Here is a 57,671-nt window from a genome sequence, read left to right as displayed (position 1 = left end):
GCTTGGGTGGTTTCCAGGATTTCGCGGCCTAGCAGCGATACACTGGCGGTTTCGGCCTCTTTTTGCACGGCTTCGAGCAGCTTGGCGCTGGCTTCTTGGCGTGAGGCGAAGCCAGGGATGTTGTCATCGAGCCAGGACTGGCGTGCGGCCCATTTTTCGCCGCTGGCGACTTGGGAGCGCATGTTTTCGAGTTGGTCGCCGAGCTGCGAGACCTCGTCTTTGATCTCAGCATAGTTGCGATAGGCAAAGAGCACACCGCCACCGCCGATCATGAGCAGCAGCAGCGCGGCAAAGATGCCTAGCAGTAGTTTTTCACTCTTTTTCATTCTCCGAGTTCTCCTTTCATTTCAAAAATCGTGCTGTTGTCCGCAGCGATGTCGCCTGTCTTGGATGTCCAGGTGAAGTGGGCCAGGTTTTCGTTGGCGGTGAGCTCCTGCTGGTAGTGCAGGGCTAGGGATGCGCTGGGCATGCGGCCGGTGATGCTCATCAGCTCCGGCGTCCATTCCCAATGCGTGATGGTGGACTCTTTCGATGCCTCACTCTCCAGGCAGTGCAGCAGCATCTGCTGCGGCCAGCAGGTGGGATCGACAGCGGGCGCGGCTTCATTCCACGTGCGGCGGTGCTCGGCCACGCGGGAGGCGCGGGGCATGAGTGCGGCCACTTCGTTGCGGAGCTTGTTCCGCTCCTGCAAGGCCAGTGCGGTGAGCGTGGCGATGATGGCGATGCATGCGGCCAGCGCTGCACCGACGGTGAAGGCGATGAGGCGGGTCTTTGATCGAGTGGCCTGCCGGGCACGCTCTAGGTTCAAATCCACCGGCATGAGCAGGGTGCTGCCTTTTTCCGGTAGCGTGGGCGGTGGTAGCTCACTGCGCCAAGCGGGCAGGCCTGTGACGCGCTGGATCTGAGCGGTGTCACCGTCTTCCACCCAGAGGACGATGCCTTCGAGTCGGCCGAGGACACGCTGGAAGCCGAGCTGGAGGCAGATGTTGTTCAGTTCGCTCAAAGCGTGCTCATCGAGGCGATTGGCGGACAAAGGCGTGCAGTAGATCAGATCGCTGCCACTGGTGATGGCGACGACGAGGCGGTCCAGCTCGCGGAAGATGGTGAGGCTATTGGCGACGAGTGGGTAACACAGCGCATGCAGCGTGACTTCATCCGGCAAACGGGCGAGATCATCGAGTGGTGTGGGCAGGTCTTTGAGAGCGAGGATGCGGGTGAGGTGGGCATCATCTTTTTCGCTGATGCTGCGCACCTGCACGCTGTCTTCGCCTTCGCCGCATTTCACGCTCATGCGCTCCAGGTGGAGCTGTGCCATGCTGCGTAGGTGCTCGCTGCTGCCTTTTAGCCATGCGGGCAGTGCCCAGAAATGGGTAGCGGGTAGGGCGAGCACGCGGCGCTGGGAGTCGCGGCTGAAGCGTGCGCTCTGTGCGGTGAAGTCTGCGCTGTGCATGCCGGTATCACCATCATTGCCGATCCAGCTTTGCCAGACGGAGGACGATGGGAGCAGCAGCTCAGTGGTGGGTTTACGTGTCTTAGCCATTGGTGACAGGGATTTCACCACGCCAGACGGCCTGTCCGCCCTGCGTGATGAGGATGAGTTTGCGCTTCAGGGGGCCCATATAGCCGACGCTTTCGATGCGACGGATAGGGCCGTTAAATTGAATCCATTGCGTGAGCTGGGCGATGACCTGCGGGTGAAACACACCCATCATCTGCGCTACCTGCGGCACGCTATTGAGTTTCGGATCATCGCGGGTGCGGTGAATGCCATCGCGGCCGAGGCGGAAGTTTAAAATGGGCTGCACACGCTCCATCGGTACGTCGCCGAGCAGGCTCAAAATCTCCGCGCTGGTGTCATTCACGTCGATGCGGCCATCGCCATAGACGGTGAACCACTCGCGCCAGTCTGGACGCTGCGCCTGGACGACTTCCATGCCGCGCACATTGAGCATTTCATCGACTTCTTTGAAGGGGGCATTGAAGGGCATGCCCTCCAGGCCCATACGCTCGTACTCGCGGCGCTCGGCCCCGGCGAGGCCAGCTTTGTTGTCCTCATCGACCCAGTCCTTCAGCGCATCGCAGAGCGGAGTGACGAATTCTGGCTTCAGGCCCCAGCGGGTGAAAAGTCGGCGTAGCAGCACTTTGTCACCGCTGAGGAGGAGGTAGTTGATGTTGAGCCGGGCTTCCTCGGTCTTCAGCGTGACGTCAAAGCCACCACCCGTGTCCACAGAATGGTGCAAAAGCGGATCATCGACCTGCATGGCCGGGTGACGAGCCACTTCGAGGCCCATTTCAGCGAAGCGCTTGGCGAAAATGCGTCCACGCATCATGCGCGTGGCGGCGGTGTCGGCGTAGAGTGCCTTGGTCGCTGCAAAGAGGATCATACCGAGCACCGCGATCATCCAGAAGACGGCGATGAGCGCGGAGCCTTGGCGCAATGACGAATGACGAATGGCGAATGATGAATGCGCTACGCGAAGGCCCCGGCGAGCCATTTGGCTCACCTTGCGGTTTTCATTCGCTGGAAGTGCATTTGTCATTGTTGCGGGGCCGCTGGGGGCGGCGGTGGCTGATTGCCGATCACAGGGACTTGGCTGCTTCCCAGCCAAAACGTGTATTCGTGCTCTCGCGGATCAGCGTGGAAGGCGAATTTGAGCTTCAGGTAGAGCGGTGGGCTGGGGCGCTTTTTGGGGTCCCAGGTGGTGAACCATTTTTTGTCTTCGGCGGAGTAAAACTGCCACTGCATCTGCTTCAGGCCTTCGAGGATGGGCAGTTCGGCCAGGGTTTCGAGCTCTTCGGGGATGCGGGCCTGTTTGGGGCGCTTCAGGTGCCGCACGACGAGGTTGAGGTTTTTGCTACCGCGTTCACGCACGATGCCGAATTCGACCGCTTCGGCCGATTTGAGCCGCCGATCCCATACGAAGGGCATTTGGGAGCCTAAAATGAACAAATTGCCGGAGGAGCCGCGCACCGACTTTTCAGCGCCAGAGGCCAGCGTGATGCCTGGGGGCACGTTTTCGAGATAATCACGCCACGCAGTGACGAAGTTCGAGATCCGTGTTTCTGTGACGCGGGCATTGCCCATCGACTTACCGAGCTGCATGGCCCCTTGAGCCACGCCGAACACGCCGCTGAGGATCAAACCGATGAGCGCCATGCACAATAGCAGCTCCAGCAGCGTGAAGGCGGATTCATGATTCTTTTTGCCCATAGGCCTCCGTCCTGATTTTGGAATCAGGAATCTCGAATCAGGAATCATGAATCCTGAATCAGATGGGGCTGTTCGGTGAATAAACATAGGTTTCCATGGTGCGGACGACGCGGCGGGTGACGCCGTCGGTGATCCACGCTTCGGCGCGGACGCGGAACATGTGATCGAGCTCGATCTTGTCTCTGGTAAAAAGACGGACTTTTTCGATGCTGGCGCTGGCGTCGATGTCGTCGCCAGTTTTGGGGAATTGATACTTGGTGGTTTTGAACTCTGGCAGGTGTGCTACCTCTGCGAGCACGGACTCCAGCACGCGGAGCACCTGGGCCTCCTGCCGTGCGGTGGTGGTCGTCTGTGCGATGCCGCCCAGCGCCTGTACCATGCCCACTGCGACCATGGCGAAGAGCGCGATGGAGAGGAGGATTTCCATCAGGGCGAATCCTGATTCATGATTCCTGATTCCTGATTTTGGAATCAGGAATCTCGAATCAGGATTCAGGAATGGACCGCAGCGACTCATGATTTGGCGTTCAGATCGAGGGTTTTGCGCTTGGCGCAGGCGGTGAGGGCGTCGAAGGCCATTTCGACTTCGCCGCCGGGGCCGGTGAGACGGACTTCGATGGGCTCGCAGATGCCGGTGGGGCTGAATTCCCATTCCTCGCCGCGTTTTGGCTGGCGGAAGGCTTTTTCACCCACACGGCGGATTTCCAGCTTCGTGCCAAAGTCGGAGCCGCCGATGGAGCCAGCCGAGAGGTGGCATGATGACCGGTTGCTGCGTTTCGAGAGCCTTCCAGCAGGTTCTCACGGGCGGTGGTCTCGATCATGGAGGCCGCGCGGCGCAGGCGATCCTCGTCCTGCACGCCGCTGATGCTGATGACGGAGATGCCCAGGATCAGCGAGAGGAGCGCCATGACGGCGAGGATTTCCAATAGCGTGAAAGCGGAGCGGCCTTGGACTGAAAACTGAAAATTGCCGAAGGGCTTCCGTCCCGTGAGGTGCAGAAGCCCGTTCGATGTGCTGATGGCGCGTGGCGCAGTCATTTTGCAGTTTTCAATATTCAGTTCTCAATTTTCAGTGGGTTGGGATCACAGGTCCCAGCTGCCAATGTCGTCCGCATTGTCAGGGATGCCGTCTTCGCCGGAGGAATAGACATCGAAGCCGGTTTTGTCTTTGATGCCGGGGCGGCGGTAGATGTAGGGCTTCTCCCAAGGATCAAGAGGGAGCTTCTGGAGCTTGCCTTTTTCAACGAGGATTTGGAGGTTTGTGGGCAGCTTCATGGTATCGACCTCGTAGGTGCGGACGGCATTCATGATGCCGCTGATGTGGCCTTTGGCGGTTTTCTTTTTGCCACTGTTGAGGATGCCGCCGAAGTTCATGACGGCGACACCGACGAGTAGGCCGATGATGCCGAGGACGAGGAGCATTTCCATGAGCGTGAAGGCGGCCCTGGAATGGCGATGCGTGAGTTTGGATTTGGGATGGAGGTGCATGGCTGTTGTGGGGTGGTTTTTGGGTGATTGGGAAGGTCTTTGGGGAGGAGTAAGAGTAGGAGTAAGAGGAGGATTATTTGATGGCGTTCATGGTTTCGAAGATGGTGCTCATCATGATGTAGGCGACGATGCCGACCATGCCGGCCATGACGAAGACGATGATGGGCTGGATGAGGCTGGTGAGGGTGTCGATCTTCTTGCTGAGCTCTTTGTCGAAGCGCTCGGCGGCACGGCTGAGCGCGGCGGGCATGTCGCCGGTCTGTTCGCCGACGTTGACCATATCGAGCAGGAGCGGTGGGAACTGGCCACTGCGGTCCAGAGCACGGCTGAGGCTGACGCCTTCGCCGACGTGGCGCTGCACGCCTTCGAACTCGCGCTGCAAATGCGGATTCTCGATGGCCTGATGCGTGAGCTGCATGGCGTGGACCATGGTGAGGCCGTTGCCGAGCAGATTGGCCATGGTTTCGAGGAACTGGACGTAGAAGCGGGCTTTGAAGATCTCGCCAAACAGCGGGACGCGGAGTTTGAAGCGTGCCCAGGGGATGGCGGACTCTGGGCGGGCGACCCAGGAGCGGAAGAAGATAAAGGCCATGACGGCTCCGAGCAGGAGCATCCACCAGGTCGATTTGAAGGCATCACTGAGCTTCAAAATGATCTGCGCAGGCAGTGGCAGGGTGCCACCGGTGCTGTCGAGCATCTCGGTGAGTTTCGGGATGAGATAGACGACAAACAGCAGCGTGACACCGACGGCGGCGACGATGAGGAAGGCGGGGTAAATCATCGCCGAGAAGACTTTCGACCGCAGCGCAGCGAGGGAGCGCATGTAGGTGGCCTGACGCTTCAAAATGGTGCTGAGCGAGCCGCTGGCCTCTCCGGCGGAAACGAGAGCGCAGAACAGATTCCCAAAGCTAGGGCTCGTGGAGGCGACGGCTTTGGAGAAGGACATGCCGTCACGCACTTTGCCACGCAGCGTGGCGGCGAGTGTTTTGACGCCAGAGAGCTCACGGCGGCGCTCCATAGTGGCGAGTGCGGGCTCGAGCTGGATGCCAGCACCGACGAGCTCGGCGAGCTCTTCGACGAAGAGGACGACTTGCTGGAGCTTGAGGTGGATGGGGCCGGTGACGGGCTCAGCGGTGGCTTGCGCGGTCGATTTGGCCTTCCCGGCGGATTTGGTCGGGGATTTGGTCTCGGCTGCGGCCTCGAGCTTGATGGGCTGGATTTTCTTTTTGCCCAAAAGGGACAGCGCCTCACCGCGATCCGATGCGGTAAGCTCTCCGGTCATGATGCCGGATGGGCCGAGGGCGCTGTAGGTGAAGAGGGGCATGGGGTGAAGCGGCGAGAAGTGGTTAGCTCTTAGTGCTTAGTGCTTGGGGTTATGAATTGAGCACTAAGCACTGAGCACTTGGGTTTGGAGTTCATGGATGGCATTCATTAGTGAGCTTGGCTGCCTCCCGCAGCGGTGACGGACATCACCTCTTCGATGGTGGTTTCGCCGTTGAGGACTTTTTGGAAGCCGTAGCCGCGCATGGGGATGTAGCCGTCGCTCTTGGCTTGCTTCAGCATCTCGGCGGGATGGGCGCGGGTATTGATGAGGTGCTGGAGGGCGTGCGTGACGAGCACGACTTCGTAAATGGAGAGACGGCCCTGGAAGCCACTGCCACGGCAGCCGTCGCAGCCGACGGCACGCATGATCTGGCCCGGTAGGTGTGATGGGAAGTCGATGGAGCGGAGATACTCCTCCGTTTCGGCCTCAGCAGGTGCTTTGCACAGGGGGCAGAGCTTGCGCACGAGCCGCTGGGCAAAGAAGGCACGCACCGCGCTGCTGACCAGGAAGGGCTCGACGCCCATATCGACGAGTCGGCTGATGCCGCCGATGGCATCGTTCGTGTGCAGTGTGCTCAAAACCAAGTGGCCGGTGAGTGCCGCACGCACAGCGATCTCGGTAGTCTCTAGGTCACGCATTTCTCCGATCATGACGACGTTCGGGTCGCCACGCAGGATGCTGCGTAGGCCTGCGGCAAAGGTGAGGCCGATCTCGGACTTCACAGCGATCTGGATGACGCCGGGCATCTTGTACTCGACGGGGTCCTCGATGGTGACGATGCGGCGGTGGGTCTGATTTAGCTCGGTGAGGAAGGCGTAGAGCGAGGTCGATTTGCCACTGCCGGTGGGGCCGGTGATGAGGATGATGCCGTTGGGCAGCTTTAGCAGCTCTTCGACGACGGGGCGCAGACTGTCGGTGAGGCCGAGGCGATTGAGCGTGACCTGCTGCTGAGCGAGCAGGCGCAGACTGACGCTTTCGCCTTCCACCGATGGAATGGTGGCCACGCGGACGTCGATGGGCAAGCCGTCGAGCTCCAGATTGATACGTCCGTCCTGTGGCAGGCGCTTTTCTGCGATGTCGAGCCGCGCCATGATTTTCAAACGGGCGATGACAGAGGCCTGGAGCGATTTGATGTTCTCCGGCACGGCGAGTTCTTCGAGTCGGCCATCAATGCGGTAGCGGATGCGCAGGCGATCGTGCTGCGGCTCGACGTGGATGTCCGTGGCACGCTGATCGAGGCCACGGCGGATGATTTGGTTCACAAATCGCACCACGCTGGCCTCCTCGTCCTCGGGTTCATCGAGCACGGTGACTTCGTCACTCAGCTCCTCGCTGGCCCAGTCGGCTCGGCCGCGCAGGATTTTCTCAAAGGTGTCCGCGCCTAGGCCATAGAGTTTTTGCAGCCCTTCGACGATGCGGGTCCGTTGCCCGACGTGCCAGATGACGGGCATGTTCAGGCTGCTGGCCACTCGCTGATGCGCGACGAGATTCAGCGGGTCAAAAGTCGCGATGTGCAGCCTACGGGCAGGCTCGATGGCAGAGGAATCTGCCGTGATGCTGGCAGAGTCGTTTTTGATCTCCTCTGTATATAGAGGGAGCAGACGGTGCCGCAGTGCGATCTCTGCCGGGAGTACACGGCGCAGGCCCTGTTCGGCGGGTTTGTCCTCCTCGGACTCCACGGGCTCCCACCAGGGCAGCGTCAGCGTTTTGGCCAGAGCCATCAGGAAGTCGCGCTCACGCACGCCTTGGCAATCCAGCACGGCATCGACAAAGGATGTCTGATTAAAGCACGCATCCTCCACAGCCTGGCGTACGTCAGGCGACTCGGCACATCCCGAGGAAGCGAGGATTTGGTCGATCAGCGGTAGCATGGGGGAAAGAATGACAACTTGGATACAGAAACAAACAGAAATTATGATATTTAATAAAACATGCAAGTATTAAATACAGCCTAATAATTATGGTAACGGTATCAAAGTTATGGGGTCAAACGTACCTTCATTAGTCAGCCCACCCCCACTCGGGTTCTAGGTCGGTGATTTGAATCGTGTCGTTTGCTTTTTGGATCAACCCAAGGGCGGCTGAAGAAAAGTTTCGTTGATTCGATGGCTCATAGTGCCAGCGTGTTCTTCTCGAAAACACCACTCATCATCATGGCCAGCGCAGCACTCACCAATCTCACCGACGAAAATTTTGACTCCGAAGTCTCCAGCTCCACCGTGCCAGTCATCGTGGACTTCTGGGCAGAATGGTGTGGCCCATGCCGCATGCTCACCCCCATCCTGGAAGAGCTAGCCACTGACAAAGCTGGTCAGGTGAAAATCTGCAAAGTGAATGTCGATGAGGCTCCGAATCTCGCCGCGAAGTTCGGCGTCCGCTCCATCCCGATGTTGGTTTTCTTCAAAGACGGAGTCGCCAAAGACACCGTCGTCGGTGTGCAGTCCAAAGACGCCCTGAGCAATCGCCTCGCGGCATTGGCGTAAGGTTTTCACTTTCGCCAAAAGCAGCCGCTGGTGCTATCCTTTCTGTATGATCGCCACTCTGCCACGCTCCCGCAAGACACTCCCTGTGAGGCCCACGCCGCGCATGGAGCCTGTCTTCTTGGAAAATGGTGACCGCATGACGGCGACGGAATTCCTGCGCCGCTTTGAAACCATGCCGCAGGTGAAAAAGGCCGAACTCATCAACGGAACTGTCCATATGCCCTCGCCCGTCCGCATCCAGCAGCATGCTATTCCTGACAACATGGTTCAAACCTGGCTCGGGGTCTATTCTAGTCACACACCCGGCGTGTTCGCTGCCGCGAATGCGACGGCAAAATTCGATGCCGACAATGTGCCGCAGCCGGATGCGTTACTCATGCTCGATAGTGCCTGTGGTGGCCAAGCCCGGATCGGACCAGATGGCTATCTGCATGGAGCCCCGGAGCTCGTCGTGGAGGTCGCTGCGAGCAGCGTGGGACTTGATTTGCATGACAAAATGCATGCCTACCGCCGTGCCGGAGTGAAGGAATACCTCGTCTGGCGCACGCAGGACCGGGCCTTTGACTGGTTCATGCTCGAAGATGAAAAATACATCGCCGTGAAGCCCGATCGTGATGGAAACATCCGCAGCCGAGTCTTTCCAGGGCTCGGGCTGAATGTCTCCGCGCTGCTCAAGCAGGATGCCGCAGCATTGCTAGCCTCTCCTTGGAGAAAACGCTGCATAAGGCGGCTCACAAAGCCTTTGTGGCCGCCTTGGCGAAAGCCCGCTGATCACAGCATGATCTCTGGCACCACGTAGGGTTCGCGGTAGTTGTCCTTCAGCATGGCATTGGCGGCTTCGTGATCGATGAAGCGCTCGGTTTTGCCATTCATCTTTAAAATAGGGCCGAGGGTGAGCTTATCCTTCGTCAGATCGACCTCGTTTTTCGCCAAGTGCTCCTTCATGCGCTCAAAGGTCTCCGCCGCGAAGGCATTGCCTTTGATCTGCTCCATGATGGCACCTTGGTCCGCCTTTTGACCGATGCGGTGACTGATATTTCCAGTGTGGCAGAGAGCGCTCGAAAGATGCCCCTCCAGGATGTCCGCGTGTAAATCGTCCACTCGGCGGCTGCGGCAGGCGTGGATGAAGTTTTTGAAGTGATCTTCGCTGCCAGAGAATTTTTTGATCTCCTTGCCATCTTTATCCAGAGCCACCGCGGCGGAGTAGCTACTGACGACGATGCTGCCGCCCTCGCACTCGACGATGACACCCACACCAGCGCCTTTGTATTTATCCATGTCCTTGCTGTCCTTGGCGCTGGGCAGTCCGCGCACCTCAAAGATCAGCGGAGCCTTTTCGTAGCCGTGGTAAATGATCTGCGTGTTCGCCGTCTCGCCATCATCCTCATAGCCGAGGCGTCCACCCACACTCCACACACTGGGGCTCAGCTCACCTTCACCGAGGAACCAGCGGGCGATATCCATCTGGTGGATGCCTTGATTACCCAGATCGCCATTGCCGTAGTCCCATGTCCAGTGCCAGTCATAGTGGAGCTTTTTGCGGGTGAGTGGCTTCTTCGGGCCAGGGCCGCACCACAGATCATACTCGACGCTCTCGGGCACTTTTTGCTCACCCTCCGCCTTACCGATGCTGTTGCGGCGCTTGTAGCAAAGCCCACGTGAAAGCAGGATTTTGCCCAGATTGCCCTCCTGCACGTATTTCACCGCCGCAGCCAGCCCCGAGCGGCTAGAGCGAGCCTGCGTGCCTGTTTGCACGATTTTGGAGTGCTTCCGCGCCGCATTCACGATCTGGCGGCCCTCCCACACACAGTGCGACACGGGTTTTTCGACATACACATCCTTACCCGCCTGGATGGCCCAGATGGAGGCCAGTGCATGCCAATGGTTCGGTGTCGCGATGCTCACGGCATCGATGCTTTTATCATCAAAGACACGGCGCATGTCTGAGTAGGGCGTGACTTTGATTTTATCCTTATCGAGGGCTTGCACATGCTTGTTGAGCACATTGCTATCCACATCACAGAGAGCTGCTAGGCGCACACCCTCATCTTTGAGACCTTTGTATCCACTGATGTGGCCCGCACCACGTCCACCAAACCCGATGACGGCCATGTTGATCGTATCCCCCGGGCTTTTTTGGGCCCAGGAGGTTTTAGCGATGTAAAAAACACCGGTGGAAGCAGCGAGCGATTTTTCGAGGAAATGACGGCGAGTATTCATGGCGCGATGTAAACGCACCAAACCCTCAAAACTTCACATCCACACCACCAGCGCAGTTCAGACGAGCGGGGTTGGAGGGCACAGTGTGAGATGGGCACGATTAGAATGTAAAGCCGATCAACGGCCATTGGCCTTTGGGCAGGGAGGGCTCACTCAGTCAGGAACTCCACATTTGGCCGCTCTTTTTTGAAAGCAGCGATGCCTTCGGAATTCAAACCGTCACGATGGCTGGCGTATCGGATATCGAGTTTTTTGAGGCGTTTCATGCCTGCCAGTTTCATAAGGTTTGCGTTCGTCAGGACTGCCAAACTTCCAGAGACAGTGATGGTTTCGATTTGGGAAAGCTCAGCGATCTTGGCGAATGTTGACTCAGATAATCCGCCAGTTACCTCCAACACCTTTATTTGATTGAGCTTTTTGATGGCCTCCACATCACTGTCACTAACATCATATTCCAAACTAATGGCCTGAAGCTTTTTCTGGGTGAGCGAGAGGATGGGTGCAATTTCTGATAAGTGCATGTTTCCGGCTAGGTTGCAGCCGATCCTTTCGAGCTTTACAGTCAGAGCTTTGAACCCCTGGACACTCACTTGGGTGGAGCCCAAAAATAATTGGGTGAGACTGGAGCACTGGTTGAGGTGCGGAATACAAGCATCACTCACGGGGCAGGCACCCAAACATAAAAACTGCAGATTGCGAATCTTGGGCAAAGCTGCGGCTGCTTCATTGGTAAAGCTCGTCGCAAGGAGACTAACGTGGCGGAGTTTTTCGTGCCGGAGAGCTGGACAGGAGCGTGCCCTGAAATTTTGCATTGTGCCCGATGATAAGCGATTCCAAGTCGGTCAAAGTGCCAATGAAGGCCAAATCTTCATCTGCTAGCTCAAATGTCTCGATCACCAGTTTTTTCAAACCACCAAGTCCTGCAAGATTTGTTAGCCCCGTTGAATCTAACGGCCCTGCTCCATTACGACTATCTAGCGTGATGCCGTAGATGCTCCATTGGCCTTTAGGGAGTTCATCCTGGGGTTTGATGACTTGGATTTTGTCACGCACTTCGAGTTCCAGCTCGCCTTTGACACTTCGCACCCAGTCAGCCGCAGCTTTGTGATTGCCTTTGGGAATCGTAGAGTTCGCAGGAGCACCACCTGAGTTGCCTGCGACTTCTTTGATTGGCACAAGTGTGGGAGCGGCTGAGCCTGCAGCAGTTGTTTCCCGGTATATCATCACCTCCTTCGCCTCGGCGACGCGGTCGGCTTGGGTGAGGGTGGTTTCGAGGGCTTTGAGCTTGTCCAGGTAGGCGGGGAGAAAGGCTTGGTGGTTGGTAGCTGCGGGCTTCGGTGAGTTTGCCGTATTGGGCGCGATAGATGGCGCGGAGTTTTTTCAGGGACTCGGGCGTATCGTCCGCATCGGCCTCTGGCGGGGCTGCTTGGCAGCGACGGCGGTTTTGTCTGCCTCGATGGCGAGGACGTGGGCGAGATTGCCCGCTTTTTTTGCCTCGGCGATGGCCGCATCCAGTGCGGTGGTGTATTTGCCATTGAGCAGGGCCAGGGCGGCATCAAACGGTGCCGTGACCCGCTCTGCAACGATCTTATCATACTGCTGGCGCAGCAGGATGAGCTCCGGCGGCTCTGCTGCGGGGAGCGGGGCGGAAAGAAGGAAGAGGAAAGCGGGGAGAAGAGAGATGGATAGAACCACACCGCAGCTCTGGAGCGCAGCGGAAGCAGCAGAAGGCAATTGGGATAACCGCAGAGATGAGTTTCGGATGGATTTGGCCTGCGGTTTTTTCATTTCCTGCGGTGGGTGCTGCATCGGCAGGCGGGAGCTGTTCGTGGAGGTGGGGCGCTTCATGGGCGTGGCTTGAGGTTGGATTTCTGATTCAGAAGGGAGGAGGGATGAAGGCTGCGGCTGGGGCTTTCATCTGCGGTTGTCCATTGCTGTGGATACCTGCTGGGGATGGAGCCTTTTCTAACCGCTAATAGGACGCTGACATGACGCTGATGCATGGATTGTGAATGAGCGTCTGGTTAGTGGGCCCGTTAGCGGTTTCAAAAAGCCGAAAACATGGTGGAGGGTGGACAGTCGGTTCTGCATTTCAGCACTCCGTGTTGTCTTTTTTGGCAACAGAATGGCTGGCAGCAGAATCCAGAGGTCACTTCACTACCTGCGCCGACGGCGCAGGAGGACGGGGAGCAGGCCGAGGGCGAGTAGGCAGGCACGGGCTGGCTCTGGCGCAGCGGCGGTTTCCACACCGATCTGGAGTTCTGTCGTAGGGCTGTTGGGATTGGAGATGAAGCCGTCCACATAGGAAATGTCACCACCCGTGCCGTTCGGGTCGTAGAGTCCATCTACGAGTAGATGCCAACTGATGGTCTGGCCGCTGGTGACACTGAGGCCAGTACTCCTGGCGGCTTCGGTCCGACTGTAGGCGTATTCACCCGTAAAATCTCCATCGCCTGGATTGATGTCCGTCACGAGCTTGGTGGCGGTGAGATAGGCCGGTGCGGTATAGACGGGATTACCATCAATGCGTAGCTGGATGCCGAGCGAGGAGGTGATGGAGCGAGAGGCGTCCCCGCCGCCTATGATAAAAATAACCCCAGCCATTTGATACTCTGCTGGGCCAAGCCAGATGGTGCCGGTGGCGGGTGCGGTGATGCTGCCGACTAAAATACCGCCGTCGGTGTAGGGATCGCTCATGTCCGAGACGAGACCGGGCTCGGAAAGATCGGTGTAAATGATGGCGGCGCTGGCACTGATGGGATGCAAGCAGGCTGTGGCAGCAAGGGCGAGGAGGGTGGTTCGTATGTGCTTCATGGAGTATGCAGGTGTGGGTATGCTTGTGGCGTGGGTTTCGTTAGGTGGTTTTTTTCGGGATTTGGAATTGGGGCTGGTTTCAGTGCTGGGCGGTAAGGGCGGCGCTGAGGCCCTCACGGTAGGTTTTGACCGCAGTGGCATCGTCGATGCGGCTGGCCCTGGTGAGCTGGGCCTCCAACTGAATGAGGCGGGTGATGTAGGGGGTGAGTAGGGCGAGGTGGGCGGAGGTGCGCTTTTCGGAGATTTTGGATGTCTCGGCGCGGTAGATGATGTGGAGCTTCACTAGGGCCTCCGGCGTGGCCTCTGTGTCCGCAGGGAGCGGCTGGCCTGCGGCGAGAAGCTGGGTCTCTGGCTGGATGTGGGCCGCGAGAGCAGGTGTGGCGGTGGCCGCACGCTGGAGGCCTGCTAGGTAGCCCTGATTCAGCACGGCCATGGAGGCGCGGGCCGGGCCGGTGACGGTTTTATCCAGTTCGGCATCAAAGGTGGTCTTTAACTCCTCCAGCTCGGCTGGGAGTTTAGGGACTGCGGGTGCAGCGGGCGCAGGCATGCTTTCAGCAACCACAGGTTTGGGCGGCGGCGCAGGACGCGGACTTTTCGGGTGCCAGGGATCGGTGGCTCGGGTAAGGGCCGTGGGCTCGCTCTTCTTATGGGTGGAGTCGGTGAGGAGGAGTCGGTCTGGGCCGTCGCTTTTGAAGCTGACCCAGTAGAGGCCGTCCGGGCTACGGATTTCGACGCCGTCGTCCACACTGTGCCAGTGGTTGCCCCGCCACCAAGAGCCTTCACTTTTTGAGTCCTTCCACGATTCAAAGTGACCGTCTGGCAGCAGTACGCGGCGAAACTGGCCGCTGCCAAAGCCGCTACTAGCGGTCCACTCGCCGATGAAAGGTGAATCCACAGGCGGAGCAGTGATTTTTTTGGCGTTCTCCGCCCAGGAGTCAGTGGCATGCACGGCATTGTAGTGGCGTGGGGGATCGTAGTAGCGGTCCTCAATGTCGATCTCTGTGGCGGACTTGGCCCGCCAGATTTCGATGAGCTTCCCGTCATCCAGGAACATCTCAGCGGTGCCATCTTTGGCATTGTACTGCCAGTAGCGGCCAGCGAAGAGCGGCTTGCCATCGTCCTTGGTAAGGAAGTGGCCTTTTTTCCAGAGCTGAGCCTCGCCACCAGCGGTGAGGATGCGGCGATCGTCCTTGCTGCTTTCTAAGTCAATCGTCCACTCACCGACAAAGTCTGCCTGGGTGAGGCGGTGGCTGGGCTGGGGAGTGGGCGCAACCGGTGGCGTCGCGGCAATGCTGGGCGAGGTGGAGGTGGTAGTGGCACTGAGGCTGGCTGGTGGAGGCACGGCGGTGGGTGACCTCCCAAAGATGTACCAGCCCCCTGCGGCAACGAGGGCGAACGCGGCGAGTGTGGGGATGAGCTTGGCGGCAAGGCCTCGCTCGGGTGCCGGTGGCGGCGCGGCCACCCGATTGACTGCATGGGTGCCGGGTGGGCGTGGGGCGGGCCGCATGGGGCCAGAGGGGGCAGGGGCTGCGGCCACAGGTGCTGGTAATGTGGCGGCGTAGGGCGTGTCGTGGATGGCGGTGAGTGCCTGCTGCATCTCTGCGGCGCTTTGGTAGCGCTTTTCCCGGTCCCTCTGCATGGCACGGGTGATCACAGCATCAAACCGCGGGTCCAGTCCTGGCACACGCTGGCTAGCTGGCTCAAATATGCCACGCGGCACATCCGCCGTGAGCATGTAGTAGAGCATGACGCCCACGGCATAAAGATCCGCCCGCGCATCCACCATCACGCCGAGTACCAGAGCCTCAGGTGCCACATAGTCCGGCGTGCCCATGACCAGATTCATCTGCGTGAGGCCCACAGCAGGGCTATCCACACGGGCCAGGCCAAAATCGGCCACTTTCACCTGCCCATTATGCCCGATGAGGATGTTCGCGGGCTTGATGTCACGGTGCACAACACCTGCCTCATGTGCGTAGGCCAGCGCTTCGCAAACATTCGCGGCAATGGCCAAGGATTGCTCTGAGGAGAGTGCTCCCTGCTCGGAGACGAGGCGGTGGACATCCGTACCATCGACGAATTCCATGACGAAATAGAGCAACCCATTGGCCGTCTGCCCGAAATCATGCACTGCGACGATGCCGGGATGTGTCAGCCGCGCCATGGCCCGCGCCTCCGTGACGAAACGCTCTGCGTAGGAACCGTCCTCTCCGCCGGCCATTAGAGGGAGTACTTTAATGGCAACTGGGCGGTCCAGCGCCGTTTGACGAGCCGCATAAACCGCCCCCATGCCGCCCTGACCAAGTAAACAATCTAGCTGGTAGGTGGGTAGGTAAGGCTGTAATTCGGCGGGCAGGGGTGCTGCCCATGCTTGGCTCTGAGCTGCGCTCTGTGAGCTGTGAGCTGTGAGCTGTGAGCTGTGAGCTGTGAGCTGTGAGCTGTGAGCTGTGAGCTGTGAGCTGTGAGCTGTGAGCTGTGAGCTGTGAGCTGTGAGCTGTGAGTTGGCGGGCATAAGAGCTCCTCAGACTAGGAAATTGGGCCAGCTTTTGCAAGGGAGTAATGCTGGTGTTTAGGAGGTGAAAGGATTGCGCCTGCCGGGCGTAAGGCGTTTCACCTTCGCTGACTCAATATCTATTGAAAGCAGTAGGGGGAGTCCTTCTGACACCAATCTGTGGGAAATAATCCGTGGCTTTCACAAAGCTGGTTCATGACGAGAGGCATCACCTTGCGTGGGCCTCGAAAGCGATCTCTCGGACATGCTCAAAGTCACTTGTCGGGCTATCTTCACATCCACACCGTCAGCGCACGGCGCAAGTCCGGGCTGGGAGTGACATGGAAGCTCGAAGACAGCTCCAGGCGGGCCTTGTGGCCATTTTGGCTGATTTCTAAAAAGACGGGTAGCGTGCCTGGGTGCTGCAGGAGCACTTCTTCGATGCGTTCCAGGTCATTGGCATCGTGCTGGCGGGTGTTGAGGCGCAGGACGATGGGCTTCGGCGGGGCTGGGGGCTTTGGTGGTGGGGGCAGGCTGGGATCGGGATCGCCAGCGTTGCGGGGCTTGGCCGCTTTCGGCTTTAGCGGTTTGGCGTCGTTGCAGGTGCAGCGGTTGCCATCGGTTTTTTGGTCTTTGCTGACGCGGATGCGGAAGGCCATCACGGCACCGTTAGCGAGCACTTCCTTGAGCTTTTCGTAGTCGTCGCTCCAGCACATCATCTCCTGCACGCCAGTGAAGTCTTCGACCTTGAAGGTGGCGAAGGGGGCGGTTGTCTTTTTTGGAGTAGCGCACTTCGAGCTGGCTCAAAATGCCCGCGATCGTGTGCGTGCTGGGCTTCTCCTTGGTGTCGATCTCCTCGATGGAGGCGATTTTGATGAGCTTCGGGCTGTCAAAATGGCCACGATAGCTGTCCAGCGGGTGCCCACTGACATAGAAGCCCAAAAGCTCCTTCTCGAAGGCTAGAACCTCATCCGTGCTCCACACGATGGAGGGGGCCGCGAGCTCGTTTTTCTTGGGTTTGGGCTTACCGAGGTCGAAGTCATCGAAAAGCCCGCCCTGGCCGGCTTTGCGGTCTTTTTGCATGGAGGCCGCCGAAGCGAGCACTTGCTCCAATTTGGCAAACATGACGGCACGCAGCTCGCCAGTGAAATCAAAGGCTCCAGACTTCACCAGGGCCTCCATGAGCTTTTTGTTCACCGCGCGGTTGTCCATGCGGGCGGCGAAATCTTCGAGGCTGGTGAAAGGTCCGTTTTTGGTCCTTTCCTCAATCGCGGCCTCCATCGCCCCTTCGCCGACGTTTTTAATCGCGGAGAGGCCGTAGCGAATCGAGTTCGGCACAAAGGGATTCTGCGTGGCAGGATCAGCATCAGGATTCGCGACGAATTCGGGCGCAAACTTCAAAGCCGACTTGTTGATATCCGGCGGCAGCACCCGGATGCCCATCTCGAAGCACTCGGAGACGAAATTGGCGATCTTGTCGGGATTGCTGATTTCGTAGCTGAGCACGCCCGCCATGAACTCGACGGGGAAATTTGCCTTCAAATAGGCCGTGCGGTAGGTGACGATCCCGTAGGCGGCGGAGTGGGATTTGTTGAAGCCATATTGCGCGAATTTTTCGAGCAAGTCGAAGACGGCGTTGGCCTGCTTTTCAGCGATGCCATTGGTATCCAGGCAGCCTTTGACGAAAATGAGTCGCTGGCGGGCCATCTCGGCAGCGTCCTTTTTACCCATCGCACGGCGGAGCATGTCAGCGCCGCCGAGGGAGAAGCCCGCGAGCACGTTGGCGGCCTGCATGACCTGCTCCTGATAGACCAAGATGCCGTAGGTCTCCTTGGCGATCTTTTCGAGCAGCGGATGTGGGTATTCGACCTTCTCCTCGCCCTTTTTGCGTTTGATGTAGTCGGGAATGAACTGCATCGGCCCCGGACGATACAGGGCGAGAATAGCGATGATTTCCTCGATGGTATCCGGGCCGAGCTGTTTGCAGGTATTGACCATGCCGCCAGATTCCATCTGGAAGACGGCGACCGTTTCGCCACGCTTGATCAGATCGAAGGTTTTGAGGTCGTCGAGCGGCGCATCGGCCACCCGGAAGTCAGCGACGCGTTTGTTGATCCAGTACTCAGCCTCGTGGATCACCGTCAGCGTTTTGAGGCCGAGGAAGTCCATCTTGAGCATGCCCAGCTCGGTGAGCGGCTTCATCGCGTATTGCGAGAGCACGGCTTCTTCTTTGTCTCGCGTGAGGGCGATGAAGTTGTCGAGTGGGCGATCGCCGATGACGACGCCGGCGGCATGCACGCCGGTGCCGCGGGTGAGGCCTTCGAGGAAGGTGGCGTGCCGCCAAAGCTCCTGCGCATTGCCATCGGCCTCCAGCTTGGCGGCGAGCTCGGGATTTTTCTTCACCGACTCTTCGAGGTCGATGTTCAGCTCGTTCGGGATCATCTTCGACAGCGCATCGCTATCGCCGTAGCTCCAGCCGAGCACGCGACCGACATCGCGGATGACCGATTTGGCACCCATGGTGCCAAAGGTGATGATGTGGCAGACGCTGAGGTCGCCGTATTTCTCTCGGACGTATTGGATGACCTCCGGGCGGCGTGTCTGGCAGAAGTCGATGTCGATATCGGGCGGTGACACACGCTCGGGATTGAGGAATCGCTCGAACACGAGCTCGAAGCGCAGCGGATCGATGTCCGTGATGCCGAGGCAGAAGGCGACGAGCGAACCGGCAGCGGAACCACGGCCTGGACCGACGGGGATGTTGTGCTCGCGTGCCCAGTTGATGAAGTCCCAGACGATGAGGAAGTAGCTGGTGAAGTTCTTTTCATTCAGCAAGGCCAGCTCCACCTCCATTCGCTGATGCAGCACCTCGTCATTCAAAGCACGATCGCGGCCATAGCGGCGCTCAAGGCCCTCCATCGTGAGTTTGCGCAAGTACTCGGCGCGGTCGCCGCCATCGGGCATGGGATACTGCGGATAGCGGTCGATGGAGGTGGAATCGAGGTGGATTTTCACCTCGCAGCGCTCCGCGATGTCGAGCGTGGCATCGCAGGCCTCCGGCACCTCGGCGAAGAGGGCACGCATCTCTTCCGCACTCTTGAAATAGACCTCCGGGGAGTAGGTCATGCGGCTCTGGTCGTAGATGCTGGCCCCGGTGCCGATGCAGATCATGATGTCGTGCGACTCATGGTCCTCGCGGTTCAAAAAGTGGACATCATTCGTGGCGACGGTGCGCAGGCCGTATTGCTTGCCCCATTCGATCATCTGGCGGGCGCTCTTGCGCTGCGCCTCGGTGTTGTGATCCTGGATTTCGAGGAAGAAATTCTCCGGCCCGTAGATCTCGCGGAAGTCCTGGAGGCTCTTCTCCGCCTCGTCCTTGCGGTCGGAGAGGAGGAACTCATTGATCTCGCCATTGATGCAGCCACTGAGGCAGATGATGCCCTTTGAGTGCTCGCGGAGCACGTCTTTATCGACGCGGGGCTTGTACCATTGGCCATCGAGGTGGCCTTTGGTGACGAGTTTGGAGAGATTATCGAAGCCCTCATTCGTCGCAGCCAGAAGCGTGAGGTGGGAGGCCCGTTTGCGGCCTGCGACCTCCTGCTTTTCATGCATGGAGCCGGGCGCGAGGTAGATCTCGCAGCCGAGGATAGGCTTCACCACCTTTGCCAGCTGCTCCGGCGTGGCTACCTCGTCTTTTTTGAGCTTAGGCTTCGTTTTACCCGCCTCCATGTAGAAGTCGATGGCTCCAAAAAGGTTCCCGTGATCGGTGAGGCCCACGGCGGGCATACCGAACTTCTGCGCCTGCTTCATCAACTGCTCGATCCGCACCGCGCCGTCGAGCAGCGAGTATTCGGAGTGCAGATGGAGATGGACGAAGGAGGAAGACATGCGGGGGCGGCCTGCCAGTTTTAGCGAGTACGGCGGGGAGGGATAGCGGGAGTTTTTCACAAGGCGGTTTGATCGCCAAAGATGAGGTCCTGGAGATGGCGGCCTGCGAAATAGCTCATCACCAGCCGATGAAGAGGTCGCCCGCGCCGCGATGGGGCGGGGGAGGTGATTGCGCGGACGTTTTCTTTGCTACGGCTAGGCAGTTTTGGTGTGATTGAAGTCGCTTGCGATGGGAAAGCCGCCTCAATTACCTGCTCCAGATCCCGCTTAATCGCGGTCCAAGAGGACACCCGTACAATCAGTGCCGCCAACACAAAAATTGGCTACTGAGTATGATCGAGGTCCCCCCCTCCTAATTTCCAGATTCATCGAAGAAAATGAGGCACATGGTTGCGTCCAGCATCGGATCCGTGATCTCTGGTCCAGCGGCTGGCGGCTACACATCTACCTCTGTGTCCACTCGTCTGCACAAGAACTCACTCCACCGGCAGCCAGCGCACGCCATCGACGACGATGTAGCCATCGGTGGCGGTGTTGCTGATGGTGATGGCGGTGTCGTTGCCGCAGTCGTAGGTGCCGAGGTCGATCCAGTGGGCTCCATCGGCCTCTTGGCCGGTTTTGAGGTCGATGAGGAGCTTTTCCACGCCGCCGAGGTGCTGGACCTCGATGGGGGCATTGCTGGCGCGATTGGTGTTCGGCGGAGCGGCGAGCTGGAGGCGGTATTTGCCGGGTTTTTCGAGTTTGGGCTCAAATCGCAGGCTGCACTGGCCATCGCGGGTGTTGTTGTCATGGCGATAGCCGTCTCCGAGGAAGGTTTTTGCCGCACCGCTCTCTTTCCAGCTTCCGGTGATTTTGGCGTCAGCGTCATCGAGGACGATGCCGGGCACTTTTTTCACATCGGTGCCGCGTGCGGACTTGGGGCCGCTGTAGGCCAGGATTTGGCCGTCTTGGAGCAAGACCTCGCGCAGCTTGGCATAGGACACATTTTGCACCGAAATGCCGTCCTGGAGGGCCAAAACAGCCGCCGTGGCCGCACTCTGGCCGAGGATCATGAAAACGGGCTCCATGCGGATGCTGCCATACGCGATGTGTGAGGCCGACATGGCGACGGGGACGAGCAGATTGCTCCCCTGCCCTTTTTTTGGCACCAGCGAGCCGTAGGCGATCTCATACGGGCCATTCGTGCTGACGCCGATGTCGCCTTCATTCTGCACATAGCCCTCTGGCGTGATGTAGCGCTGCACATTGTGGCTGTCGATGGTGTAGCTGCCCATGCCGACGGAGTCGGGCGTGGGCTTCTTTTTGCGCAGCTCATTTTCGGTCATGACGTAGCTGCCGATCAGGCGACGTGCCTCGCGGATGTAGAGCTGGTGGGACCAGTTGCCATTGTCGGTGAATTCATCCTTCGGCAGACCCCACTGGCGCAGCTCGTCCTGCACTTTATTCGGCACACGCGGGTCATTGGCGACGAACCACAGCAGCCCCTGCTGATAGCGGCGGTGCTCGGCGATGATTTCGCGGCGGCGCTCATAGCTGGCCTCTGGGTAGTCGTAGTTCATGCCGATGTTATCGAAGCTGAAGGGGCCGTGGTTGTTCGTATCCGTTTTGTGATTGGGGATGGGATCGAATTTCTCAAAGAACTCGCCCCAGCCCGTGTTCAGCACGCGGAGCAGCACTTCATACTGCGTCGCGTCGTAGCCTTCCGGCTTGGGGAAAGGGATGCGGTTCTCTGGCACCGTGGTGTAGCAACTGCGGAAGCAGTAAGCCTGCACACGCTTGTCTCCGCTGCCGAATTCTCCGACAGGCGCAGCACTCACACGCGGCAGAACATTGCCATTTTCATCCCGCGCAGGGATCGGCGGCTTCACTTTGCCAAAATGATGGCCGTGATGCAGCACGCCGACCTGCACACCATTGTGCTCCTCACCATAGACGCTGTTCGCCTCACGCCCGACGTGGTAATCGCAACCGGCAGCGGCCATGAGATCGCCTTCGTAAGTGGCATCGAGGAACATTTTCCCCGCATAGGTCTTGCCGCTGAGCGTGGTGATGCGGGTGATGCGGTCGCCGTCTTTCTGCACGCCTTTCTCGCGATCGAGCCACTCATCACGCACCACTTCGAGCGCGAACTCTTTGACGTAGTCCTCAAAGACCTGCTCCGCAGCGTGCGGCTCAAAGATCCACATGGTGCGGTTTTCGCCGTCCATGGCAGGGGTGCCCTGGCCTTTGTTGCCGTATTCCGCCTGCTTTTGCTGCACCCAGGATTCCGGCTTCTGGTAGTGCATGTAGATGCGGTGATAAAAATCCCGCGCCAGGCCGCCGATGACGGCTTTGTTCCCAGTATCGGTGAATCCCAGCCCGCCACTGCTCAGGCCACCGAGATGCTTGTCCGGCGAGACGATGAGCACGCTCTTGCCCATCTTTTTGACCTGCACCGCAGCGGTGACCGCAGCACAGGTGCCGCCGTAAATGACGACATCATGCTCCGCATGAGTGGACGCGAGTGAGAGAGCAAGGACAGCGAGGAATCGGACTGGGGAGGTCATAGCCCGCATGGAACGCAGCAGCGGCGCAGAATCGAGCAGCGATTTCCTGCCAAGCTCTACCGAGAGCGTACGGAGATTGATGCCCCTCCTTTGCTGGCACTCTCAGGCAGCAAATACCGCATTTCTCATCCGCTCGGCTCGGGAGCATTACTCTCATGATTTGCGGCCCTGGATGCGATCCATCGAATCCGAGGTCTGCCAGATTAGCGCCTCGGGGTAATGGGCATACGGATGGAAGTACTCGAAGGTCAAAAAGCCTTTGTAGCCGGTCTCCGCGAGCGCATCGGTGACGGCGGGCCAGTTCGTCGTGCCATCGAGCAGCGGGCGGAAGGTTTCGAGGCTGAAGTCGGTGCCTTTTTTCGTGAACTCCTTCAGGTGGACGTTCTTCGTGCGGTTGCCGAGCACTTTGGCCCAGTGCTCCGGGAACTGGAACATGCTGATGTTCCCCGTGTCGAAATGCACGCGCACATGTTCGCTGTGGAAGCTGTCCACGAAGGTGTTCATCTCCATCGGCGTCATGAGGTAGCCGTTGAAGAAGATGTTTTCGATGTTGAGGCAGACGTTGAGTTTCGCCGCCTGCTTTTCGAGCTGGCCGATGGCCTCGCGGGCACGCGAATCGCACACATCATTCGCCACCGGCTCATGATCCGTGCGCCACGGGATGTGGACGGCTCCCGGCACGACGAGCACATTCTCCACGCCGAGGTCATGCGCACACTGCGCTATCTTTCCGGCCAGCTCGATGCCTTGAGCACGCTTCGCGGGGTCATTACTCGTCAGCGGATACGGCCAGAAGAGGAAGGAACACAGCCCGCTGATCTGAATGCCGATCTCGTCGGCCATCTTGCGGATCTTCACATAGTCGGCGGTGCCGTGTTTCGGCGAGAGGTCGTTGTCGAGGTCGTAGTTCAGCTCGATGCCGTCGAATCCGGCGTCCTTCGCGAGTTGCAGGCACTCCCGCAGCGTCATGCGTTCCGGATACGGAAACGCCCACAGGTTGATCGACTTGAGCATGTCATACTTCTTCGTCGAACCGCGCCGCGCATCCGGCGCAGGTGCCGGAGCCGCTCTCGCCGGCTCAAACGCTGCCGCCGTGAGCCCCACGGAGGCGATGGTGGCTTTCAAAGCGGCACGACGGGAAAGAAAATCAGCATTTGGTTCCATGCGCCGATGCAATCAGAACGCCCTGAGGCTGGCAAGAGGGAAGGAAGGGGGCGTGGGGTGAATTGTGCAGGCAGTGACTGCACAATTGTCCAGACGCTGTCTGGACAATCTCCGCGATGGTATTTGTCAGCTGGTATATCAAAACCTCTGCAAAAGCAGTCATTTCAGGTTTTGCGAGATAACATCACGTAGAGCCTTCTTGATAATCTTGGGGTCGTAAGTCGGCTGGCGAGCTTGCCGTGCTTTAGTCTTTGTCTCCACGGTCTTTTGGCCTTGTTCCCATTCTTGGCGGTTGGCACCTTTTTTGAGTACAAACCCAACTTTGCTTCTTTGAGTCGTGGTTAACTCGATTTGATTCTCTTCGATATACTCGTTCACGGTCTTGTAGCCCGGAATGTCTTCCAATACTCGGATCAAATTTTTGATCCGCTTTATCGAGTCTACTTCGGCCAGTATCTTCGATTGGTATGCGTCTAGTTTGGGCTTCAAGCTTTCGCGTTGTAGCCGAGACATCGATTTAAGACTGTCCTTGGTATAAAGTGAGAGTTTCATGGCTCGTGAATATTTTAGCTGTGTGTTTTGTTACGCGAGCTTTTTTTGCGAGCAATCCTTTCTAAGGCCTGAATACAGACACTTAACTTGCCATTTCCGCCGCTCTTTGAGAGAGTCACGGCCCTATGATGAAGCGATTTCTGCTCCCCCCTTCTCGCCATTTGCTCGGCTGCGGCTCAATCCGGTGCGCCGGTGGGCAAGTTTCAGCAGCTTGAGCAGATGCTGCCGACGCCGAATGGGCAGCGCATCGCCTCGGGAGCGGCGGGGACGGGTTACTGGCAGAACACGGCGGATTATGTGATCGACGCAGAGCTGGATGATGTGAAGCGCAGCATCACCGCGAAGGCGACGGTGACCTATCAAAATGCTTCGCCGGACACGCTGGACTATCTGTGGGTGCAGCTCGATCAGAACTACTTCGCGCATGATGCGGACATGCGGGCGGTGCCGAATACGAAGCGGGGCATCGATCCGGCGAAGGTGAGCTACGCAGCGGTGGACCGGCTGCTGGCTTATGAGGAGTATGATGGCGCTTTGAAGATCAGCTCACTCACCGATGCGGCAGGCAAGGAGCTGCATCACGCAATTGTGAAGACGATGATGCGCATCGACCTGCCGCAGCCGCTGAAACCGGGTGGCGAGTTCATTTTCAAGATCGCGTGGAGCTACCCGATCAATGACGGCAGCCGCATCGGAGCTCGCACAGGCTATGAATTCTTCGAGGAGGACAAAAACTGCATCTACACCATCGCGCAGTGGTTCCCGCGCATGGCGGCCTACACGGACTACGCGGGCTGGATGCACAAGCAGTTCCTCGGCACGGGCGAGTTCACACTGGAGTTTGGTGATTACAACGTGCGGCTGACGGTGCCGGACGATCACATCGTCGGCGCGACGGGCGTGCTGACCAATGCAGAGGCCGTTTTGACCGCCACTCAGCGCGAGAGGCTGGTGAAGGCCGAAAAGGAGACGCGGAAACCCGTTTTCATCATCACGGCGGACGAGGCGAAGGCGGCGGAGAAGGGCAAACCGAAGGGCAAGAAGACCTGGGTGTTCAAAGCGGCCAAGGTGCGAGACTTTGCCTTCGCCAGCTCGCGGAAATTCGTGTGGGACGCGATGGCCGTGGAAGGCACGAAGGTGGATGGCAAACCCGTCATGGCCATGTCGCTCTACCCGACGGTGGCGATGCCGCTTTGGGACAAATACTCGACGCATGCCATCGCGCACACGATCGAGGTGTACTCGAAGTTCACCTTTGATTACCCTTATCCCGTGGCGTGGTCGGTGAATAACAAACACGTCGGCGGCATGGAATACCCGATGATCTGCTTCAACGGCCCGCGTCCGGAAAAGGATGGCACCTACCCGGAGCGCACGAAGTATGCGCTGATCGGCGTGGTGATTCACGAAGTGGGGCACAATTATTTCCCGATGATCGTGAACAGCGATGAGCGGCAGTGGACGTGGATGGACGAGGGCCTGAACAGCTTCGTCGAATATCTGGCGGAAGAAGAATGGGAGAACGACTGGAAGCATCGCCGCGATGAACGTGGCATGGTCAGCTACCTGCGCAGCACCGACCGCGTGCCGGTCATGACGAACAGCGAAAGCATCGCCGACCTCGGCCCGAACGCCTACGGCCAGCCCACCGTGGCGCTGAACATCCTGCGCGAGCACATTCTAGGCCGCGATCTCTTCGATCACGCCTACAAGACCTACTCACGCCGCTGGATGTTCAAGCGGCCGACGCCGAGTGATTTCTTCCGCAGCATGGAGGACGCGAGCGGCGTGGACCTCGATTGGTTCTGGCGCAGTTGGTTTTACAGCGTCGATCATGTCGATGTGGCCATCGACGAGGTGAAGTGGATGCAGCTCGACTCACGCGATCCGGCGGTGGAGAAGAAAAAGAAGAAGCAGGAGGAAGACGAACTGCCAAAGACGCTCAGCGAAGAGCGAAACTACCCGCTACCGAAGCGTGTGGACCGTTTTCCTGAGCTGAAGGACTTCTACGACACGTTCGACGAGACGACGGTGCTGCCGAGCGACAAAAAGAAGTACGAAAGCCTCATCAAGGAGCTCAAGGAGGAGAAAATTGATCCGAAACTGCTTCAAACGAAGCACAACTTTTACCTCGTCGAGCTCAGCAACGTCGGCGGCATGATCACGCCAGTCATTTTGAAGGTCGAATACACGGACGGCAGCTCCGAAGAGATGAAGCTCCCGGCGGAGATCTGGCGTTTCGACACGCGGAAGGCCTCGAAGCTGATCTTCACGAAAAAAGAAATCAAAGCTATCACCTTCGACCCGCGCCAGGAACTGACCGACACCGATGTGGAGAACAACTTCTGGCCGCGCCGTCCCGTGAAGAGCAAATTCCAGCTCTACAAGGACGACAAGGCCCCGAATCCGATGCGTGAGGTCACGAAGCCGGAGAAAGCGGAGGAGGTGAAGAAGGGAGAAGAGAAGAAATGATCCCGATCATGTTCCATCTCGACTTTTGAGACTTTGCAGAGCAAAATCCGACCATGCCCAAGACAATCCAACTCGAAATGCCTGCCACACGAAGCCTGGCCAGATTAAAGCTGCCTTCTGGTGTCCAAGGGCGCCTGCAAGAGCTGCTGGACCGTCAGGATAAGGGTAATAAGCTCACCGTGAAGGAGCGCCGCGAGGCGGAGGGGCTGGTGGAAATGGCGGAGTGGATTTCTCTGCTGAAGCTCCGCGCCCGCCGGCTCACCCGCAGCGCGACATGACTGTCTCTGCGTCGATCCGTCGGCTAGTGACCCAGCGTGCGGGGAATCACTGCGAGTATTGCTGCTTGTCACAGACTGGGCAGGAGGCTCTGTTTCATGTCGATCACATTCTACCGGAGATGGATGGAGGGCTTACGGTGATGGAAAACCTCGCGCTCGCCTGTGTTTCATGCTCGCTTCGGAAAGGAGCCAGGCAGCTCGCGCCTGATCCCCAAACTGGGCGGCTGGCGGCTTTGTTTCATCCGCGAAAGCAAAGATGGTCCGCGCATTTTCGGTGGCAGGGTTTTCGGGTGGTCGGCACCTCAGCGACAGGGCGTGCCAGTGTCGAGGCGCTGAAACTGAACCGTGCGGTGATACTGGCGATCCGCTCCGAAGAAGCTTTTTTCGGGCGATTTCCACCTCCTGAACATGAATAGGATTTTCGGCGTTCTTTTGCTCATGACCCTACTGGTGCACGCTCATTCGCTGCACCAGTCCACAGCGGAGGCGGAGTGGAATGCGGAGACGAAGAAGCTCGAGGTGAGCCTCACGGTCTTCATCAATGATCTGGAGCTGGCGCTGATGCGGCAGAGTGAACGTGAGATGCGGATCGAGAAGACGGCGGCAGAGGCGTTTGATGCGCAGGCGAGGCTGTGGCTGGCGAAGAGCTTTGTGGTGAGTGATTCAGCAGGAAAAAAGGTCGAAATGGCATGGATCGGCCGCCAAATCGACGCTGAGACGAAAAAGAGCGGCGATCCGACGCTGACGCTGTTTTTCGAGATTTCGCTGCCGAGGGGCTGGAGGGCTCAAAGCTGCAAAATGGCGTTTTGAGCGATCTTTTCGAGGATCAGCTCAATTTGCTGCATTTCCGAAATGGCGCGGAAAAGACGCAGATGCAGTTTCAGCGCGGTGATGCGGCGAAACGGCTTTCGAACTAGCCGAAAAACGGTGCGAGGACGTTGCGGGCGACTTTGAGGGCCTTCATGCGGCCTTCGAGGGTTTTGCCGAAGGTGTCGTCTTCGACTTCGATGCAGACGGGGCCGTCGTAGCCGATGCTCATGAGCTCGGCCATGAATTTGCCCCAGTCGATGTCGCCGTAGCCGGGGATGCGCGGCTGGTGCCACTTCAGCGGGAAGTCGAAGCGGCCGACTTCGTTGAGGGCTTTGCGGTCGATCTTCACATCTTTGGCGTGGAGGTGGAAGAGCTTCGATTTGACCTCCGCGAGCGGGCTGAGCGGGTCCATGTCCTGGAGGATGAAGTGGGAGGGATCGTAGTTGAGGCCGAAATTGGGCGAATCGATGTCGTTGAAGGCGCGGCGCCAGATTTGCGGCGTGGTGAAGAGGTTTTTGCCTGCGGGCCATTCGTCGCGTGTGAAGGACATGGGGCAGTTTTCGATGCCGATCTTCACACCGTGGTCTTCGGCGTGTTGGATGATGGGTTTCCAGATTTTGAGGAAGCGCGGCCAGTTTTCATCGATGGTTTTGGTCCAATCACGACCGACGAAGCCGTTGACGTTGCTGAGGCCGAGCTTGGGCGCTGCGGCGATGACTTTTTTGAAGTGAGCGACGGCGACGCGGGAGGTCTCTGCATCGGGATCGAGCATGTTCGGGTAGTAGCCGAGGGCGCTGATGCGGATGCCCTGATCCTGACACTGACCGAGGATGTCCTGTGCGTGTGTTTTGGTCAGTGTGGTGACGTCGATGTGGGTGACGCCAGCGAATTTGCGCTCTGCTTTGCCGACGGGCCAGCACATGACCTCGATGGAGGAGAAGTTTTCATGCCGGGCGAACTGGAGGACGTTTTCAAAGTCGAGTTCGGGGAGGATGGCGGTGACGAAGCCGAGATTCATATAGGTGCAGGATTTGAGGGACTAGGAAAGTACGAGAGAATCAGAGCTTCTGCTTGGATGATTTCACTCTACGGAGAGAAAGGAGCCATGCGTGCCAATGTGCTGGTGGAATCGCCGTCTAGGCAGCGAGATCCTGCGCGAGTGCCTTTGCCTCTGCGATGGGGCGGCTGGCGCTGCGCTCACGCGGCGGGGCGGATAGGTCTGCCTCATCAAAGATGCGCACGGCCATGTGGAGCTTCCCTCCAGTGATCCAGGTGCGGGCTCCGACGGGGGTCTGGCAGCCTGCGCCGAGGATTTTGAGGAATTCACGCTCGGCGGTGACGCGGGCTTCGGTGTCGGCATCGTTGAGGGCGCGGACGGCGGCGATGGCGGCCTCATCGCCTGCGCGGCACTCGATGGCGATGGCTCCCTGGCCTGCGGCGGGCAGGAAGTGGATGGGATCGAGGGTGCGTGCGCTCAATTGGTGGCCGTCGAGCTCGATACTGTCATCCTGCATGAGTCCGAGGCGTAGCAGGCCAGCGGCGGCGAGGAGGACGGCGTCGAGCGGTTGCTCACCGAGTACTTTTTTGACGCGTGTGGGCACATTGCCGCGGATTTCGACGATTTCGATGTCTGGGCGTAGCCACTTGAGCTGGGCGGCACGCCGCACGCTGCTGGTGCCGACGCGGGCTGCGTGTGGCAGTGTCTCCAGTGTGCAGGGAGTGCGGGTGATGAGCACGTCCTCGATGGCGGCACGGGGGAGGACGGCGGCGATGACGAATCCTGCGGCGAGGTCGCTAGGCACGTCTTTGAGGCTATGGACGGCGGCGTCGATGCGGCGCTCTGCGAGGGCGATTTCGAGCTCTTTGATGAAGATGCCTTTATCGACCTGGGCGACGTCGCTGAATTCTGAAAAGCGCAGGTCTTGGCGCTTGTCGCCGCTGGTCTGGATGATCTCGCGCTGCACGGCCATAGCCGGATGTGCAGCCTGGAGTGCTGCCGTGACCATGCGTGTCTGAGTGAGGGCGAGTTCGCTACCGCGTGTGCCGAGGATGAGTGAGGAGGGGACCATTCGTGCCCGCCCTTTTCACGAAAAGGCCGCTGGAGGCAAACCTTTTCCCCCATGGCGGCTGGCTGGAGTGGCGGTCGCCGCCATCCCGAGCTTGAAACCACTGCGGTGCGGGCCGATCAGAGGCGCATGTTCCTGCCCCGCGATTATTTAGACCTCTCGCACACGAAGCACAGCATCCTTTTCCCAGAGGAGGGTCCGGTGTGGACGGCGCTCTCACGCATCGAGCAGTATCTGGAATTCCGCCTCCAGCGGGAAATCCGCACGCAGGTGCCGCCAGGGGTGTTCCTAGGCGAGGATGTTTTTATTGATGAGGGCACGGTGCTGGAACCCGGCTGCGTGATCCGTGGGCCAGCCTGGATCGGGCGGAACTGTGAGGTCCGCGCGGGCTGCTATGTGCGCCAAAATGTGATCGTGGGTGATGGCTGCGTGCTGGGGAACTCCTGCGAGTTCAAGAACTGCGTGCTCTTTGATGACTGTGAGGTGCCACATTACAACTACGTGGGCGACTCCATCCTAGGCCACCGTGCGCATCTGGGCGCGGGCGTGGTGCTCTCCAATGTGCGGCTGGATCGCCAAGCTGTGCTGGTCAAAGGCGCCAAGGAGGCGGTGGAGACCGGCTTGCGAAAATTCGGGGCCGTGATCGGTGATCACGCGGAGATCGGCTGCAACTCGGTCATCGGCCCGGGTTGCGTGATCGGGCGGCGCTCCATCGTGTATCCGCTAACGCATTTCAGCGGCGTACTGGAGGCGGATTCCATCCTGAAGACTCGCCAAACACAGCAGATCGCCAAGCGTCGGAAGTAAAGGCTGAGTCAAGCAAGCTCTGGCAGAGGCACGATGATGCGCTCCCGCTTTTCAAAACGCACGGTGGTGGTGTAACCGACGCTACGCACGAGTGCGAGGGCCTTGTCAAAATCTGCACCGACATCCGTGGGCACATGCGCATCGGAATTGATGACGATGGGCACCTGCGCTGCAAAGGCCATCTCTAGCATCTCGCGGGCGGGGTAGATCTCACGCACATCTTTGCGCAGACCCGCCGTGCTGACCTCCATGATGCCATTGGTATCGACAAGGGCCTGGATGACGGGTTCATAGTAACGCCGCAGATCGCCCCCTGGGCGGAGGCCGAAGCGCTTCGCCAAATCTGGGTGGGCGTGGAAGTCAAACTGACGCGTGCGGATCATCTGCTCGTAGAGCTTCCAATACATGCCCCACATGTGCTCGATGTCGGTGGCGCTTTTCCAGCGGGAGACGTGTTTCGGATCATCCACCGCGATGCCGTCGTGGATGTAATGCACGCTGCCGATGAGGTAATCCCACTCCGCCATGCCCGCCGTCTCGTCGATCCAGTGCTGGTAGCCATCGATATGGTCACACTCGAGCGCGAGGCGGATGGGGTAGCCTGGCAGCGCCTCCGCGCCTGCTGCACGAGCTCAAAATAACGCGGCAGACCGCTCAAAGGCATGCGCCAGTCATCATAGTGAGCAGTCATGGGATTGTGATCCGAAAGTCCGATCTCCGCGAGACCGATGGCCTGCGCATGGCGAGCGTATTCGACTGGATCGCCCTCGGCATGGAGGCAAAGCGGCGTGTGGGTGTGGTAATCGGTGAGCATGCAGCTAGGTCAGTCGAGGCTAGCTGGGTCGATGCCGAGTTCGCGGAGCTTTTCAGCGAGTTTGTCGGCGCGGGCGGCTTCGGTTTGGGCGCGGGCGGCTTCGGCATCGCCACGCTCTTTGCCAGTCTGCACGAGTTTGCCATCGGCCATTTTCCAGCGCAGCCAGTGGCAGATGGTGCCTTCGAACTCGCCTTCCCAGATAGCCAAACCCAAGCCTACTTCACCAAGTAGGCGATCCGCAGGCTGTTTGCGATACTTGCTTTGTTCCAGAGCGAAGAGTTGCAGCGGCTCGTCGGAGAGGAGCGTCATCGGATCATAGACAGCATACCAAGTGACGCCCATGTGCTCGTAGTTGCGTTTTTTGGAGCCCAGTTCGTTGCCTTTTTTGTTGGAGACGATTTCGATGACCTCCTCGGGCGGTTTGCCGTCGTAGAGCCAGCTAAAGTAGGAGCCGCTCTCCTTTTGCATAATGTCTTTCGGACTACGAACACCCGTGGTTAATAGCACGTCGGGTACGACAGCCGGGCGGTTTAATGCGGTGAATACGCCCACCCTGGACATAGCGACAAAAGGAAAATCCACGCCCCAAGTGTCATAGAGTGAACTGATCAGCAAACGAGTCTGCTTTTCCTCGAAAATGCTATCCACAGGCGTGTCGTCCTCCGTGATGAGATTGGAAACGTCCGGGCGTGGGACAGCCTCTTCGTCCCACACATAAGCCGGTTCAGTTTCGGGATTGCTTGCGATCATGCACCCATCATAACCAGAGGCCTGAAAATCCGCAAGAAAGTTGATCGCCGCGCCATTGCGGGCCAATGGCAAGGATGACCTCCCCAAAAGCCTATATCTTCGACCTCGACGGCACTTTGATCGACTCTCTCGCGGACATCGCGGAGTCGATCAACCGCATGCTGGATGGACGCGGTTTCCCGCGATGTGAAAAAGAGGTCTTCAAGCAAATGGTGGGCGATGGGATGGAAAAACTGGTGGAGCGGGCGCTGCCTGCGGAGCACCGAGCGGACACAGCGCTCATTCATACCTGCGTAGAGGAATATAGAGCGCACTATGACACGCTCTGGAATGCCCAAACACGGCCCTATGAGGGCATTTTGGAGATGCTCGCGGCTTTGAAGGCCCGTGGCGTGAAACTCGGCGTCATCTCGAACAAGGCCCATCGCTTCACGGTGCCGATGACGGAGCATTTTTTCGGCAAAGTGACGTTTGAGGCCATTCTGGGCCAGCGGGCCGAGGTGCCGCGCAAACCTGCCCCCGATGGTGCGCACGAGATGGCGGCGCTTTTGGGCCTCCAGACCTCCGAAATGGCCTACGTGGGCGATTCTGGCATCGACATGGCTTTCGCGAAAAGAGCGGTATGACCGCGATCGGCGTGAAGTGGGGTTTTCGCAGTGAAAAGGAGCTGCGGGAGCACGGAGCGGATGTGCTGATCACGCATCCAGGCGAATTGGCCGCTTGAGCATCCCGCAGGGGCAAGATAGTATCGCCGCCTGTGAACGCCTCTTCCTCTCTGATTCTCCATTCCGCCGCGCTGATGCTCGTGGCGGTCACTTTGTCCTCCTGCGGAGCTTTCCGAAAGAAAGCACCACCACCACCACCGGCCCTGCCGACTGCGGAGGCTCAAAAGGAACAATGGAAATATCCCGGTGAGTGGACCGGCGGCGAAAAGCCCATCACCAGCATCATCGTCAATACGGACACGCAGCGGGCCTCGCTTTACAGTGGCGAGGAGATCGTAGGCTGGACATATGTGGCCAGTGGCATCAGCAGCTACCCCACACCGACGGGTGATTTCTCCGTGCTCGAAAAAGTAAAAGACAAAGTCAGCAACCTCTACGGCAAGGCCTACAGCTCCAAAGGCGGCCTGATCAATTCCGACTTCAAGCAGGGGCGTGATTTCCTGCCAGCAGGTGCCCGCTTCGTCGCGGCACCGATGAAGTATTTCATGCGCCTGACCAATGACGGCATCGGCATGCACATCGGCACGATTTCTCGTCCAGGACGGCCTGCATCCCATGGCTGCATCCGCCTGCCTTCGAAAATGGCACCCATCCTCTTCGCCCACACTGCGCTGGGTACACCAGTGAAGATCGTCGGCAAAGGCCCCGACTACGCCACTTATCAAAAGCAGTCCGCAGCCCGCGCCCGTGCGAATTCAGCGAAATACGCCGCTGCACGGAGCCGTGCGAGGTCCTCTGCAGAGAAGAAAGCCGTGGATGCAGCCGAGAAAGCCGCTGGGGCCACTCCCACACTAGGTGGCACGCCAGCACCCGCGACGACGAGCCCCACGACTACAGCCCCTACGACCTCCGCACCTGCGACGACAACGGCCCCTGCTCTGCCCGCGATGAAGGAGCCTGCCGCCCCATCCCTGCCGTCTGTGCCTACACCAGCTCCTGCTCCGGTGCCTGCTCCAACGCCAGCCCCCACCCCCGCTCCTACACCGGCACCAGGGACGGCCCAATAAGTCCTGATCGGTGCATCCATAATCAGGAATCACATGGCACGTTTCACTCTGGAAGACCTCGGCTGGAGTGATTTCTTTGCCCCACATTTTGAGCCCTATCGTGCGAAGGGCTGGCAGCCAGCACGGCTGATCCGCGACAATAAAATCAGCTACGGAGCCCTGCTCGATGATGGTGCGGGCGGCTACGATGAGCTGGAGGTCATCCTCAGCGGCAAAGTCTATCACGATGCAGCGACGGACGCCGAGCTGCCTGCGGTGGGCGATTGGGTAGCGCTGGAGGTGGGTAAGGATGGCGCGGAGCATGTGATCCGTGCCCGCTTGCCGCGCCGCACCTGTTTCTCACGCAAAGCAGCCGGCAATAGCACCGAGGAGCAGGTCATCGCAGCGAATGTGGATGCCGTGATCGTGGTGACGGATGCGGTGACGGACTTCAATCCACGCCGCATGGAGCGCTACTTCACGCTCATCGGCCGCAGCGGGGCACGGGCGGTGGTTTTGGTCAATAAAGCGGATCTGTGCAGTGCTGCGGAGTGTGAGCAGGCTGCGCAGACGCTGCGCGACATGCAGCCTGGCGCGGAGGTGCTCATCACCAGCGTGCTGAAGCGCAAAGGCATCAAAGAAGTGCGAAAAATCTTCCAGCGGGGCCAGACTGTCGCGGTGATCGGCTCAAGCGGTGTGGGGAAGTCTGCGCTGGTGAATCTGCTACTGGGGGATGATTACCAGTGGGTGGATGAAGTGAATGAAAAAACGGGCCGTGGCCGACATACGACGACGGCGCGAGAGTTGCTGGTGCTGGAAAAAGGCGGCATCCTCATCGATAACCCCGGCATCAAGGAGGTGCAGATGTGGACGGATGAAACCACGCTGCGTGAGCCCTTTGCAGACATCGAGCAGATCACAGGGCAGTGCCGATTTCATGACTGCAAACACGGCCCAGATGCCGGTTGTGCCATCCGTGCCGCAGTGGAGGCCGGAAAGCTAGAAAAGGCCCGCTACGATGCTTTTTTGAAGCTTGACGAAGAAATCGCCGATCTACGCCGCAAACGCAAAAAGCGCCAAATGACGGTCGAACGCGTGTTTAAGCGTGATCACAAAATCAAAGCCCGAAATCGTGAAGACCGCCGCGAGATCGAAAGCGACCTGAAGCCAAACCGCAGGTAGTACGGGCCGTGGAGCGGGTGAATGGGGCCCATTCATCATAAGAACCAAACAACAAACTCTATCCTTACTATAGGAACTGCCAGAGTCATCTCCAGCATGGCGAGGGCTGCATGAAGATGCTCGAATGTTACGAGACATCGCAACAACGGAGGAGGATGTGCGGGCTTGATGTTCCTGGAGGGGGGGCACGCGGGAGAATCCCCATCCTAGCAGGAGAGGCAGAGGATGGTAAGTAATGCAGGACATTGCATCGGAAGGGACCGGGGGGACCAAAAGAGGGACCAAAGATCTTGGACTTTGGGTGGGAGATGGTGAAACGAGCCGCATTTGGTCGATCAACGCATGAACATTTACGAGACACGCCGCCTGCTGGATGAATACCTACTTTTTCACTACGGCACGGCCAGCGAGGTGTTGCCGTGGCAGAATGGGCCGCGTGAGGCGCTGGGCTTTCCCACACGCACGGTGATGGAGCTCATCGATCTGCCGCGCACGCCGTGTGAGGCTGTGGCGCTGGATTTGGGCTGTGCGGTGGGGCGCAGCAGTTTCGAGCTGGCGACTTTTGGTGTGAAGGTGCTGGGGATCGATTACTCGCAGAGTTTCGTCGATGCGGCGACGATTTTGGCCCGCGATGGGCAGCTGCCCTATGAACGTGTGGACGAAGGGGATGCCAAGACGCCGCTGGTGGCCCAGGTGCCGCTGAATCTGCGCCGCGAGCGTGTCTCCTTCGAGCAAGGGGATGCGATGAATCTCCGCGCGGATTTGGGCGAGTATGATATCGTGCACGCGGCCAATTTACTCTGCCGTCTGAGCGATCCGCTGCGGCTGATCGAGCGTCTGCCAGCGTTGCTGCGCACGGGTGGGCAGCTTTTGCTCACCACGCCGTGCACGTGGCTGGAGGACTTCACTCCGCGTGGTCACTGGCCGCGTGGATCGACGCGTGAATGGCTCATGAGCCTGCTGGAGCCGCATTTTGAGCTCTCCAAGAGCTGTGACATGCCGTTCCTCATCCGTGAGCATGCGCGGAAGTATCAGTGGAGTGTGGCTCTGGGCATGAGATGGATCCGAAAATGATCTGAGCTGCCGCGTTTGCTGATTCAGTCGCTTTTTCCATCATGCCCCGAATTCACGGTTCACTTCTCTTGCTCATCCTGGCGCTGCTTGCGGCCATTTTGCTGCCGTTTGCACTCTGGGGGGAGCATTTTGATGCGGTGCTGAGTTTGGAGGGAGCGCGGGCGTGGATGCTGAGCTGGGGGCCGTGGGCGTGGCTGGCGGGTGTTGCTGCCATTGTCAGTGACATCGTGTTGCCGGTGCCTGCAACGGTGGTGATGTCGGCGATCGGTTGGGTGTTTGGTTGGTTTTTGGGCGGCTGCATTTGCGCCATCGGGTCGATGCTGGCGGGTGTGGTGGCTTATGCGGGAAGTCGCTGGCTGGGGCGCGGTGTGGCCGCATGGCTAGCGGGTGAGGATGGTCTGCAAAAAGCAGAAGCACTCTTCGCCAAGCATGGAGGCTGGCTGGTGGCCGTATCACGCTGGACGCCGGTGCTGCCGGAGGCGGTGGCGTGCCTCGCGGGCATCGCACGGATGCCCTGGCGTGTTTTTATCGTCGCATTGGCATGTGGCAGTGTGCCGCTGGGCTTCGCCTTTGCCGCCATCGGCCACCTCGGTCACGCAGAGCCCGGCTGGGCCATGGCGCTGAGTGCGTTGGTACCCGTGCTGCTGTGGCTGACGGCGAGAAGGCTGCTGACCAAGCGCTGAGAATTTTTGATCCACCGATTTCGCCGATTACTCAGTTGGGCTTTCATCTGAGTCATCTGTGGATGCATTCTGAATTACTCTTTGAGGCTCGTATCAGCGGCGTGGGTGACGAGGCGGATCAAATCACGGCGCAGGCGATGGATCGCGATGGGCAGGCTGATTAGGGTCAAAGCCAGTGCCGTGATGCCGAGGTAGCCGAGTGGGAGCGTGAGGGAGCTCAACAGGACGGCGAAGGCCAGCCACAGCAGCAGATTCCACACCGCTGCACGGCTGATGCGGAGCTGGCAGCGCACGCGGGTGAGGCAGCGGCCAGCGCCGTGATACTCGGTGACGGTGAGGATGGACTGGGAGACTTCATTCTGCGGCTTGATCTCCAGATCGAGCCAGCGCCAGCCGTCGTCTTGGCGAAAAACGCGGCGCTGCTTCATCAACTCGGCTCCCAGCGCCTCCAGCAGGTGATGGCGATCACGGCCTGCCGCATTCCAAAAACTGAGCGTGGCGAGTGTGAGGGTGATTTTGCGTGGTTTCAGCGGCGGGAGGATTTCTGGCAGCGTGGGGCTGAAGCTGGGCTTCGCGACATGGCTGATCATGCCGCGTAGGCGTGCAAATTCACGCACCACGGGCTGGAGAAAGCTCAGTAGCCACAGCAGCGCTCGATCACGGTATCCATGTAGGCAGGCGAGGCGTGCATTTCTGCTGCTCACACGCCAAGAGGCCCAGAGAGCAAAGAAAAGCAGCAGTAGCGCCACACTTTCCACTCTGCATACCAGAGCGAGTGCGGCTAAGGCCAGCCATAGCACTCCCGTGAACCAGTCCCACCAGCGAAAGCCGCCCTGTGCGGCGTAAATCGTCTGAAAGGCCCCGAGGCCGAGCGGGCCGTGGTAAATGCTGCCTTCACGCGGATCATCAGCGGGCAATTGCTCCCCGTAGATGCCGCCACGCCAGCGTGCACCACCCAGCGGCCCGAAGCGCTGCGAATGCGCGGCCATGAGCAGTGCCTCTGCATCGCCGTAGCCGCGTTGCTGCTTCAAATAGGCACGCACAGTGAGGCGGCGATGGTGCCAGACCATCGCGCCGGGCACATAGCGCAGGCAGCCGCGTCCGCCGTGCTCACGCAGTCGCCAGCAGATGTCCACGTCATCACCTGCGACGATGTAATCGGTGTGAAAGCCGCCGATGGCTGCGAGGGCATCTTTGCGGATGGCGAGATTGCAGCCGGGGAGGTGCTCCGCCTCGGTATCACTGAGCAGCACATGTGCGGGGGCTCCTGGTGCGGCAGCGACGACACGCTCCACGCGGCCACGCGGCGGTGGTGGGATGTTCGGCCCGCCTGCGGCGATCACTTTTTCATCCACAAAGGCATGGCGCAGATGCAGGAGCCAATCTGCATGTGCCACGCAGTCGTCATCGGTGTAGGCCAAGATCTCGCCGGTGGCCTGCTCCATGCCGCGATTCCGCGCGGCGCTGAGTCCGGCATGGGCTTTGCGATGGTAGCGCACGCCGGGCAGGGATTGGGCGATGCGTGCAGTGTCATCGGTGGAGCCGTCGTCGATGAGCAGCACTTCAAAGTCGGGATCATTCAGCCGCAGCAGCGATTCCAGGCAGGGCTGGAGGGTGCGGGCTCCGTTCCGCGTGCAGACGATGACGGAGATGCGCGGCAGCGCAGCGGGTGGAGCGAGTTTTTTCGCCAAACAGCGTGCGGTGGTGCATGCCGGCCGCTCTTTGCGCTCACGCGTGGTGATGCCAAAGGCCCAGTCCGTGATCTCGGCACCACCGCGCCACCATTCATCAGTGAAGCTGAACCACACGCCGCCTGCGGCTGCACCGAGGAGGTCCTCTTCATGGAACCAGCGCAGCGCATCTGCCTGCGCCATGGCGCCGTGCGCTGCGGTATCCAGGCCGAGCTCCGTGATGAGCAGGGGCTTGTTCCCAGCGAGGTTGTGCAGCCGTGCGAGGTAGCGTGTGTAATCTTCCCGCTGCTCCAAATACACATTCACCGCGAGGAAGTCCGCATTGCGCGGCACCAGATACTCGGTGGATGGATAGGTGGCGTAGCTGATGAGTGCCTGCGGTGCTGTGGCACGTGCACGGTCGATCATGAGCTCCAGCGCGGCACGCACGCGGCGTGGCCGCATCCAGCGCACGAGTGTTTTTTCGATCTCATTGCCGATGAGCAGTGCCGCGACGCAGGGATGACGCCCCACAGCGGCGAGCGCGCTCACGGTGCTCTCGATCTGCCGGAACACGCTCTTTTCGGTGAGGAAATCCACATGCTGTGTCCACGGGATGCCGCACAGGAGGCGCAGCCCGTGAGTCTCCGCCGCATGCAGCGTCTCTGCATCCGGCACTTCGTAAAGGCGCACGGTATTGAAGCCCAGCGCAGCGATCTGGGCGAAGTCGGACTCCACCCGCCGGGGTGCATCTGGCGCAAAGGGCCCATAGCAGATGCCACGCAGATGCCAGGGCTCCTCATGGCCCTCTAGATGCAGGAATTTCCCACGCACGATGACCCGCCTGCTGGAGTCAGGCGTCGTCGCATCGGTGTCGGGCGCGGGAGGGGTCATTGTTGATCGCGGAAAAAACAAACGTCAGCCAGAGACGGGACCTTCGCGAGCGGGATTCACTCCGCTGGGCAATGGAGCGTGCCTTTTTGCTTGTCGGATTTTCGTCCTGTCTGCTATCACGGCGGGCATGCGACTGGTTTTATTTCTTTTCCTCCTCACACCCGCTCTCGCCCGCGAATGGACGCGGGAGGGGGGCACCGCGATGAAGTTACAGGCGGAGCTGCGCGGCATCGACGGGGCCAATGTGATGCTCCAGGCACCGGATGGCCGCACGGCGGCCTTTCCGCTGGCGCAGTTCTCAGCGGCGGATCGCCAATTCGTCACCGCCAGGCTCAGTGGGATGGTGCTCGATGCCATGCCAGCGCTGAATGTGGGCCAGAAGGCCGGCGCAGGCTGGGGCAGGCCACTTTCTGCCGATCCGGCAGACTGCACCATCACGGAGACGAGCGGGGGCTTTCAGTCGAAGCACTTTGATTTCAAAACGGCGGAGAAAATGCCTGCGGCGACGATGCGTGATCTCGCAGAGGCCTGTGAAGTCGTGCACGAGCTCTTCCGCGTGGCTCCGTGGGGTGTGCTGTCCGTGCCGAAGCGCGGCGGGCGCTTTGAGATCGCTCTGCTGCCGCAGAGTGAGATCGAAACGAATCAAAATGTCTTCGATGCCGAGGGCGTGCTGCGCATCCCCTTTGGCGCAGCGGGCTTGGAAAAAATCGCCGGTGAGTGGCTGCGTGATGAGAGCCCCGGCGCGGGCCGCAACCTGAAGGAATTTGTCTCCTACATGCTGATGCGAGACGTGGTGGGCCTAGTGCCACCGTGGTTGCCAGATGCACTGGCGGACTGCATCGCAGAAATCCCGACGGTGGGTGGCACGGCATGGTGCGCGGAGGTGCCTGTGAAGCTGCAAAGCGTGGCCAAAGTCACCCCACCGCAGGTGGAGGCCCTTTTTCAGCCAGGAGAGCGTGATTCGTACTCCAAGGAGCATGCGCTAGCCGTGACGCATTACTTTACCCGGCTGGCGGATGGACGGCGTGCGCAGCAAATCAGCTCCATGCTCCGCCAGGCGATGGCGGACCGGCCCAAGTGGGATGCCTTTGATGTGGCGCTGAAAAAGTACCAGGAGGAATGGGAGGTCTTCAAAAAAACGCCCGGTGTGGTGAAGACGGAAGATGGTCGCTACCAGTATCCATCCAGCGTCACACCGCCCTCAGAGGCTCCCAAGCCGCCTCAGGAGTATCAAAATGGCGATGATTTGCCCTGGTTGCTGCTGCCGCTGCTTTTGGAGAAAAAATCACCCCGTGCCGCCGCAGAGGCCATTTCCGACCAAATCGCCAAACCATGAAAAAGCTCCTTTTTTGCCTCCTGTTGGCCACGGCGGCTTTTTCCGCCGAAACACGCTCCTGGACCGATGCGCAGGGAAATCAGACGCAGGCCATTCTGCGCGGTTTTGATGGTGGAGAGGTGCTTTTGCAGACTGCTGCGGGCAAAACACTGCGCGTACCGCTCAAAAACCTCTCTGCGGAAGATCAGAGCTATGTGGTGCTGAATATCACCTCACTGGTCGATCCCTCCTTCTCAGCCCCTGCGGGCTCCAGCGTGGCTGCGGCGGCATCGGCACCCATCCTCACCAAGGCGACATGGCCATCCACTCTCACTGCACCAGATGGACTGACGAATGCTGATTACGTGGAGCGTGAGTCCAAAGAGATGCATCACGTCTATCGCTCACGGCGCTTCGAGTATGTGCTGCATGCGGTCGATCCGCTCACCCCGGCGCTGATGAAGGAAGTGGCCCGCGTTTTTGAGGGAACGTATGAGCTACTCAGTCAGAGCCCGTTCGGTGTGCAGGCGCAGCCTGTGGATGGCTATTTCCGTGCGCAACTTTATCAAACCATGGAGCTCTACCATGCGGCAGGTGGCCCTCGCGGCAGCGCTGGCGTGTATGTGCGGGACGAGCGTGTCTTCAAAGTGCCGCTGGATAGCCTGGGCGTGAAGCGCGGCACCAATGGCTACACGCGGGATGCGAATTTCGAGCTGAAGACGCTGGTGCATGAGATCACGCACATGATGATGCATGACATCCTGCCGCTCCTACCACGCTGGCTGATCGAGGGCACGGCGGAGTATGTGGAGTGCATCCCATATAAGGCCGGCACCTTCCGCCATAGCGACCTACTAGGCAGTGTGCAGCGCTACAACAAAGACCGCCTCAGTGGCAAATACCGCTTCAGCGGCCCACCGCTGGACTCCATCCGCAATCTCCTCACGCCACCGTCCAATGCGCAGCCCAGGCGGGAGGGGAACACCTTCTTCATGCCGCCGCCGACCAATCCGGTGCCGCAGATGGCTTTTTACCATAGCTCGATGCTGCTGACGTATTACTTCATGCACCTGGATGGGGACGGCAAAGGCACGAGATTGATCAAGTTCCTGGAAGCCGTGCGTGCCGAGCAGCCACGGCACACGGCTTTCGTGAAGGAGTTTGAGACCTACCGCGCCGCGATGGATGAGTTCATGAAAAAGCCGGAGGTGAAGAAGCTCCCAGACGGACGCTTTGAGTTCCCGAACTACCTGAAGCCTCCCCAGGCCCCCACACCGGCGCATGAGGACTACATGACCGAGCGCCTCGGGCATATCCATATGAAGATCCTGCTGGATGGCCGTGATGAGGTCCAGCTCCAGTCCGAAGCCGGAGCCGCCTTGCTCAAAGTAGGCTTGCAGGCTGCACCGTGAGTCGTGGGAGGGCAAAAAACCCAGAAAAGTTGGCTTTCGGCAATAAATCCTACTTTACACATGGGATTAAAGGTGAATAAATCGCCCTCCCACTCATGAATCCTGCCCAAATCACCGCCCTCAATGACGAAGCTCAAGGCAAATCGCCCGCTGAAATCATCGAAATGGCCCTCGCTCACGCTGATGGCCAAGCTGTCGTGACGACGAACTTCCGCCCCTACGAGGCGGTGATTCTGCATTTGGTCACGAAGTCCGCTGCGGACGTTCCCGTGCTCTGGATCGACCACGGCACCAATTTGCCCGAAACCTACCGCTTTGCCGAAAAGTGCCGTGCGCAGCTCGCGCTCAATTTGAAGCCCTACCTGCCCCAAATGACCGCTGCACACTGGCTGGCGCTCAATGGTGGCCAAATCCCCATGCCGGACGAAGTGGAGCGAGTGGAGTCCTTCAGCCGCATCATGAAGCTGGAGCCCTTCGAGCGCGGCATGCGTGAGCTGGCCCCGAAAGTGTGGATCACCGCCCTGCGCCGTGAGCAAAATCCGCAGCGAGCCGCCACGCTGGCCCCCTTCATGTGGGACACGAAGTTCAACTGCCTCAAAGTGAACCCCATCCTCGACTGGACGCCCGTGGAGATGGACGCCTACCTCCTCGAGCACTCCCTACCAAACGAGCGCACCTACTACGACCCGGCCAAAGGCGATGAAAAACACGAGTGCGGTCTGCACGCGAAGCTCGTCACCGACAAAGCGTAAGCCCCCATGCCCGATCTCCCTCCAGACTTTCTGCTCTACATCGCCGCTGGTTTCATCGCCCAGCTCATCGATGGTGCCCTCGGCATGGCCTATGGCGTCAGCGCCTCGTCGCTGCTCATGGCCTTCGGCGTGCCCCCAGCGGCCACCAGTGCCACGGTGCATGCGGCGGAGTGCTTCACCACGGGTGCATCGGCCATCTCGCATCACGCCTTTGGCAATGTGGACCGCTTTTTGTTTCGTAGGCTGCTCATTCCGGCGGTCATCGGTGCTATCATTGGTGCATATTTGCTCTCCAGCATCGGCGATGTGCTGAAGCCCTGGGTTTCTGGCTATCTCATCCTCATGGGCATTGTCATCGTCATCAAAGCCTTCGTCCGCGTGGCTCCGAAGAATGTCACGACGCATCTTACGCCCCTGGGATTCTTCGGCGCACTCGTCGATGCCATGGGCGGCGGCGGTTGGGGCCCCATCGTCGCCTCGAATCTCATCGTGCGCGGCAATGACGTGCGCATCACCGTCGGCAGCGTGAACGCGGTCGAGTTCTTCGTCACGCTGGCCGCCAGCATCACCTTTTTCCTCACCATCGGCCTCACGCACTGGAGCATCATCCTCGGCCTCGCGATCGGTGGCATGGTCGCGGCCCCCTTTGGTGCCTGGGCCGCCAAACGCATTCCGCACAAGCCCTTCATGATCCTAGTCGGCGTACTCGTGACGGTGATCAGTACCCGTAATTTGATCAAGTTCCTCGCATGAGTCATTGACGCGTCATTTCAAGTGCTCAGTTCTCAGTGCTTAGTTTTCAGCACGGCTCAACTAAGCACTTCGCCCCTCAAACACCCGCCACTCCCTTTCCCCTCAGCCATGTCCGCCATCACGCATCTTCAATTCCTCGAATCCGAGGCCATCTACATCCTCCGCGAAACTGCCGCGCAGTTTGAAAAGCCCGCGCTGCTCTTCTCCGGCGGCAAAGACTCGATCGTGATGGCCTGGCTCGCTCGGAAGGCCTTTTATCCCTCCCGTTTGCCCTTCAAGCTCCTGCACGTCGATACCGGCCACAACTTCCCCGAGGCCATGACCTACCGCGACTGGTTCGTGCAGGAAATCGGAGCGGATCTCGTCGTCGGCCTCGTGCAGAAATCCATCGACGAAGGCCGCGTGCAGGAAGAAAAAGGCCACAACGCCTCCCGCAACAAGCTGCAGACCGTCACGCTGCTCGACACCATCGAGGAGCATCAATTCGACGCCTGCCTCGGTGGCGGTCGCCGTGATGAAGAAAAGGCCCGCGCCAAGGAGCGCTTCTTCTCCCACCGCAACGAATTCGGCCAGTGGGATCCGAAGAACCAGCGCCCCGAGCTTTGGAACATCTTCAACGGCCGCAAACACTTCGGTGAGCACTTCCGCGTCTTCCCGCTCTCGAATTGGACCGAGATGGACATCTGGCAATACATCCGCCAGGAGAACATCCCGCTTCCAAGCCTCTACTTCAGCCACCAGCGCAAGATCATCGAGCGCCACGGCCAGCTCCTCGACGCCAGCACCGGCATCATCCCACTGCTCGACGAAGAAAAGCCCCGCGTGAAGGAAATGACCATCCGCTTCCGCACCGTCGGCGACGCCACCTGCACCGGTGCCGTCGAATCCACCGCCAGCACCATCGACGACATCGTCGCCGAAGTCGCCGCCGCCCGCCAAACCGAGCGCGGCACCCGCGCCGATGACAAACGCAGCGAGACCGCCATGGAGGACCGCAAAAAAGAGGGCTATTTCTGATTTCTGAACCTGTGCTATCCTCCGCCCATGAACGCGACCACACTCAGCCCTGTCGATTCTCTCCTCGAAGCCGCCAAGCGCCTCACCAATCGTGAGCAAGGCGAGTTCCTGGATCGTTTTCTCGACCTGAACTATGATGGAAACGACTGTGATGAAGAACAGCCGCTCTCCCCCGAATGGATGGCCGAGATCAAACACCGGATCGCCCAGGATGAAGCTGGATTGTCCGAATGGATTCCTGCCGAGGATGTCATCTGCGGACTACGCGACACCCTTTCCCAACCTGCATGAAGGTGATTTTTGAACGGGGCGCGGAGCGCGATTTGCAGGAGAGCTTGCGGTGGTATCGCAAACGCAGCGATCAAGCGGCCAATAACTTCATCACCGAGGTTCAAAGCGCCGTTCACAGCCTCTCATCCGACCCTTTCAAAAACAGGCAGGTCGCCCCCGATGTCCGAGCCATCAAGTTCAAGAGATACCCCTACTGCCTCATTTACAAAATCATCGACGAAACCGTCCGCATTTACGCCGCCGCACACGAAAAACGCCGCACCGGCTACTGGAAACGCCGCCTGAACTAATTTCATGACCTCCACCACGCTTAACCCCACCGAATCTTCTCTCCTCCGCTTCACGACTGCCGGCTCTGTCGATGATGGCAAAAGCACGCTCATTGGCCGCTTGCTGTATGACTCGAAGTCGATCTTTGAAGACCAGCTTCTTGCTGTCGAAGAATCCTCGAAGCGCCGTGGTGACGCGCATGTGAATCTCGCGCTGCTTACCGATGGACTGCGTGCGGAACGCGAGCAGGGCATCACGATTGATGTGGCTTATCGCTACTTTGCCACGCCGAAGCGGAAGTTCATCATCGCGGACACGCCGGGGCACATTCAATACACGCGGAACATGGTCACCGGGGCTTCCACGGCCGATTTGGCGATCATTTTGATCGATGCACGGCTCGGTGTGATCGAGCAGACGATGCGGCACACCTACCTCGCGTCGCTGCTGCGCATTGGGCACATCGTGCTGGCGGTGAACAAGATGGACCTCGTGAATTTTGATCAGGCGGTTTATGACAAGATCGTGGGCGAGTACATGAAATTTGCCAGTGGCCTCGAAAACCTGCCGCAGGTCACGCCGATCCCGATGAGCGCCTTGAACGGCGACAATGTGGTCGAGAAATCCGACGCCACACCTTGGTACACGGGTCCGTCGTTGCTCCAGCATCTGGAGACCGTGCAGGTGCATAGCGAAACCGCCGCCGATGCGGCCCGTTTCCCAGTGCAGTGGGTCGTACGGCCTATTTCTGACCGTGAGGATGCCAAACTGGGCAATTTGCATGATTACCGTGGTTTTGCTGGTCGCATGGCCAGCGGCACCTTCCGCGTCGGAGATGACGTTTTGGTCTATCCTTCGGAGATGAAGACCAAAATCACTGGCATTCACACTTTTGAAGGCCAACAGCCGGAGGCCATTCCGCAGCTCAGTTACAGCATCACGGTCGCAGACGAGATCGACACCTCCCGCGGCGGCATGATCGTGAAAGCCGAGGAACCCGTGCAGACCGCGCAGGAGTTCGACGCCATGATCTGCTGGTTCGCCGACAAAAAGACGCTCAAGCCGCGTGGCCGCTTCCACCTGCGCCATACGACGAATGATGTCCGTGCCGTGGTCACGGATGTGCATTACAAGGTCAACATCAGCACGCTCGAAAAGAGCGCCGAGAACAAAGAATTCGCCCTCAACGACATCGGCTGCGTCCGCATCCGCTGCGCCGCGCCGATCTTCTTCGACTCCTATTCCAAAAACCGCACCACCGGCAGCTTCGTGCTCGTCGATGAGCAGACCAATAACACTGTCGCCGCCGGCATGATCCAGAAGCCTCTGGCCGATGCAGGTGACGAGGACGCTGACGTGTCGATTTGATCCGATTGCCGCTGCGCAGCACAAATAGAAGCACTGTCCAAAACCGTGGGCAGCCACTGGCATGTTGTTTGACGCCTCCCGCATGCAGCTTAGGCTGCGGCTACAATGACTGACTGGAAGACTTGGAAGCCCAGCCTGCTGGCGACGCTGATGTTCATCATCGACGAATCACGCGGCGAGGTGCTGCTCATCCGCAAAAAGCGTGGCCTCGGTGCCGGGAAGATCAATGGCCCCGGTGGCAAGATCGACCCCGGTGAGACCTTTCTGCAATGCGCCATCCGCGAGACCCAGGAGGAGCTAGGCGTCACAGCGCTCGATCCGGTGAAGCATGGCGAGCTTTGGTTCCAGTTCGTCGATGGATTGAGTCTGCATGTGGATGTGTTCGTGGCGACACAGCATGAAGGCATCGCGGTGGAGACAGCGGAGGCCGTGCCACTCTGGACGCCGCTCCATGCGCTGCCACTGCATGAAATGTGGGCTGATGACCGCTTCTGGCTGGAGGAGATGCTGCTACGCCGTCGCCATTTCATCGGACGCTTCACCTTTGATGACGATACCATGCTCACAGATGAGATGGAGTGGCTCTGAGGCTCTGTTTTTTCAGATGCCGGCTTCCATCACCTTCATCCAGCGACTGCGGAAGGGACGATTCTCCTCCATAAGCTGTGCCGCCAGAGTGGTGGAGAGCTCCGTGAGGCCTGCGGCACGGGCAAAGGCGGCGCAGAGCTCCTGACGGCGATAATGCTCGGAAGAGTCCGTGGTGCCGGCAATGAAGTGCTGCGCGATGCTGACCAGCGCCTCTGGAGGGAGCGAATCAAGTGCGACACGGAGTGTGCCACCATCCACAGCGAGGGCGATCACTTCTTCTGTGATGCCGCTGATGCGTCCTGTGAGTGTGCCGCCACCGCGCTGAGTGATGGTCCCTTTCCAGGTGCCGGTGGCGAGATCTGCGCGGAGTTTTTCCATGAAGTCACGGGCGCTGGTGTAGAGATACAGGCGGCCCTCATGTGCCGTGCGCACATCCGCTGTCTGAAAATGCATGCCTGTGAGCAAATCGACCGCTGGTGTGAAGTCGTAGCCACGCACGAGCGCGGGGATGAGCTCGCTGACCTCCGTGAGCTGCTCCAGATCGGCAGCACGGCGCACTTTTTCCTCCGCCATGCGCTTTGTCTGCTCCTCCATACGCAGGCGTGCGATTTCGCGGCGCAGACCGCTTTCCATTTGCTCGATACTGGTGCGGTATGTGCCGGTGTTGAGGATTTTTTCGCGTGTTTGCCGCACTTCGGCCAGAGCGGCCTCCAGCTCTGCGAGTGTGCCTACCTCGCGTGGTTTCAGAGCTTTGCGCAGGAGGGCGAAATCTGGCTCGTAGAGCTTCACCACGGCTTTGTAGAGCGAAACCCAACTGGTGCTGCTAGTGAGGCCCGCAGGCTCATCCTGGAGCTGGGGGAGTTTATCGCGGAAGTACTCCATCTCACGTGCTCCGGCCTCCGCATTGCCGAAATGCCACTCCGCCAGCCCGTGGGCTAGGTAGCCTAGGATTTCCTCATTTTCCGTCGCATAGCCGAGCTCCTCCAAGGGCATGTCGGGTGTTTTTTTGCTGCCAAGTCGTGTGCCGATGTCGGTGAAAAAGCGGCTGAGGCTCTCACTGGCCTCTGCGGTGGTTTTTTCTGCGCCGCGCCGGGCCAATTGGCGAAAGGCAGTCTCTGCTTCGGTGGCGCGGTGCTGGTGCATGGCGCAAATCGCCGCATTGAACCACGCCCAGCAGCGGGTGAGCTCTTTGGTGTCTTTTTCCCGGGCGATGTCGGCGAAGAGATCATGCGCAGTCGAGAATTCTCCATCACGCAGCATATCCTCGCGTGCGCTGACGAAGCGCTCGCTCACAGTGCCTTTCGGTTTCGCTTTCGCCTCCAGGGTGACTCCTTCGCCATCGAGCTGCGCGGCCTTCACGGGAGGTAGCGCTTTGACCACGGAGCGTGTGCGGCGCTGGCCTCCATCGCCGATGATCCACCCAAAGAGGAAGGACAGCAGGATCGCGGCGGCCAGAGCACCGACGAGCCGTGCTCGCCGACTGATGAGGCGGCGGCGGATGCCACTTTGATTGAGCAAGCCGTCTGCGAGGCGTAGTTCTTCGACGACGGTGTGGTAGTTCGGGAAACGCTCCTCTGGATTGAAGCTGAGCATGCGATTGATCACATGCTCCGTGCGCGGGCTGAACTGCAAGCCACTGTCGCCGAGCTGCACGCGGCGGCTTTTGATGCGGCGCAGTTCTTCGATGTTATGCGTGTCCGCACGGTGCGGCGGACTGCCTGTCAGGGCGTGGAAAAGCGTGGCCCCGAGGCTGAAAATGTCACTGCGGTAATCCTCCTCATTTTGCAGGATTTTTTCTGGTGCCACATAGAAGGGCGTGGCCCAGATCTCCGCGCTCGTATCTGGCCCGCGATCCGTGAAAAGCGCGAGGCCGAAGTCCACCACCTTCGCCGTGCCGGCCTCGGTGAAGAGGATGTTGGCGGGTTTCACATCGCGGTGGATCAGGCCCTGAATCTGCGCTGCACGCAGCCCCTCAGCCACCTCATGGCCGATGCGTAGTGCATCCCCCTCAGGGAGCTTTCCTTCTTTCCGGATGCGGCTCTCCAGGCTGCCTCCGCCCACCAGCTCCATGGCTAGATAAAAATAGCCCTGATCGTGCCCCACGGAGTAGAGCTTGATCACATTCGGATGCGTGATGCTCGCCGTGATCCGTGCCTCTTGGCGGAATTGCTCCATCCGCATCGCATCGCGACTGTATTGGCGATTGAGGATTTTCAGCGCCACACGGCGGCCCAGCGTCTCGTCCTCCGCCTCGAACACTCGGCTCATCCCACCCTCACCGATCTGCCGCGTGATGGTGAAATGATCAAAGCGCCGCCGCACCCGCACCATCTGGCCGCAAAAAGGGCACTTCAGCTTCGTGAATGGCTCCAGCGACGTCACGTCGATCTGCGCCTGGCACACCGGGCAGGTGCTCAGGAAAGACTGTTCGGGTGCTGTCGTGGCGGGAAAGGTCACAGAGTGAAAAAGGGAGCTGCAGGAGCCCAAAATGGGCTAGAGGGCCGAATTCCGAAAAACCATCCCCAAAACCGCAAAGCAGCCTCCTTTGACGCCTGGAGGCGTTTTTTAGTCATGGAGGATTGGCTTTGCATGGGGCATTTGGTTACGGATTGGTTCATTTCCGCCCAATCCGGCTCTAGGAGCAGGTTTGGGGGCCAATTCGGGGTCGGCACAGCGAAAACGTCACCTGAAGCCGCTCTTCGTATGTCAGAAATTACAGATTGCCTAATTAATTTGAATCTTGAGTATGCACCATGGATTGGATCGTCACTGAAACCAGCGACTGCGGCCTGCGGCTCGATAAACACCTCGCGCAGCGGCTGCCGGACCTCTCGCGCACTCGCATCCAGGATCTCATCAAAGATGGCCACATCACCCTGAATGCTCGCAGCACGAAATCCGGGGCCATTTTAAAAATGGGGGATGGCATCCACATCACCATCCCAGAGGTCGTCCCGGTCGGAGTCATCGCGCAGGACATCCCGCTCACGATTTTGTATGAAGACAGCGACATCGTCGTGCTCGACAAGCCACCCGGCCTCGTCGTCCATCCTGCGGAGGGCAATCCAGATGGCACCCTCGTCAATGCGCTGCTCCACCACATCGGCGACCTCAGCGGCATCGGGGGGGAGATGCGGCCCGGCATCGTCCACCGACTGGATAAGGACACCAGCGGCTGCATGGTCGTGGCAAAGAACGACATCGCCCACCGCCGCCTCACAGAGGCCTTTTCTGAGCGGCGCATCGCGAAAATCTACCTCGCCGTCATCAATGGTGAACCGAAAGGCCCCCAAGGCCGCATCGAAAACCGCATCGGTCGCCATCCAGTCGATCGCAAGCGCATGACCGTGCTCTTTGACGGCTCAGGGAAAGAAGCCGTCACGGAGTGGACCCGCATCTCCGCGCATGAAGGCTGTGCGCTCATCCAGTGCCGCCTACTCACTGGCCGCACGCACCAGATCCGCGTCCACATGAAGGAATCTCTGGGGCACCCGATTCTGGGTGATCCGATTTACGGCAACGCTGCCCGCCAGCGCACGGCTACTCCGCGTCTGATGCTCCATGCTTGGAAGCTAGCCTTTCATCACCCCATCCATGATAAGCCGCTGAGCTTCGAGGCGCAGCTACCACCTGAGTATGCACCGTGGATGGCCGCTGTGGGAGAGTGAGATCCGCCAAACGATCATCTCACAGCAGATTCTTCCGCTTGAACCACACGATCGGCACGATGGCGCTGAGGATGATGGCGATCATCACTAGAGCGAAAGCGAAGGGATTCTCCTGCACGGGCAGCTTCACATTCATGCCGTAAATACTGGCGATGAGTGTGGGCGGCATGAAGAGCACGCTCGCCACGGTAAAGATCTTGATGATCTGGTTCTGCTGGATGTTGATGAGGCCCAGCGTGGATTCGAGCAGGAAGGTCATCTCCTGCGTTTGCTGATTGGTATATTCGTCCAGGCTCTTGATGTCACGCATCACACTGCGGAACTGGGCGGCCAGCTCACCGCGCATCCATGTCGCCGCATTGTTCAGGAAGAACTGGAGCATGCGGCTGAGGCTCAGCAGGCTCTCGCGCAGATTTGCCACCAGGGCGCTGCGGCGTCCGAGTAGCTTCACCACCTCGGCCAAGTCCTTTTCCACCGCTGCGTCAGTCTTTTGGCCGCTGCGGCTGAAAATCTCATTGCAGATCTTTTTCAAGTCTGCCTCCACGATCTGGAGCGCATCCGCGATCCTCGCGACGAAGAGCTCCATCAGCAGCAGGAATACGGCATCACTGCTGATCGGAGTGGTACACTGCCGCCGCACCTGATCCATCAGCACACGGAAGGCGAGAGGGTCCGCATAGCGCACCGTCGTCAGGCAATCTGGCGCGATCACGAAGGAGATGGCCGTGCTCTCCGGCTCGGTGGTATCCAGTCCTACCGGCACCCACGCCGTCATGTAGAGCGCACCTTTCTCCAGATACAGTCGGCTAGATTCCTCGATCTCCTGCATTTCTTCACGAGTGGGGAGCTGATATTCTAGCCATTTTTCAGCCTCCAGCTCCTCCGCGCGGCCCGGATTGAGTAAATCGAGATAGACAAGATTGTCCGGGAACGGGCGAATCTTTTCGTCGTTCCAGTCGATGAGTTGTCCATGCTGCGTGATGAGGCGAACCATTAGGGACAGAGAAAGCGCGGAAAAATCATCACGCTAGTAAAAGCATGGTTGGAGCGCAGAAGATGTTCTGTGTTACTTTTTCTCCAGCAACTTGCCTTCATACAGGGTGGTGTAGGGCATGAAGATCGCGGTGCGTAGATCGGCACTGATGACGAGGGCCATGTGGATGCCCCTTGGCCCCTCGAAGCGCAGCAATCCGGGCCAGATGACCTCGGCGACTTTGAAGACTTCCAGCTCCTTGCCTGAAGCATCGGTCGAGCGCACCCATTTTTCATCCACATGCAGGCGCAGCTTCTCATTCACGCCGGGGAAGACCCAGTGGCGCTGCTTGGCACGCTGCCAGAAGTCTTTGTAACCATCTTCTGCCATCGCTTTTTGTGCGGTGGCCTCCAGATGCTCGATCGCTGCCTGCGCCTGTGCCAACCGAGCGCGGATGGCTGTGGAGGTAGCTTTTTCCTGCCGTTCATCGGCGCGGCGCAGGTGGGTTTCCAGCACGCGGAGGAGCTGCTTTTCATGTCGCAGTAACAAAGCGCCGTATTTTGCCTCCAGAGCTGGCAGTAGGTCAAAACCAGCCGCAATCGTGACGGGCTTTTGTACACCCTGGGCGGGCTCTGTCGCCGCGGAGATGCCTTCAAAGAGCTGGTAAGTGATGAAGCAGCGTGACTGCTGCAAATCGGGCGAAATAAGGTAACAGCTCAAATTCGCATCGCTGCGCTTCGATGGGAAAAGACCCGGAATCGCGCTCCTTTCACCATCGTCAGCGGTTTTGGTGCCCTCTGCGGAGAGTCGTTCCAGGAGCCATCCATCCAAGTGCAGGCTTTTGACATTGCGGGTGCGCTCCAGGGACCAAGTCCGCCCCGCTGCGGCCAGCAGAAAAGCCTGCCACTCCGCCTCATGACGACCTGGATGGTCCATTTGCCCTTTTTTCAGCCCAGCGAGACGTTGCTCCGCGATGCGGATGCATGCGCTGAGTCGTGGCAGACGGGCGGCATCCTTTTTCTCCTCAGCGATTTTTTTCTGCGCGGCCAATTCACCGAGGATCTGCTCCTGCGCGGGGATCAGTTGCTTGGTGAAGCCATGGTCCATCGACTCCACTGCCGTCACCCATTCCGGCTTTTCCTGCGCGGCACCTGGCAGAGCAAGTGTGAGGGCAAATAAGACACGAACAAGCATGGGCGGCATTTTGGTTCAGCGCTCATCCGTTTCCAGCGCCTTCTTCATCTTCACGCTCTCGAAGCCCAAGCGCTCACTGGCGTATTGGAGGCATTTTTCGATATTTTCCTCCTCCACGGCCAGGGCGGCCTCTTTGGACTTATCACTGATGTGCGGCAGTTTTTCGGCTTTTTTGCTGCGCACCATCGCGAGCGACTTCACCAGCTCGGTGGCCGGTTTTTCAGGGAAAGTGGCCCAGTATCCCTCGGTGAGGCATGGAATGGTCAGCGGATCACGCGTGATCATTTCCAGATGATGCACGACCTGCGGATTCGCAGCGTCGATGATCTGCAAAAGACGCGGAAGATCCAGAATGCCCTGGCCCAGCGGCACTTCGGAAAGCAGAAAACCCTCTGCGCATTCCTGCACGGCCATGTCTTTGATGTGGGTGGTCACTGCATAGGGAGCGAGTAGCTCCACCACCGCCAGCGGCTCCTCCAGTAGGGCCAGATTATTGCCGGTGTCGATGCAGGCCCCGATGTGGGCGCTGCCCAGCTTGGTGAGCAGCTCCACCAGCTCGGTGGCGTGGAAGTCTTTGTGATTTTCCACTCCGATGCGCACGCCATGTCGCCGTGCGAGCGGCTCGGCCAGGCGCAGGCTTTTCCACACATGCTCCTGGTGCTCCTTGAAGGCCTCCAGCGTCGAAAAAGTCTCGTAGCGGCGGCCTCCAGTGGCGCTGCGGAAAATCGTCGCACCCGCTTCTTTGCCCAGGCGCAGCTCTTGCTCGAAGCGGCCTGTATCGCCCTCGTTCAGTGGCAAAGTGATGCTGCCTTCCAGATTCAGCCCGTAGGACTCGCGGGTATCACGCACTTGGCCTGCCATGGCGTTGTTCCATCCCTTCACGGTGATTTGCAGACTGCCCACGCCGATCCCACGCACATGGTCCAGCACGTCGAGCGGGGTGTGGAAGGGCGGATACTTCAGACTACTGTGCCGTCCCTGCCAGCGCTGTGAGTAGGAGTGAATCACCAGTCCCATGCGCCGCCGCCGCACGGGTGAGTCCGCTCCTAGGGCCGATGCGGCGCAGGCAGCGAGTGTGGTGGTGATGAGAGAGCGGCGGTTCATTTTGCAGGAACGATACGAAACACTTCAACAATCAGCAATCCTTGTTCACCATGCTGGAATCATCACTTAAATGTCACGCATGCGCCGCCGCCGCTGGCTCCAGATCCTTTGCATCGTCCTCCTGCTCGCAGCGGTGGGCTGGTGGGGGCTGCCGTGGTGTGTCTCGCTGCCGCAGGCGCTGGCGCAGCCTGTGGAGCCGACGCCTCTTTATTTAGCACGCGATGGTTCACCGCTGCGGCACCTGCTGGGTGAGGATGGCATGCGCCGTGCGCGGGGAGTCAGCGCGGCGGAGATTCCCACCGTGCTGCGTCAGGCCATCCTGGCAGCGGAGGATCGGCGCTTTGGTGGGCATGGCGGCGTGGACTTGCTCGCCATCACGCGTGCGGCCTGGGACAATGCACGCAGCGGCCGCATCATCTCCGGTGCCTCCACGATCCATCAGCAGCTCATCAAAAACACGTCTGAAAAAGCCAAGCGCACCCTCCGCGTGAAGCTGATCGAGGCGCTGCAAGCTCGCCGCCTCGCGATGACTTGGGCCAGTGACGACGTGCTCGCCGCCTACCTCAGCCGCATTTCTTTTGGCAACAATCTGACCGGCATCTCCGCAGCGGCCTCCGGCTATTTTCACAAGCCACTGAGCGATCTCACACCTGCGGAGTGTGCTCTACTCGCCGCCATTCCGCAGAGTCCGGCCAGGTTTAATCCGCTGCGCCAGCTCGATAACATTCTGCCACGGCAACGGGCCATTTTGGACAAAATGCAGGCACTCGGCTGGCTGGATGCAGAGGCACACCGCGTGGCACGGGCACAGACGATCACGGTGCAGCGATTCAGCGGTGGCTTCGCCGCGCCGCATGCGGTGGATTGGCTTCATGGACAAGAAGCCGCCGCCGCAACCTCCTCCACACGCACCACCATTGATGCAGCGCTTCAGGAGCAGGTGGAAATCATCGTCGGTCAGCGGCTCGTGGCGCTGCGGGGGAAGAATGTGGGCCACGCCGCCGTGGTGGTCCTGGATAATGCCACGGGCGAAGTGCTAGCTCTGGTCGGATCACGCGATTTTCAGTCCGCAGATGGCGGGCAGATCAATGGTGCCTGGGTGCCGCATTCGCCGGGCTCTGCGCTGAAGCCATTCACCTATTTATTGGCGTTGGAGCGTGGATTCACCCCAGCGAGCATCCTGGCGGATCTGCCCATCGAATACGCGACGGCGAGCGGCACCTATAAACCGGAAAACTACGCTCTGCGCACTTACGGGCCGATGACGCTGCGCCATGCGCTGGGCAATTCGCTGAACATTTCCGCCGTGAAAGTGCTGCATGATCTCGGTGGCGCGGAGGTGCTGCTCCAGCGCTTGCAGCAGCTCGGGCTCAGCACGCTGACGGAGAGCGCGGAGCACTACGGACTCGGTTTGACCATCGGAAATGCCCCCGTGCGGCTTTTGGAGCTGACGCACGCCTACGCCACGCTGGCCCGACTCGGCATGGAAAAGCCCTGGACGCTCCTTTTAGGCCGCGAATCGGCTCCACGGCGGCTTTTGCCCGAAAAAGAGTGCTTTCTCATCGCAGACATCCTCAGCGACCACCAAGCACGCGAGATGGCTTTTGGCTCCTACTCGGCCCTGCGGCTGCCTTTTCGCTGCGCGGCCAAAACGGGCACCAGCACCAGTTTTCGCGATAATTGGACACTCGGCTTCACCGCACAATTCACCGTCGGCGTGTGGGTGGGGAATTTTGACAACACACCGATGCAGGAGGTCACCGGTGTGACCGGTGCCGCGCCCATTTTCCGCGATGTGATGCTCCATCTGCACGCGCACCAGCCTGCGCAATGGCCCGCACAGCCTGCGGGCCTCGTTCATGCCCGCATCGACCCACGCACGGGCAAACGCCTCACGCCGCAGACGCCCCCCTCACGCCTGAGCCGCGATGAGCTCTTTTTGGCCGAAAAACTGCCGCCGCTGGCCGCTGCGGCAGATTACGACCCGCGAGGCCGCGCCATCCTACCACGCGAATACGCCGCCTGGGCCGCCTCACCGCAAAACTGGCTCGGCGATCTCATCACCGTGGCCGCAGCAGATAAGCGGCCCGTGCTGCGCATCACCCACCCCATCGCCGGCACCGTCATCCGCCTCGATCCCGATCTGCCCAATGGCGGGCGCAGGCTGCTGCTCCAGTCCAGCGGCCCCCCGGCACCGAAATGGACCTGCCCGACGCTCCAGATCGAGTCCGAGGGCGGCATCACCTCCGTCCTTTTGACCCCTGGCAGGCATGAATTCACCGCCAGAGACGAGGCGACAGGCCAGCGGGCGACGACCTTTGTGATCGTACATGAAGAGTGAGGGTAGGGCAGGTAAGGGGCTCAAAATGGCCTCTCCCAAGTGAAGGCAGGCGAATCCAGACTTGCGGCAACCTAAATATTTTAGTAGTCTGAAGTAATTCTGCCTACATCCTCCTTTTTCATGAACCGCGCCGCGAAATCTCCCGCCACCGCTGTCGTCCCGGACACTTCGGACGTGGCCCCCATCCTCCATCAGGCGCAGGTGTCCATCACTGCGCCAGCGGTGGGCGAGTCCGCCCCGGCTCCCGCACCCCGCCAGCGTGCCCCACGGGCACCGCGTGCCTCTGCGGCTGCCGCCGCCAATGCAGAGCGCCCCCTGCGCTCACGCTCCACGGATGAAAAAGCCAGCCCCTGGAATGATCTTTTCGGCATCCTGCTGCTCATGGCTGCCTCCATGCTGCTGCTGGCGCTCGTTTCCTACGACAGCTACGATCTGGGGGAGTCCTCCCCGCTCTCCCACACCGATGAGAAGCGTGAGGTGACGCAGAATTTCATGGGCACGCTGGGGGCGCACTTCGCCTCCGCATTGCTGTACTTATTCGGCATCGCCAGTTATGTGTTCCCCATCAGTCTGACGTGGTTCGGGGTGTGCAAACTGCACTCCAAAACACATATCACCCGCCTCGCTCTAGCTGGTGTGGTAGTGCTGACCATCACGGCGGCCATCCTGGTCCATGCGATGGGGCTTTTCCCGCCAGATAATAACTTCCTCGCAGAAGGCGGCGGTGGCTTCATCGGCGGCGGTATCGGGGAGATGAGCATGCTCGCGGTGGGCCGGACGGGCACGCTGATGTTCTTTGGCACGATCTACATCATCGCTCTCTTCATGGTCACGGGGCTGCACCCCATCAGTGTGATGCACAGCATCCGCTATGAATTCGCCAAGTGGCAGGAGGAGAGCGAACAGCGCCGACTCATCGCTGAAAAACTCGCTGAAGAGGCCGCGAACACCATCCCCGGCACCTTCACCCCCATCCCTGAAGAGCTGCGGAAGAAAAAGAAAGGCGACCGACCCGGCGCTGCCGCTGGCTCTGCCGCCGCATTGGCCGAAATGGCCAAATCCGCCGCTGAAACCGGCCTCGTCACACCGGAGCTGGGCTTGAAATTCGATCCGCCGCCTGCGCCGAAGATCATCGATGCCTCTGCACCCCGCGCTCACGATGAGCAGAGTGACAAACCGAAGCTCACCGAGGTGTGGGAGAAAAAGCGTGCCCAAAAAATCGAGCAGGCACCGC

49 protein-coding genes and 3 pseudogenes (2 of these 52 cut by a window edge) are annotated in these 57,671 nt (G+C 59.4%); 24 read left to right on the top strand and 28 right to left on the bottom strand.

The genetic code is table 11. The features are described 5' to 3' along the window. From IPK32_15390 to IPK32_15350, 9 genes are all read right to left on the bottom strand, one after another. Window positions 1-326 carry the 5' portion of a hypothetical protein gene (locus tag IPK32_15390; protein MBK8093326.1) on the bottom strand. The gene continues 256 nt to the left of window position 1, outside the view, so only the first 326 of its 582 coding nucleotides appear in the window; it begins with the start codon at window positions 324-326; the stop codon falls past the left edge of the window. Next, window positions 323-1,540 (bottom strand): hypothetical protein, encoded by a 1,218-nt coding sequence (locus IPK32_15385; protein MBK8093325.1) that lies wholly within the window; start codon window positions 1,538-1,540, stop codon window positions 323-325. The genes IPK32_15390 and IPK32_15385 overlap by 4 nt, the downstream gene beginning before the upstream one ends. Next, window positions 1,533-2,438 carry a general secretion pathway protein GspK gene (locus IPK32_15380; protein ID MBK8093324.1) on the bottom strand — a complete coding sequence of 302 codons (906 nt, stop codon included), beginning with the start codon at window positions 2,436-2,438 and terminating at the stop codon, window positions 1,533-1,535. The genes IPK32_15385 and IPK32_15380 overlap by 8 nt, the downstream gene beginning before the upstream one ends. A gap of 98 nt (window positions 2,439-2,536) precedes the next feature. Continuing rightward, window positions 2,537-3,211, bottom strand: a complete 675-nt coding sequence (locus IPK32_15375; protein MBK8093323.1) for a prepilin-type N-terminal cleavage/methylation domain-containing protein — start codon at window positions 3,209-3,211, stop codon at window positions 2,537-2,539. Window positions 3,212-3,269: 58 nt separating this feature from the next. Continuing rightward, window positions 3,270-3,638: a hypothetical protein gene (locus tag IPK32_15370; GenBank protein MBK8093322.1), complete on the bottom strand. Its 369-nt coding sequence runs from the start codon at window positions 3,636-3,638 to the stop codon at window positions 3,270-3,272. Between the two features lie 100 nt (window positions 3,639-3,738). Beyond that, entirely contained in the window at window positions 3,739-4,248 is a 510-nt protein-coding gene (locus IPK32_15365) for a type II secretion system protein (protein ID MBK8093321.1), read from the bottom strand. Window positions 4,249-4,293: 45 nt separating this feature from the next. After that, window positions 4,294-4,698 (bottom strand): type II secretion system protein GspG, encoded by a 405-nt coding sequence (locus IPK32_15360; protein MBK8093320.1) that lies wholly within the window; start codon window positions 4,696-4,698, stop codon window positions 4,294-4,296. A gap of 73 nt (window positions 4,699-4,771) precedes the next feature. Then, on the bottom strand, window positions 4,772-6,022 hold the full coding sequence (locus IPK32_15355) for a type II secretion system F family protein (protein ID MBK8093319.1): 1,251 nt from the start codon (window positions 6,020-6,022) through the stop codon (window positions 4,772-4,774). Window positions 6,023-6,129: 107 nt separating this feature from the next. After that, a complete protein-coding gene (locus IPK32_15350; GenBank protein ID MBK8093318.1) occupies window positions 6,130-7,893 on the bottom strand; it encodes a type II/IV secretion system protein in 1,764 nt (587 codons plus the stop codon). 282 nt (window positions 7,894-8,175) lie between these two features. On the opposite strand from IPK32_15350, the gene trxA reads away from it, so the two are divergent. Both trxA and IPK32_15340 read left to right on the top strand, forming a co-directional pair. After that, window positions 8,176-8,505, top strand: coding sequence for a thioredoxin (gene trxA, locus IPK32_15345; protein MBK8093317.1), 330 nt, complete (start codon window positions 8,176-8,178; stop codon window positions 8,503-8,505). Between the two features lie 46 nt (window positions 8,506-8,551). After that, window positions 8,552-9,276, top strand: a pseudogene (locus IPK32_15340) (Uma2 family endonuclease). Here IPK32_15340 and IPK32_15335 read toward each other — a convergent pair. The 10 genes and pseudogenes from IPK32_15335 to IPK32_15290 all read right to left on the bottom strand — a co-directional run bounded on the left by IPK32_15335 (window position 9,277) and on the right by IPK32_15290 (window position 24,180). Beyond that, complete coding sequence (locus IPK32_15335) at window positions 9,277-10,725, bottom strand: Gfo/Idh/MocA family oxidoreductase (protein ID MBK8093316.1); 1,449 nt, start codon at window positions 10,723-10,725, stop codon at window positions 9,277-9,279. It lies immediately after the preceding pseudogene. 149 nt (window positions 10,726-10,874) lie between these two features. Further along, on the bottom strand, window positions 10,875-11,435 hold the full coding sequence (locus IPK32_15330) for a hypothetical protein (GenBank protein MBK8093315.1): 561 nt from the start codon (window positions 11,433-11,435) through the stop codon (window positions 10,875-10,877). A 40-nt stretch (window positions 11,436-11,475) separates the two neighbouring features. Further along, a complete protein-coding gene (locus IPK32_15325; protein ID MBK8093314.1) occupies window positions 11,476-11,901 on the bottom strand; it encodes a hypothetical protein in 426 nt (141 codons plus the stop codon). A gap of 204 nt (window positions 11,902-12,105) precedes the next feature. After that, on the bottom strand, window positions 12,106-12,573 hold the full coding sequence (locus IPK32_15320) for a hypothetical protein (GenBank protein MBK8093313.1): 468 nt from the start codon (window positions 12,571-12,573) through the stop codon (window positions 12,106-12,108). Window positions 12,574-12,882: 309 nt separating this feature from the next. Further along, a complete protein-coding gene (locus IPK32_15315) occupies window positions 12,883-13,539 on the bottom strand; it encodes a hypothetical protein (GenBank protein MBK8093312.1) in 657 nt (218 codons plus the stop codon). Between the two features lie 79 nt (window positions 13,540-13,618). Then, a complete protein-coding gene (locus IPK32_15310) occupies window positions 13,619-16,051 on the bottom strand; it encodes a serine/threonine protein kinase (GenBank protein MBK8093311.1) in 2,433 nt (810 codons plus the stop codon). A 272-nt stretch (window positions 16,052-16,323) separates the two neighbouring features. Beyond that, a pseudogene (gene dnaE, locus IPK32_15305) lies at window positions 16,324-19,918 on the bottom strand (DNA polymerase III subunit alpha). A 476-nt stretch (window positions 19,919-20,394) separates the two neighbouring features. Then, a complete protein-coding gene (locus IPK32_15300) occupies window positions 20,395-22,464 on the bottom strand; it encodes an FAD-dependent oxidoreductase (GenBank protein MBK8093310.1) in 2,070 nt (689 codons plus the stop codon). A 153-nt stretch (window positions 22,465-22,617) separates the two neighbouring features. Then, on the bottom strand, window positions 22,618-23,628 hold the full coding sequence (locus IPK32_15295) for a sugar phosphate isomerase/epimerase (protein MBK8093309.1): 1,011 nt from the start codon (window positions 23,626-23,628) through the stop codon (window positions 22,618-22,620). Between the two features lie 159 nt (window positions 23,629-23,787). Further along, window positions 23,788-24,180 carry a hypothetical protein gene (locus tag IPK32_15290; protein ID MBK8093308.1) on the bottom strand — a complete coding sequence of 131 codons (393 nt, stop codon included), beginning with the start codon at window positions 24,178-24,180 and terminating at the stop codon, window positions 23,788-23,790. Window positions 24,181-24,399: 219 nt separating this feature from the next. Between IPK32_15290 and IPK32_15285 the strand changes: the two genes are divergently transcribed. Genes IPK32_15285 through IPK32_15270 form a run of 4 tightly spaced genes read left to right on the top strand, consistent with a single transcriptional unit; the run spans window position 24,400 to window position 27,740 of the window. Then, on the top strand, window positions 24,400-26,652 hold the full coding sequence (locus tag IPK32_15285) for a M1 family metallopeptidase (GenBank protein MBK8093307.1): 2,253 nt from the start codon (window positions 24,400-24,402) through the stop codon (window positions 26,650-26,652). Between the two features lie 53 nt (window positions 26,653-26,705). Then, entirely contained in the window at window positions 26,706-26,930 is a 225-nt protein-coding gene (locus IPK32_15280) for a hypothetical protein (GenBank protein MBK8093306.1), read from the top strand. Beyond that, a complete protein-coding gene (locus IPK32_15275) occupies window positions 26,927-27,346 on the top strand; it encodes an HNH endonuclease (GenBank protein MBK8093305.1) in 420 nt (139 codons plus the stop codon). Before IPK32_15280 ends, IPK32_15275 begins: the two co-directional genes overlap by 4 nt. Continuing rightward, complete coding sequence (locus tag IPK32_15270) at window positions 27,339-27,740, top strand: hypothetical protein (protein MBK8093304.1); 402 nt, start codon at window positions 27,339-27,341, stop codon at window positions 27,738-27,740. The genes IPK32_15275 and IPK32_15270 overlap by 8 nt, the downstream gene beginning before the upstream one ends. Window positions 27,741-27,843: 103 nt before the next feature. Here IPK32_15270 and IPK32_15265 read toward each other — a convergent pair whose 3' ends face one another. After that, window positions 27,844-28,758 (bottom strand): sugar phosphate isomerase/epimerase, encoded by a 915-nt coding sequence (locus IPK32_15265; GenBank protein ID MBK8093303.1) that lies wholly within the window; start codon window positions 28,756-28,758, stop codon window positions 27,844-27,846. A gap of 118 nt (window positions 28,759-28,876) precedes the next feature. Continuing rightward, window positions 28,877-29,809, bottom strand: coding sequence for a hydroxymethylbilane synthase (gene hemC, locus IPK32_15260; GenBank protein ID MBK8093302.1), 933 nt, complete (start codon window positions 29,807-29,809; stop codon window positions 28,877-28,879). 126 nt (window positions 29,810-29,935) lie between these two features. Between hemC and IPK32_15255 the strand changes: the two genes are divergently transcribed. Further along, a complete protein-coding gene (locus IPK32_15255) occupies window positions 29,936-30,613 on the top strand; it encodes a UDP-N-acetylglucosamine diphosphorylase (GenBank protein MBK8093301.1) in 678 nt (225 codons plus the stop codon). An 8-nt stretch (window positions 30,614-30,621) separates the two neighbouring features. On the opposite strand, the pseudogene IPK32_15250 reads toward IPK32_15255, so the two are convergent. Continuing rightward, window positions 30,622-31,427, bottom strand: a pseudogene (locus IPK32_15250) (histidinol-phosphatase HisJ family protein). Window positions 31,428-31,436: 9 nt separating this feature from the next. Then, window positions 31,437-32,177, bottom strand: a complete 741-nt coding sequence (locus IPK32_15245) for a Uma2 family endonuclease (protein MBK8093300.1) — start codon at window positions 32,175-32,177, stop codon at window positions 31,437-31,439. 74 nt (window positions 32,178-32,251) lie between these two features. Here IPK32_15245 and IPK32_15240 point away from each other — a divergent pair, with 74 nt between their 5' ends. From IPK32_15240 to IPK32_15220, 5 genes are all read left to right on the top strand, one after another. Beyond that, window positions 32,252-32,803: an HAD family hydrolase gene (locus IPK32_15240; GenBank protein MBK8093299.1), complete on the top strand. Its 552-nt coding sequence runs from the start codon at window positions 32,252-32,254 to the stop codon at window positions 32,801-32,803. Window positions 32,804-32,934: 131 nt separating this feature from the next. After that, window positions 32,935-33,909 carry a L,D-transpeptidase family protein gene (locus tag IPK32_15235; GenBank protein ID MBK8093298.1) on the top strand — a complete coding sequence of 325 codons (975 nt, stop codon included), beginning with the start codon at window positions 32,935-32,937 and terminating at the stop codon, window positions 33,907-33,909. A gap of 33 nt (window positions 33,910-33,942) precedes the next feature. Beyond that, a complete protein-coding gene (gene rsgA, locus IPK32_15230; protein MBK8093297.1) occupies window positions 33,943-35,070 on the top strand; it encodes a ribosome small subunit-dependent GTPase A in 1,128 nt (375 codons plus the stop codon). Window positions 35,071-35,412: 342 nt separating this feature from the next. Further along, window positions 35,413-36,144 carry a methyltransferase domain-containing protein gene (locus IPK32_15225; protein MBK8093296.1) on the top strand — a complete coding sequence of 244 codons (732 nt, stop codon included), beginning with the start codon at window positions 35,413-35,415 and terminating at the stop codon, window positions 36,142-36,144. Between the two features lie 41 nt (window positions 36,145-36,185). After that, window positions 36,186-36,827: a VTT domain-containing protein gene (locus IPK32_15220; GenBank protein MBK8093295.1), complete on the top strand. Its 642-nt coding sequence runs from the start codon at window positions 36,186-36,188 to the stop codon at window positions 36,825-36,827. A 74-nt stretch (window positions 36,828-36,901) separates the two neighbouring features. On the opposite strand, the gene IPK32_15215 is transcribed toward IPK32_15220, so the two are convergent. Continuing rightward, window positions 36,902-39,391, bottom strand: a complete 2,490-nt coding sequence (locus IPK32_15215; GenBank protein MBK8093294.1) for a glycosyltransferase — start codon at window positions 39,389-39,391, stop codon at window positions 36,902-36,904. A gap of 127 nt (window positions 39,392-39,518) precedes the next feature. Here IPK32_15215 and IPK32_15210 point away from each other — a divergent pair, with 127 nt between their 5' ends. The 9 genes from IPK32_15210 (at window position 39,519) to IPK32_15170 (ending at window position 47,157) form a co-directional block, all read left to right on the top strand. Further along, the gene (locus IPK32_15210) at window positions 39,519-40,727 is read left to right on the top strand and encodes a hypothetical protein (GenBank protein MBK8093293.1); all 1,209 of its coding nucleotides are present in this window, start codon (window positions 39,519-39,521) and stop codon (window positions 40,725-40,727) included. After that, entirely contained in the window at window positions 40,724-42,118 is a 1,395-nt protein-coding gene (locus IPK32_15205; GenBank protein ID MBK8093292.1) for a hypothetical protein, read from the top strand. The genes IPK32_15210 and IPK32_15205 overlap by 4 nt, the downstream gene beginning before the upstream one ends. 95 nt (window positions 42,119-42,213) lie before the next feature. Continuing rightward, window positions 42,214-42,870 carry a phosphoadenosine phosphosulfate reductase family protein gene (locus IPK32_15200; protein MBK8093291.1) on the top strand — a complete coding sequence of 219 codons (657 nt, stop codon included), beginning with the start codon at window positions 42,214-42,216 and terminating at the stop codon, window positions 42,868-42,870. A gap of 6 nt (window positions 42,871-42,876) precedes the next feature. Next, the gene (locus IPK32_15195) at window positions 42,877-43,623 is read left to right on the top strand and encodes a sulfite exporter TauE/SafE family protein (GenBank protein ID MBK8093290.1); all 747 of its coding nucleotides are present in this window, start codon (window positions 42,877-42,879) and stop codon (window positions 43,621-43,623) included. A 108-nt stretch (window positions 43,624-43,731) separates the two neighbouring features. Continuing rightward, the gene (cysD, locus tag IPK32_15190; protein MBK8093289.1) at window positions 43,732-44,640 is read left to right on the top strand and encodes a sulfate adenylyltransferase subunit CysD; all 909 of its coding nucleotides are present in this window, start codon (window positions 43,732-43,734) and stop codon (window positions 44,638-44,640) included. A 27-nt stretch (window positions 44,641-44,667) separates the two neighbouring features. Beyond that, complete coding sequence (locus IPK32_15185; protein MBK8093288.1) at window positions 44,668-44,931, top strand: addiction module protein; 264 nt, start codon at window positions 44,668-44,670, stop codon at window positions 44,929-44,931. Continuing rightward, the gene (locus IPK32_15180) at window positions 44,928-45,221 is read left to right on the top strand and encodes a type II toxin-antitoxin system RelE/ParE family toxin (GenBank protein MBK8093287.1); all 294 of its coding nucleotides are present in this window, start codon (window positions 44,928-44,930) and stop codon (window positions 45,219-45,221) included. Before IPK32_15185 ends, IPK32_15180 begins: the two co-directional genes overlap by 4 nt. 4 nt (window positions 45,222-45,225) lie before the next feature. After that, complete coding sequence (locus IPK32_15175) at window positions 45,226-46,569, top strand: GTP-binding protein (protein MBK8093286.1); 1,344 nt, start codon at window positions 45,226-45,228, stop codon at window positions 46,567-46,569. A gap of 105 nt (window positions 46,570-46,674) precedes the next feature. After that, complete coding sequence (locus tag IPK32_15170) at window positions 46,675-47,157, top strand: 8-oxo-dGTP diphosphatase (GenBank protein ID MBK8093285.1); 483 nt, start codon at window positions 46,675-46,677, stop codon at window positions 47,155-47,157. Window positions 47,158-47,169: 12 nt separating this feature from the next. Here IPK32_15170 and IPK32_15165 read toward each other — a convergent pair whose 3' ends face one another. Beyond that, window positions 47,170-49,614 carry a serine/threonine protein kinase gene (locus IPK32_15165; GenBank protein ID MBK8093284.1) on the bottom strand — a complete coding sequence of 815 codons (2,445 nt, stop codon included), beginning with the start codon at window positions 49,612-49,614 and terminating at the stop codon, window positions 47,170-47,172. Between the two features lie 296 nt (window positions 49,615-49,910). Between IPK32_15165 and IPK32_15160 the strand changes: the two genes are divergently transcribed. Beyond that, a complete protein-coding gene (locus tag IPK32_15160) occupies window positions 49,911-50,825 on the top strand; it encodes an RluA family pseudouridine synthase (GenBank protein MBK8093283.1) in 915 nt (304 codons plus the stop codon). Window positions 50,826-50,844: 19 nt separating this feature from the next. Here IPK32_15160 and IPK32_15155 read toward each other — a convergent pair whose 3' ends face one another. From IPK32_15155 to IPK32_15145, 3 genes are all read right to left on the bottom strand, one after another. Continuing rightward, a complete protein-coding gene (locus tag IPK32_15155) occupies window positions 50,845-51,819 on the bottom strand; it encodes a magnesium transporter CorA family protein (protein MBK8093282.1) in 975 nt (324 codons plus the stop codon). 72 nt (window positions 51,820-51,891) lie between these two features. Further along, on the bottom strand, window positions 51,892-52,992 hold the full coding sequence (locus IPK32_15150; protein ID MBK8093281.1) for a hypothetical protein: 1,101 nt from the start codon (window positions 52,990-52,992) through the stop codon (window positions 51,892-51,894). Window positions 52,993-53,007: 15 nt separating this feature from the next. Then, a complete protein-coding gene (locus IPK32_15145; protein ID MBK8093280.1) occupies window positions 53,008-54,096 on the bottom strand; it encodes a TIM barrel protein in 1,089 nt (362 codons plus the stop codon). Between the two features lie 79 nt (window positions 54,097-54,175). On the opposite strand from IPK32_15145, the gene pbpC reads away from it, so the two are divergent. Together pbpC and IPK32_15135 are read left to right on the top strand one after the other, a co-directional pair. Next, complete coding sequence (gene pbpC, locus IPK32_15140; GenBank protein ID MBK8093279.1) at window positions 54,176-56,437, top strand: penicillin-binding protein 1C; 2,262 nt, start codon at window positions 54,176-54,178, stop codon at window positions 56,435-56,437. A 120-nt stretch (window positions 56,438-56,557) separates the two neighbouring features. Continuing rightward, window positions 56,558-57,671 carry the 5' portion of a DNA translocase FtsK gene (locus IPK32_15135; GenBank protein ID MBK8093278.1) on the top strand. The gene runs 1,874 nt beyond the window's last position, so 1,114 of the gene's 2,988 nt are visible here — the first part of the coding sequence; the start codon lies at window positions 56,558-56,560; the stop codon falls past the right edge of the window.

The organism is Verrucomicrobiaceae bacterium (assembly GCA_016713035.1).
In the GTDB taxonomy this organism is placed as follows: domain Bacteria; phylum Verrucomicrobiota; class Verrucomicrobiia; order Verrucomicrobiales; family Verrucomicrobiaceae; genus Prosthecobacter.
Note: the sequence above shows the minus strand (reverse complement) of the source record. Positions and strands in the feature narration are given on the sequence as shown.

Coding starts and splice junctions, on each gene's coding strand:
- IPK32_15385 (MBK8093325.1), bottom strand. CDS start 1,540: ATGGCTAAGACACGTAAACCCACCACTGAGCTGCTGCTCCCATCGTCC.
- IPK32_15375 (MBK8093323.1), bottom strand. CDS start 3,211: ATGGGCAAAAAGAATCATGAATCCGCCTTCACGCTGCTGGAGCTGCTA.
- IPK32_15370 (MBK8093322.1), bottom strand. CDS start 3,638: ATGGAAATCCTCCTCTCCATCGCGCTCTTCGCCATGGTCGCAGTGGGC.
- IPK32_15365 (MBK8093321.1), bottom strand. CDS start 4,248: ATGACTGCGCCACGCGCCATCAGCACATCGAACGGGCTTCTGCACCTC.
- IPK32_15360 (MBK8093320.1), bottom strand. CDS start 4,698: ATGCACCTCCATCCCAAATCCAAACTCACGCATCGCCATTCCAGGGCC.
- IPK32_15355 (MBK8093319.1), bottom strand. CDS start 6,022: ATGCCCCTCTTCACCTACAGCGCCCTCGGCCCATCCGGCATCATGACC.
- IPK32_15350 (MBK8093318.1), bottom strand. CDS start 7,893: ATGCTACCGCTGATCGACCAAATCCTCGCTTCCTCGGGATGTGCCGAG.
- trxA (MBK8093317.1), top strand. CDS start 8,176: ATGGCCAGCGCAGCACTCACCAATCTCACCGACGAAAATTTTGACTCC.
- IPK32_15335 (MBK8093316.1), bottom strand. CDS start 10,725: ATGAATACTCGCCGTCATTTCCTCGAAAAATCGCTCGCTGCTTCCACC.
- IPK32_15320 (MBK8093313.1), bottom strand. CDS start 12,573: ATGAAGCGCCCCACCTCCACGAACAGCTCCCGCCTGCCGATGCAGCAC.
- IPK32_15315 (MBK8093312.1), bottom strand. CDS start 13,539: ATGAAGCACATACGAACCACCCTCCTCGCCCTTGCTGCCACAGCCTGC.
- IPK32_15310 (MBK8093311.1), bottom strand. CDS start 16,051: ATGCCCGCCAACTCACAGCTCACAGCTCACAGCTCACAGCTCACAGCT.
- IPK32_15300 (MBK8093310.1), bottom strand. CDS start 22,464: ATGACCTCCCCAGTCCGATTCCTCGCTGTCCTTGCTCTCTCACTCGCG.
- IPK32_15295 (MBK8093309.1), bottom strand. CDS start 23,628: ATGGAACCAAATGCTGATTTTCTTTCCCGTCGTGCCGCTTTGAAAGCC.
- IPK32_15290 (MBK8093308.1), bottom strand. CDS start 24,180: ATGAAACTCTCACTTTATACCAAGGACAGTCTTAAATCGATGTCTCGG.
- IPK32_15285 (MBK8093307.1), top strand. CDS start 24,400: ATGCTGCCGACGCCGAATGGGCAGCGCATCGCCTCGGGAGCGGCGGGG.
- IPK32_15280 (MBK8093306.1), top strand. CDS start 26,706: ATGCCCAAGACAATCCAACTCGAAATGCCTGCCACACGAAGCCTGGCC.
- IPK32_15275 (MBK8093305.1), top strand. CDS start 26,927: ATGACTGTCTCTGCGTCGATCCGTCGGCTAGTGACCCAGCGTGCGGGG.
- IPK32_15270 (MBK8093304.1), top strand. CDS start 27,339: ATGAATAGGATTTTCGGCGTTCTTTTGCTCATGACCCTACTGGTGCAC.
- IPK32_15265 (MBK8093303.1), bottom strand. CDS start 28,758: ATGAATCTCGGCTTCGTCACCGCCATCCTCCCCGAACTCGACTTTGAA.
- hemC (MBK8093302.1), bottom strand. CDS start 29,809: ATGGTCCCCTCCTCACTCATCCTCGGCACACGCGGTAGCGAACTCGCC.
- IPK32_15255 (MBK8093301.1), top strand. CDS start 29,936: ATGTTCCTGCCCCGCGATTATTTAGACCTCTCGCACACGAAGCACAGC.
- IPK32_15245 (MBK8093300.1), bottom strand. CDS start 32,177: ATGATCGCAAGCAATCCCGAAACTGAACCGGCTTATGTGTGGGACGAA.
- IPK32_15240 (MBK8093299.1), top strand. CDS start 32,252: ATGACCTCCCCAAAAGCCTATATCTTCGACCTCGACGGCACTTTGATC.
- rsgA (MBK8093297.1), top strand. CDS start 33,943: ATGGCACGTTTCACTCTGGAAGACCTCGGCTGGAGTGATTTCTTTGCC.
- IPK32_15225 (MBK8093296.1), top strand. CDS start 35,413: ATGAACATTTACGAGACACGCCGCCTGCTGGATGAATACCTACTTTTT.
- IPK32_15220 (MBK8093295.1), top strand. CDS start 36,186: ATGCCCCGAATTCACGGTTCACTTCTCTTGCTCATCCTGGCGCTGCTT.
- IPK32_15215 (MBK8093294.1), bottom strand. CDS start 39,391: ATGACCCCTCCCGCGCCCGACACCGATGCGACGACGCCTGACTCCAGC.
- IPK32_15210 (MBK8093293.1), top strand. CDS start 39,519: ATGCGACTGGTTTTATTTCTTTTCCTCCTCACACCCGCTCTCGCCCGC.
- IPK32_15205 (MBK8093292.1), top strand. CDS start 40,724: ATGAAAAAGCTCCTTTTTTGCCTCCTGTTGGCCACGGCGGCTTTTTCC.
- IPK32_15200 (MBK8093291.1), top strand. CDS start 42,214: ATGAATCCTGCCCAAATCACCGCCCTCAATGACGAAGCTCAAGGCAAA.
- IPK32_15195 (MBK8093290.1), top strand. CDS start 42,877: ATGCCCGATCTCCCTCCAGACTTTCTGCTCTACATCGCCGCTGGTTTC.
- cysD (MBK8093289.1), top strand. CDS start 43,732: ATGTCCGCCATCACGCATCTTCAATTCCTCGAATCCGAGGCCATCTAC.
- IPK32_15185 (MBK8093288.1), top strand. CDS start 44,668: ATGAACGCGACCACACTCAGCCCTGTCGATTCTCTCCTCGAAGCCGCC.
- IPK32_15180 (MBK8093287.1), top strand. CDS start 44,928: ATGAAGGTGATTTTTGAACGGGGCGCGGAGCGCGATTTGCAGGAGAGC.
- IPK32_15175 (MBK8093286.1), top strand. CDS start 45,226: ATGACCTCCACCACGCTTAACCCCACCGAATCTTCTCTCCTCCGCTTC.
- IPK32_15170 (MBK8093285.1), top strand. CDS start 46,675: ATGACTGACTGGAAGACTTGGAAGCCCAGCCTGCTGGCGACGCTGATG.
- IPK32_15160 (MBK8093283.1), top strand. CDS start 49,911: ATGGATTGGATCGTCACTGAAACCAGCGACTGCGGCCTGCGGCTCGAT.
- IPK32_15155 (MBK8093282.1), bottom strand. CDS start 51,819: ATGGTTCGCCTCATCACGCAGCATGGACAACTCATCGACTGGAACGAC.
- IPK32_15150 (MBK8093281.1), bottom strand. CDS start 52,992: ATGCTTGTTCGTGTCTTATTTGCCCTCACACTTGCTCTGCCAGGTGCC.
- IPK32_15145 (MBK8093280.1), bottom strand. CDS start 54,096: ATGAACCGCCGCTCTCTCATCACCACCACACTCGCTGCCTGCGCCGCA.
- pbpC (MBK8093279.1), top strand. CDS start 54,176: ATGCGCCGCCGCCGCTGGCTCCAGATCCTTTGCATCGTCCTCCTGCTC.